Raw genomic sequence first — 57,671 nt, forward strand, 5'->3', positions numbered from 1 at the left:
ATCTGGGACGGGCTGTCCGCACACCGCTCCAAGGACATGAAGACCTGGCTCGCCGGCCAGCAGCATTGGCTCAGGGTCGAGCAGTTGCCCGGCTACGCCCACGACCTCAACCCCATGGAACTGGTCTGGGGCAACCTCAAGAACACCGAACTGGCCAACCTCTGCCCCGACATCCTCGACGACGCCGACACCGCCGCCCACAACGGACTGCACCGCATCGGCAGCAGCTACCAACTCTGCTTCAACTTCCTCGACCACACCGGCCTACGTCTCTGAACCTCACTCAAATACCGAAAGATCTTTAGAACATGCGCTGATCTACTCATCGGGCCGCTCGGGCAGGCTGGCCCGTCACGCCGCCACACCACCGGGATCGACGCGGGATCGAGGCCCGCCGGTGGCCCCGCGACCGTCCGGCTCATGCCAGCCGGCGGGCCCGGTGGTGCAGGTCGTCGGCGATGGTCCGCCACTCGTCGGCGAACCCGCCCGCCACCTCGGCCAGGATGTACGTGCAGTGGCTCGGGATGTCGGCCGACATCGCCTGCCAGTCCTCGTATCGCACGGCCCGGGTTATGAGCCACCGCACCAGCGCCCGGCCGGACTCGTTGAAGCGCAGGGCCGGGTCCCGCTGCAGGCCCTGCAGCGCCGCCTCCAGCCCCGGGCGGCCCGCCGGGCGGCGGGCGGTGCGCTTGCGCGGGCCCGGCGCGGCACCGTCGACCGGCAGGCGGACCGGCACTGGGTCCTCGCCGCGGCGCATCCGCTTGCGGACGTCCTGAGCCGTGGTCGGTGAGACGCCCGACCGGCGGGCGATCTCCCGCAGCGACGCGTCGGGCGACTCGCGGATGACCTCGGCCGCCCGGCGCCGCCCCTCGGCGCTGTCCAGCGGGCGCCGGCGCCCGTCACGGCCGATGCGGACGACGGTCTGCCGGGCGGTGTCGTTGGTGGCCTCGACCCGCCGGCGAATGCCGCCCACCGTGCCGGCGCCGAGCCCCACGGCCTCGGCGATGGCCCGGTCGGACCACGTCGGGTTCTCGTTGACGATGCGCTCGGCGGCCAGGGTCCGGTCCCGCAGCGACAGCGGCCGCCCGTGGGCGATGTTGGAACGCACCGCGAGGATGAACGCCTCCTGCACGGTGCCGTCGAAGAAGCGGACCGCGAGCTCGGCGTCGCCGCGCAGCCGCGCCGCGCCCAGCCGGTGCATGCCGTCGATGACGCGCATGGTGCCGCGGTGCACGATGACCGGCGGCAGCTCGGCGTCCGCGTCGGCCAGGACCCGAATATGCTCGTCGTCCTCGCCCGCGAGCCGCGGCGAGTCGGCGGGCCGCAGCGCCGCGATCGGGACGCGTTCGGCCCGCGAATCCGGGTCGAAAATGGTCCGGCGCCCGTGCACCACGCCGTCGGGTAAGCCGATGTCAGGTGTGTGCCCCATATTGCCCCCGTGTTGTCCGACGCGGACGGACGGGGGCCGATCCGTTCTCGCACGACACCCGCGCACGCACACGTCGCTGTTGCCTGGAACCGAGCGGGCATCCCTTCTCACCCGGTGTCCGCGCGCGCTGCCGCCGACGGCCGGGAGATGAGCGTGTCCGAGTGCACCGGGACGTCGAAATGCCGCGCCAGCGCCGCGATTGGCCGGAGCCATGCTCTCAACGGCGAACGTCCAATGTCAATACAATCCCAGTTCGGCGCAATCTTGGAATTTGCTGTGGATGGTGTGGCCACTTGATCCTACGAGGCGTAGGAACGCCAATTTCCGTGCCATCGAAAATGACGTTTGTATATCTATCTGAGTAAACCACCGACACCCACGCAGGTAGCGCGCCCGTGGCGGTTGAGTGTCGGCCGGCTGGCCGCGCCTTGCCTGGCCGGATCCGCCGGTGCCAGGCTCGGCGGCGCCGCGGCCGAGACCCAGCGACCCGGAGGCAGACATTGCACAGTCCCGCTTCGGCGGCCGAGCTCACCATCGCGTCCGCGGTGGCCGGCGTCGCGTTCGTGCTCATCGCCGCGCGGCTGCTCGGCACCCTGGCCCGGCGCCTGGGCCAGCCGGCCGTGCTCGGCGAGATCATCGGCGGCATCCTGCTGGGCCCCAGCGCGCTGGGGCTGCTCCCGGGCCACCTCACCGACCGGCTGTTCCCGCTCGCCGCCCGGCCGATGCTCGCCGCGATCGCGCAGATCGGCCTGCTGCTGTTCATGTTCATGATCGGATGGGAGTTCGACCGGGGCCTGCTGCGCCGCCGGCGCACCGCCGCGGCCGCGGTCTCGCTCTCCTCCGTCGTCCTCGCCTTCGGGCTCGGCGCCGGGCTCGCCACACTGCTCTACGCGCACCACGCCACCGCGCACGGCCGGCCGGTCTCCCCGGTCGCCTTCGCGCTCTTCCTCGGCGCGGCCATGGCCATCACCGCGTTCCCGGTGCTGGCCCGGATGCTCACCGACAGCGGCCTGATGCACACCCGGGTCGGCGCCCTCGCTCTGGCCAGCGCGGCCATCGACGACTTGCTGGCGTGGTGCATGCTCGCGCTCGTCTCGGCCATCGCCACCGCGTCGGGCCAGGGGACGTTCCTGCAGACGGTCCTGCTCAGCCTGGCCTACGTCGCGGTGATGCTCGCGGCGGTGCGGCCGTTGCTGCGATGGCTGTTCCGCCGCCTGACCGGGCGCGGCGGCACGCTGCCGCACCTGCTGGTCGTCGTGGCCGCGGGCGTCTTCCTCAGCGCCTACGCCACCACCTGGATCGGCATCCACCCGATCTTCGGCGCCTTCCTGTTCGGCCTGGTGACCCCCCGCGAACCGGCCGATGCGCTGCAGCTGCACCTGCGGCGCCCGCTGAGCACCGTCGGCACCCTGCTGATGCCGGTCTTCTTCATCATCACCGGCCTGGGCGTCGACGTCGGCGGGCTCACCTGGGTCAACGCCCTGGAGCTGGCGGCGATCCTGGCGGTGGCCTGCACCGGCAAGCTCCTCGGCGCCGGCGTCCCGGCGCTGCTGATGCGGATGCCGCGGCGCGAGGCCGGCGCCCTGGGCCTGCTCATGAACGCGCGCGGCCTCACCGAGCTCATCATCCTCAACGCCGGGGTCAGCCTCGGCGTCCTCGACACGTCGATGTTCACCATGATGGTGATCATGGCGGTGGCGACGACCGCGATGGTCGGGCCGCTCCTGCCCCGCGTCACCGACACCGCCGCACCGGTCGATCCCGAGGAGCCGGCGTCGGTGCCGGTCGACGGGGCCACGGCACCGTTGACGAAGTAATGATCACGGGGAGTTGTACGGCATGGATGTGGTAACGGCGATTCTGACCCGGCGCAGCGAGCGCCGGCTGACCGAGCCCGCCCCGGACACCGCGGAGTTCGCGGAGCTGCTGGCGATCGCCGCCACCGGGCCGGACCACGGGCAGCTGCGGCCGTGGCGCTGGATCCTGCTGCGCGGCGACGACCGCGGCGAGCTCGGCGCCTGTTTCGCCGCCGCCGTGAGCCCCGACCGGGCCGCCGCCGAGGCCGCCAAGCCTCTGCGCGCCCCGTTGCTGGCGACGCTGATCTTCCAGCCTCGGTACGGCCACAAGGTGCCCGAGTGGGAGCAGCTCGCCGCCGCGAGCCTCATGAGCCACGGGTTGATGCTGCTGCTGCACGCGCGCGGCTACGGCAGCATCTGGCGTACCGGGGCCCACACCGACGCGCCGGCGGTCCGGGCACTGCTGGGACTGTCTCCGCCCGAGCGGGCCCTCGGCTGGCTGTACATCGGCCGCCCGGCCCCGGCCCGGGTGGACCCGATCCGCGCGCTGCCGGACGTCGCCGGCAAGGTCGCCGCCCTGCACCCGGACCGCACGCTGTCGATGGCGGGCCCGCCGGACCGCCATCCCCCGAAATGAGGCGGCCGAGGCTTTACATTTGGGGGATGCGCGGCGGCGCCGGCTCGGGCATCGTGGCACCATGGCCGTCCTCGAGCTGCGCGAAGTGCGCAAGACCTACCCCGGCGAACCGCCCGTCGAGTCCGTGCGGGGCGTCGACCTGCGCGTCGGAGCCGGTGACATGCTGGCGATCTCCGGCGCGTCCGGCTCGGGCAAGTCGACGCTGCTGAACCTCATGGCGACGCTGGACCGGCCCACGAAGGGCTCGGTCGTCATCGACGGCATGGCGGTCGAGGGCCTCACCGACCGGCAGCTGGCCGGGGTGCGCGCGCACCGCGTGGGCGTGGTGTTCCAGCAGTTCTTCCTGCTCGAGTCGCTCAACGCGATGGACAACGTGGCCAACGGGCTGCTGTACCGCGGGGTGCCGGCCAAGCAGCGCCGGGCGGCGGCCGTGGAGGCGCTGCAGCGGGTCGGGCTCGGCCACCGCACCCACCACCGGGTCACCAAGCTCTCCGGCGGCGAGCGCCAGCGCGTGGCCATCGCCCGCGCCGTCGTCGGCAAACCCGCCATCATGTTCGCCGACGAGCCCACCGGCAACCTCGACTCGAACAACAGCCGCGAGATCATGGCCCTGCTGGCCGAGCTCAACGACAACGGCACGACGATGGTCATCATCACGCACGAGCCGGCCGTCGCCGACGCCTGCAAGCGCCAGGTCGTCATGCGCGACGGGCAGCTCGTCGCGTGACCCGTCCGGGGCCGCGGCATCGCCGTGCCACTCGATCGTGTGCCCGGCCCGTGGCCGGGCACACTGCGCTGAGCCGGATCTGCCCGCGGTGCCCCTCAAATTGAGCGCATGCCGGGTTACCTTTGGGGGAAGCGTCACCCCGCCCCGCCGGGTGATCGTATTAGCATGACCGAACTGGACTTTCCCGCCGGCCGGGAGCCGCACCGCGGCCGCGCCGCCCGGTGCCCGTTTGCCCGCGACTCGGGGCGATGGCCATGAGCCGCACGACGAAGGTCGTCACCGGCGTGGCCCTCGTCGGGGTCGCGGGCGTCGCCGCGCTGGTGGCCAAGCAGCAGCTCTCGCACTCCGACGCGCCGGCCGAGCCCACCGCGGTCAGCACGTCGACCGCCGGCGTGGTCCGCAAGACCATCTCCGAGCGGCAGTTCGTCATCGGCACGCTGGGCTACGCCGAATCGTACGTCGTCACCGGGTCGGGGCAGGGCACGCTCACCTGGGTGCCGCCGCTGGGCACGGTGGTCAACGCCGGCGACGCCGCGTTCGAGGTCGACGGCAAGCGCGTCATCCTGCTGTACGGCACCCGCCCGGCCTGGCGCGACTTCACCTCGGGCATGACCGACGGCGTCGACGTCGAGCAGCTGGAGACCAACCTGCGCAACCTCGGCTACGGCGACGGGGTGACCGTGGACCAGAAGTTCACCAACGCCACGTACAACGCCATCCGCCGCTGGCAGCAGGACCGGCACGTGACGGTCACCGGCTCGCTGCCCCTCGGCTCGGTCACGTTCATGCCCGGCACGATCCGGATCAGCGGGCACGAGTTGAAGCTGGGCACGCAGGTCGGACCGGGGGCCACCGTGGAGTACGCCACCAGTAACCAGCCCGCGGTGAACATCAACGCCTCGACCCAGCAGCTCGGCTGGATCAAGGTCGGCGACACGGTCCTGGTGACGCTGCCCGACAACAAGCCGCGCGACGGCAAGGTGAGCGCGATCGGGGCCACCACCACGACCACCGGGTCGGGCAGCGGCGGCAACGCCGGCGCGAGCCAGACCACGGTCCCGGTGACCGTGCGCGTCGACGGCGAGGTCACCGGCTTCGTCGACCAGGCCACCGTGCGGGTCTGGGTCATCCGCGCGACGCACGACAACGTGCTGACGGTGCCGATCGCGGCGCTGAACTCCGTCTCCGACGGCAAGTACGAGGTGATCGTGGTCGATGGCACGGCGACCCGGCGGGTGCCGGTCACGACCGGGCTGTTCGACGACCTCGCCGGAACCGCCGAGATCAGCGGCGACGGTCTCTCCGAAGGGCAGAAGGTGCAGGTCCCCCGTGACGACACGTGACCAGAGCCCGGGCGCTCCCACGCACCGGATCCCGCGCAGCACGCTGCGCAGCCGGGACCTGCTCCCGACCGGCTCGCTCGGGCTGCGCTCGCGCAAGCTGCGGGCGCTGCTGTCCGGGCTCGGCATCGCCATCGGCATCGCCTCGATCGTGTCGGTGCTCGGGGTGACCCGCTCCAGCCAGTCGGCGCTGCTGGCCCAGATCGACCAGCTCGGCACCAACCTGCTGACCGTCGCCAACGGCATGGGCTCCTCCGGCGAGGAGAAGCTGCTGCCGACGACCGCCACGGCGATGATCGGGCAGGTGGCCCACGTGCAGGGCGTCGCCCCGACGGCGAAGCTCGCCGACGCCAACGTGTATCGCAACGACCACATCGCAACCGGACGCACCGGCGGACGATCGGTGCGGGCCGCGGACGCGACGCTGCTGACCACGCTGGACGGCTCGCTGCTGTCCGGGCGATTCCTCAGCGACGACGAGTCGCCGGTGACGGTCCTGGGCTACAACGCGGCCACCACGCTCGGCATCACCGACGTGAGCGGGAACGACCGCGTGTGGCTCGGCGGGCACTGGTACACCGTGGTCGGCATCCTCAAGCCGTTCACCCTGGCCCCGGAGATCGACCAGTCCGCGCTCGTGTCCTTCGCGTCGGCGGAGCACCTGCTGGGGTACAACGGCCACCCCAGCCGCATCTACGTGCGGGCGCAGACCGAGTACACCGCCGATGTCGCGAAGGTCCTCGCCCCCGCGGCGAACCCGGAGAACCCGTCCGAGGTGGCGGTGAGCCGCCCGTCGGACGCGCTGACCGCGCAGCTGCAGGTCAAGCAGTCCGGGGCCGGCCTGATCCTGGGCCTCGGGGCGATCGCCCTGCTCGTCGGCGCGATCGGCATCGCCAACGTCATGGTGATCGCGGTGCTCGAGCGGCGTACCGAGATCGGCCTGCGCCGGGCGCTCGGGGCGGCCCGTGGTCACGTCGCGGCGCAGTTCCTGACCGAGTCGCTGATCCTGGCCACGCTCGGCGGCCTCGGCGGCATCGCGATCGGCGCGGCCGTCACCGTCGGCATGGCCCTCAACCGCGGCTGGACGACGCTGATCCCGCCCGAGGCCTTGTACGGCGGGCTCCTGGTCTCCATCGCGGCCGGCGTTATCGCGGGGATGTACCCGGCGCTGCGGGCCGCGCAGATGCCCCCGACCGACGCGTTGCGCACCGCCTGACCCGCCTCGCCACACGCCTTCCTCGCAAGCCCGGGCGGGCCACCGGAATCCCCCGATCCGGTGGTCCGCCCGCTTTGCTGTGTGGACCTGCTGTGTGGACCTGGTCCACAGACGGAGGAGCCCTCCCGGCACGACCGGGAGGGCTCTGCACGTCGCCGTGGAGGCGTCACGGCGTGCCGGTGGGGATGGCGACCTGTTGTCCCGCGGCCAGACCCTCGCCGGACACCTCGACCACGCCGGCGACCTGGTCGAAGATGCCGACCTTGACGCTCACGTGCCGGGTCTGGGCGCCGTCGGCCACCAGGACCTCGTATGTCTTCTCGGTCAGGGCCCGCAGCGCCGGGATCGGCACGGCCAGCACCCCGCGGTGCGACTCGACCGTGATCCCGACCGTCACCTGAGCGTCCTCGACGACACCGCTGATCTCGCCGGTCAGCGTGATGACCACCGGGGCGCTCGCCGGCTGGTTGGCCGCCTGGCCGCTCTGCCCGCCGGCCGGCGGCTGGGCCACCGCGCCGATGCTGGTCACCGTGCCGGGCTTGCGGCTGCCGTCCGGCAGGCTCACCACGACCGAGTCACCCACATGCACCTGCGGCAGCACGTTCGTCGCCACCTGCGCGGTGATCGCCCGCTGCTCGCCCGTCCCCCGCTCCACCGTCGCCCCCGGTCCGACGGACGCGCCGACACGCAGGTCCGACCCGGCGACCCGCACGGTGCCGGTCACGAACACGACCTGGCCGAGCGGCACGGTGCCGGTGACCGGCAGGCCGGAGTCCTTCTGCCAGCGGCGCACCGCCCAGTAGGTGGCCGACGAGTAGTGCTGGTCGACGGTGACCCCGGCGCCGTAGCCGAGCGCCTTGAGGTTCTCCTCCAACTGCTGCACGTCCGCCCCGTCGGTCATCCCCGACTGCAGTGCGCGCCACGGCGGCCGCTCGCCGAACAGCAGGATGACCGGCTTGCCCTCGATCTCGTAGGCGGGCTTGCCCCGGCCGATCACCGTGCCGACCGCGGGCAGCCACGTCACCGTGCCCTGCCCCGGAGAGATGACGGTGAACGAGCCCGACCGTCCGAGCGCGCCGGTGACCTCCTGGCGGCGGGCCACGTCGACGCTCACGACCGGCGCCGTCGTCGAGGGGGCGCCCGGGGCGGCCGACTGCGCCGTCGCCTTCGGGCGGTCCTTCCACAACGCCACGGCTCCCCCGGCGCCGGCCACACCGACCAGCGCGATCCCGGCCACCACCGCGCCGCGTTTGCGATTCACGTCGTCCGCTCCTGCACGTCGATCGGGCGAAATCCCGAGACCGGCTCCATGCATACAGCTTCGCCCGGCCCGCGCGGTGGCCGCTTCCCCAAATAGTGGCAGGCCAGGCGCCCCATTTGGGGGTCCTGAACCGGTCCGCATCCCGCTGCCGTGGCCACCGCGGCATCGCGGCGTTCATGGCGCGGCGGCCGCGGCGCTGGCGCCCTCAACGCGGCGGCGCCAGCACTACCTCGGGGCCGTCCTCCGGTTGGTACTGCTTGCAGGCGCCCGTCGCGGCCGGCTTCCACTGCTGCTCCGCCGACGGGTCGGCGAGCCGGGCCGGGATCGTGAACGTGCCGTCCGGGTTGGGGTCCGGCCAGTCCGGGATGCCGTGCCCGCGCATGCAGGCGGTGAAGGCGCGGGCCTGCTTGAGGTCCACCGCGGGCGGGCTCTTCAGCGCGTACGGCGAGACCTCGTTCACCCGCCGCACGACGTCCTGGCACGCCTCCGGCACCGGCATCCGGCCGGCGGTCACCGGGAACCCCCAGCCGCCGTCGGCCCCTTGCACCGGATCGGGGAAGTCGGGCTGCCCGTGCGCGCGGAAGCACTCCGCCACCTGCAGGAAGAGCGCGGCGCTGTCCACTCCGGCCGCCGCCGGGCTCTTCACCGCGAACGTCTTCGGCGCGGTCGGGGCCGGCCCGGCCCGGTCGCCGTCACCGCAGGCGCTCAACAGGACGGCGGTGCCAAGCCCGGCCACGAATGTGCGGATGCGCATGGCGACATCCGATCGCGCCGGTACCGCCGCCGCCACCCCCGCGGGTAGTGCCCGCCCCACCCAGTTTGGGGGAGCCGCCGGGCCGATGCGCCCCAGGACACTCGCCATCGGCATTTTGGCCAGCGGGCGGCTCCGGATCAAGTGTGTGCGGCGGCGGGCTCGCACGGCGCCGGGGTGTTCGACTGACGCGCCTGACGCAGTCGAACAGATCTCGGCCATCCCGGCGCCAGCGACGCTGGACGGTCATAACACCCGTCGATAGCATTCCCCGCGACAGGCCGAGATCGCCGCATCTCGACGGGACGGGCCCACCGGCCGCCCGGCACACCCTCACGCGCACACGAGCGCCCCGGCACCCGCGCCGGCGGCGTCAGCGGCGTGCCACGACCCGGTACCGCGGCCATCCGACGACGGGGGAAACGTCATGCAGTTCAACATCCTGGGCAGCCTGCAGATCGGCTCGCCGGAGCAGCCGGTCCAGATCACGGCGCCCAAGCAGCGCGCCGTCCTCGCCGCGCTCCTGCTCGCCAACAACACCGACGTCTCGACCGATCAGCTCATCCAGCACACCTGGGACCACCATCCGCCGACCACCGCGCAGACGACTCTGCAGTCGTACATCTACCGCCTCCGCCAGCTCCTGCGCCCCCTGCCGAACACCACCCTGCACACCAACACCGACAGCTACGCGCTGCACACCGACGCCGAGGACATCGACCTGCACCACTTCCGCAAGCTCGCCGAACAGGCGCGCAGCGACAACCACCACGGCCGGCACCAGCACGCCACCGAACACCTCCGACTGGCCCTCAAGCTCTGGCGGGGCAACGCGCTCACCGGCATCCCGGGCACGACGACCGCCCAGGAGGCCACGATCATCAACAACGAGCGCACCGCCGCCTACGAGGAGCTGTTCGACACCGAGATCACGCTGGGCAACACGCGCCACATCATCCCGGAGCTCACGAAGCTGACCACGACGCATCCGTACCACGAGACGTTCCGGGCCCAGCTCATCCTGGCCCTCTACGCGTCCGGCCGCCAGGCCGAGGCGCTGCAGCACTACGCCCTCATCCGCCGGCGCCTGCGGGACAACCTCGGCATCGAGCCGGGGCCGGAGCTGCAGCAGCTCCACCGGCACATCCTCGAGCACCGGCCGCCCACGAACATCGCCGTCGCGAACGCGCGCTACGACGCCGCGGTGGCCTGACCGCCGACCGTCCTTCGTAGACGGTCACAGGTGGAGCGGCGTTGGCGCCGCGGTAGTGGGGCGGTCGACGGGGCCACCGAACCGTCTCGCACACGGCCGCGGCACCGGCATCATGGCTCTCGCGGCGGCCCGAGCGCCGCCCTCTGCCTCGTCCCGCTGTGTCCCGGGCCACGCCCGCACACGCAGGGGCCGACCAATTCCGAGACTGGAGGGAGCTCACCGATGGGCTTGCCCGACGAGCCGGTGTTCCTGCGTTCCAACGCCGTGATCGAGCCACTGGTCGACCGATTCTTCGCCTGGATGCACATCGTCGCACCCGTCCAGGCCTCGATGAACCTGGCCAACCTGCAGGTGCCGCTGCTCGAGTCGTACCTGCAGAACCCGCAAGTGCACCTGGCCGCGAGCAACAACCCGGCGCTGCGCGGCGGGTACTTCGTCAACATCGAGGAGTCGCGCAGCAACGAGGTCGCCGAGCTGCTCGACGGCATCAAGCGCGACCGCGCCGACATGCTGGCGTTCGCCGCCGCGGTCGCCGAGGCCGAGGAGATGCTGGAGCAGCAGGCGACCGGCTTCGACCTGACCCCGCTGTACCCGAAGCTGCCGGCCGCGCTCAACGGGCTCGTGGAGCTGGCCTACGACACGAACAACCAGCCGTCGATGCGGTACATCGAGCCGCTGGTGTACACCAGCCCGGTGTACGACGCCGGCCGCCAGTCCGTGCAGCTCTCCCTGGACACCGGGGTCGAGCGGCCGTTCATCCTGAGCACACCGCGGCTGCCCGGCCCCGGCGTGCTCGACCTGCCGCTGCGCTTCGCCCACCCGGGCCTGGACGCGCTGTTCGCGGCGCGCACCGCCCCGTCGAGCCTGGCCCGGCTGCGCGAGGCGCTCGAACTGGACGACGCGCAGGCCGCCCAGCTGGCGACGCTGCTGTCCGACGGGCCGAGCCTGGCCCCGGACCGGCACATCGAGTCCGGCGGGCGGATCCGCTACTTCGGCCACGCGTGCCTGGTCCTGCAGACGCCCGACGTCGCGATCGTGACCGACCCGTTCATCAGCACCGACAACCGGCACGGCGACCGGTACACCCTGGATGATCTTCCCGACCGCATCGACTACGTGCTCATCACGCACGGCCACCAGGACCACATCGTGCTGGAGACGCTGATCCCGCTGCGCAGCCGGGTCGGGGCCGTGGTCGTGCCGCGCTCGTCGCGGGGCAACATGTGTGACCCGTCGATCGGCCTGTACCTCAAGGCGATCGGCTTCAACGTCATCGAGGTCGACGACTTCGATGAGATCCCCTTCGTCGGCGGCCGGATCGTGGCCACGCCGTTCCTCGGCGAGCACTCCGACCTCGACATCCGCGCCAAGTCCACGTTCATCGTCCAACTGGCCGGCGCGTCGGCGTTCGTCGGCGCCGACTCGTCCGGCATCGACCCGGCGCTGTACCGCTACATCAAGGCGCACGTGGGCAAGGTCGACGTGGCCTTCCTCGGCATGGAGTGCGACGGTGCGCCGTTGACGTGGTTGTACCAAGGACTGCTGACCCGCCCCGTGACGAAGAAGATGAGCGAATCACGCAAGCTCTCGGGCTCCAACGCCAAGCAGGCGGCCGACATCATGCTGGAGCTGGACGCCGACGAGGCGTACATCTACGCCATGGGCGAGGAGAGCTGGCAGGGCCACGTCATGGCCACCACCTACACTGAGGACACCTATCAGCTCAAGCAGATCGACGAGTTCCTGGGCTGGTGCACCGACCACGGCATCACCGCCGAGCACCTGCTCAACAAGCGTGAGTGGCGCTGGTAACGACGGGCGAACGACAAATGCCGGCGGTCACCCGCCGGCATTTGCGTGTCCCGACCGCGACCGGCTCAGTTCGGCGGGGTGTCACCGTCGCCGAGCCGGTCGGCCAGGCGCAGCCACTCGTCGGCGCAGGCGCGGGCGACGTTGGCGATGATGTAGGTGCAGTGGGGCGGCACCTTTTCGATGACGTCGAGGCGCTCGTCGGCCCGGATGGCGCGGGAGAAGATCCACCGCAGGAGCTGCCGGCCCGAGTCACTGAACCGCAGGGCGGGGTCGTTCTGCAGGCCCTGCAGCATGGCGGCGAGGTCCTGGCCCTCCAGCGGCGGCGCGGGCGGCCGGGCCGCTTCCGCGTTGCGGCGGTGCCGAGGGCTCGGCACCGGGTCCTCCCCGCGCTGAACCCGGCGGCGTACGTCCCGCACGGTCGACGGGGAGACGCCGGACTCGCGGGCGACCTCGCGCAGCGACGCGTCCGGCCGTTCGCGGATGATGTGCGCGGCTCGCAGGCGCCCTTCAGTGCTGTCTAGCGGGCGTACGCGGCCATCCCGCCCGGTGCGGGCCCGCACCTCGCTGTCGGACTGGATACGCAACCGCCGGCGGATGTTCCCGACGGTACGCGCACCAAGCCCCACAGCCGCCGCGATCGCCCGGTCGGACCAGCCCGGCTCGCTGGCGATGATGCGCTCGGCGGCCCGGGACCGGTCGGCGAGCGACAGCGGCAGCCCGTGCGCCACGTTCGTCTGGACGCCCAGGACGAACGCCTCGTGCTCGGTCCCGTCGAAGAAGCACACCTCGATGAGCTCGTCGCCGCGCAGCACCGCCGCGCCGAGCCGGTGCATGCCGTCGATGACCCGCATCGTCGCGCGGTGCACAAGAATGGGCGGGAGCCGGGCGTCGATCCGGGACAGCATCTGGGTGTGCTCGATGTTCTCCCCGAACTGCCGGGGCGTATCGGCCGGCAGCAACGAGCGCACCGGCACCCACTGCGGCTCGGACAACCGGGCGGCCATCGCCTCGGACAACCGCCCGACGGTCGACTCGGACAGCCGCACGACCGGCGACTCAGACCTGACCCGCGGCTCGGACCCGCGGGTGACCGCCGGCTCGGGCCGGCGCCCGGTTGGCGAGTCGGGTAGAAGGCCAGCGGCCGGCTCCGGCCGAAGGCCGGTTGCAAGCTCGGACGGCCCTCCGGCCGGTGCGTCGGACAACCGTGTCGACGGTGCCTCCGGCGGCGCGGCCAGCCAGTGCGGGCCGGGGAGGCTGATGAATCGTCGTAAGGCGGGCGGGTCCTCGGTCGGGCCGGGCTCTGGCCGCCCCTCCGGCGGGCGCCGATCGGGCGGCTCTTCCTGGGAATCGCTTTCCTCGACGGTCGGACGCCGCTCGGGCAGCATCCGGATGACATTCGGCTGTTCCAAGGCAGCTCCCCCGAAGCTCGTCTTCCTTGGTGTTCCCAGCCCGCACCGCCGGCGCGGGCGACAAGCCGTACACAGCCCGCGCTCTCGGTCCAGGCGGGCAAAACCGTTCACAACGTGCGGTGATTGACGGAGTGCGGCCCCCTCGCGCGGGTGTTCAACTGCGCCGGCGGCACGGTCGGACACCCGCAATCGCTGCAACCCATGGTAGGCGCGTGGCACGTGCGTCGATAGAAACGCGAGCCCGCAAACTCTGGTCAGCCGGTAGGAAAAAGCCGTTCAGCCCGCGGACGGGTCGCTGAGGGCGTCGCCGAGCGGGACCAGGCCCTGCTGCAGGCCGAAGATGGCGGCCTGGGTGCGGTCCTGCAGGCCGAGCTTCATCAGGATGCTCGACACGTGCGACTTGACCGTCTGCTCGCCCAGCGACAGGGCGCGGGCGATCTCGCGGTTGGATCGGCCGCGGGACAGTTCGGCCAGCACGTCGCGTTCGCGGGCCGAGAGCCGTTCGAGGGCGCCGTCGCGCTCGTGCTCGCGCCACCGCTGTACCAGTGCGGCGGTGACGTCGGGGGTCAGGACGCTGCCGCCGGTGGCCGCGGCCCGGACCGCCTCGGTGACCCGATCGGCGGCGGTGGTCTTCGGCAGGTAGGACAGGGCGCCGGCGCGCATCGCCTCGATCGCCTTGTGCTCATCGGAGTATGACGTCAGGACGACCACCGCGGGGCGCTGTACGTCGTCGCGCAGGGCGTGCAGCACGCCGAGGCCGTCCAGCCCGGGCATGACGAGATCGAGCAGGACGACGTCCGGGTGCAGGCGGCGGATCTCGGCGAGCGCCTGGGTGCCGTCGGCCGCCTCGCCGACGACCTCGACGTCGGGCTCCTGGGCGAGCATGAAGCGCAACCCATGCCGTACCACCTCATGATCATCCACGATGAGCACCTTGACCATGCCGCCCGCACCGCCTCTCGCGTCCCCGCGCCGCCCGCTCCAGGCTACCGGCGGCACACGGACGGGTGACGCCTCAGGGGGCCTCCGACTCGATGAACCGGGCCAGCCGCTCGGTGCCCTCCTCGATCTCCGCGGGCGTCAGGTAGCTGGTCGACAGGCGGATCGCCCGTTCGCCGCCGCCGCCCGGGTGGAAGTACGACATGGGTGTCCAGAGCACCCCAAAACGTTCGGCACACCGGGCGAGGGCGGCGTTGTCGGCGACGAAGGGCACCGTGGCGGTGAGGAAGAAGCCGCCGGTGGGCCGGTTCCAGGTGACCCCCAGGGCCGTTCGCCGCTCGGCCGGCAGCACGCGGTCGAGGTGCGCGAGCATCAGCCGCATCGACTCGCCGTAGTGCTCGGCCGGGCCGGCATTGAGCTCGGTGACCCGCCCGCCGGCCGACAGCAGGGCGCCGGCGACGGCCGCCTGGCTCAGCGGCGACGTGTTGACCGTGACCATGCTCTTGATCTTCGCCAGCTCGTCGGCGAGCAGGCCGCCGGCGTCTTCGACCGGCTGGTCGGCCACGGCGAAGCCAACGCGGGCGCCGGGGAAGACGGTCTTGGAGAAGGAGCCCAGGTGCACGACTCGCCGCGCGGTGTCCAGGGCCTTCAGGAGGGGCAGCTGGGCGCCGGGGCTCACCCGTCGGTACGGGCTGTCCTCGATGATCAGCAGGTCGTACCGCACGGCCAGGTCCAGCAGCGCCCGCCGGGCCGCCAGCGGCACCGTGGTGCCCGCCGGGTTGGAGTGATCCGGGATGACGTAGAACGCGCGCGGCCGCCGGCCGAGGGCCAGCTGAGCGTCGAGCGCGGCGGCGACCGCGGCCGGGTCGAGCCCGCCCGGCGCCTCCTCGACCGGTACGACGTCGACGTCGAGAATCCGGGCGGCGCCGCTGATGCCGACGTAGCACGGGCTGGACACGAGCAGCACGTCGCGCGGGTCGCGGATCAACGCCCGCACGACGAGCAGCATCGCCTCCTGCGCGCCGACGGTGACCACGATGGAGGCCGCCGGCACGTCGATGCCCTCGTCGGCGCGCAGCGAGTCGGCGATGATCTCGCGGATCTGCCCGGCGGTCGGGCCGTACTGGTACATCGCCGAGCGGATCTGGTCGGGCGTGCGGCCCTGCTCCTCGAGGTGTGTGAAATACCGGCGGATGTGCCCGACGATGTCCTCGGTCGCGAAGAACTTGTCGTGCGGCCGCCCGGGCGCGAACGAGATCGCATCGGGGTGGCGCATCGCGATCTCGTTGAGGAAGTTCATCGTGTCCATGAGCGGATCGGACAGGCTGGCGTGCAGGCCGGCCCGGGTGAGGACCGCCGGGCCCGAGCGCGGCGCGGCCGCGGTCGCGCCCAGGTCCGGGCCGGGCCGTTGCGCGGCCGTCGTCGTGACGAGGTCCGCGCCGGCCTGGTCCAGGGCGCCCAGGCCCGCGAGCGTCATGGCGTCCGCCGTCTCCTCGCGCAGGATCCGCAGCATCCGCGACACCCCGTCGGCGCCGTCCGCGGCGAGGCCGTGCAGCACCGGCCGCCCAACGAGCACCGCGTCCGCGCCGAGCGCGCAGGCCGTCAGGACGTCGGTGCCGTGGCGTACGCCGCCGTCGAGCAGCACCGCGCACCGGCCGCCGACCGCCGCGGCCACCTCGGGCAGCGCGTCGAGCGTGGGCAGGGCACCGTCGAGCTGGCGGCCGCCGTGGTTCGACACGATGACGCCCGCGGCGCCGGTCGCGACCGCGCGTTCGGCGTCGGCGCCGGTGAGCACACCCTTGACCAGGATCGGCAGGCCGCTGAGCGCGTGCAACCGGTCGATGACGGCCCAGTCGAGCCCGGGGTCGAGCGCGGCGCGGGCGTGGGCGGCCGGCGAGGCGTAGTCGCCGTCGGGCAGGTTCGCGGGCTGGATGTTCGGCGGGAGCCGGAAGCCGTTGCGCTCGTCGCGCAGCCGGCGACCCAGGTGCGGGACGTCGGCCGTGACCACTAGGGCCTCGAAGCCGGCCCGCTCGGCCCGCCGGACGAGCCCTTCGGTGATGTCGGGGGCCTGGAAGCAGTACACCTGGAACCACAACGGCGAAGTGGCGGCCGCGCCGAGCTCCTCGAGCGTCCGGCCGGCGAACGTGCTGATCACCACCGGCACGCCCGCCGGGCCGGCCGCCCGCACGGTGGCGAGCTCGCCATCGGGGTGGGCGAGGGTCTGGTAGGCCAGCGGCGCGACGCCGAACGGCGCCGGCCAGCGCCGGCCCAGGACCGTGGTCTCCAGCCGGGGCGGGCCGGGCGCGGCGAGCACGCGCGGGCGCAGCCAGGCCCGCTCGAAGGCAGCCCGATTGCCGGCGACCGTGCGCTCGGCCCCGGCGCCGCCCTCGATGAAGTCCCACACCGCCGGGTCGAGCCGCCGCCGCGCCTCGGCGGCCAGGTCGGCCAGGGTCAGCGCGGTCACTCGGCGGCGATCCGGTCGTCGCGCTCGATGGCCTCGTAGAGTGCCCGGATGTTGTTGGCGCCGAAGCCGCGTCCGCCGCGGCGCTGGATGAGCTCGTAGAAGAGGGTGTTCCGGGGGTACGGCGACCGCGTGAACAGCTGCAGCAGGTAACCCCACTCGTCGCGGTCGGCCAGCACATCGGTCTCGCACAGGTCGGCGATCTCGACGGCCAGCTCCCGTAGCCGCTCGGCGAGGGCGTCGTAGTACGCGCCCGGGGTGCTCAGGAACTCCACGCCCCGGTCCCGGAAGTCGCGCACGGCGGGCACGATCTCGTCGACCAGGAACGCCAGGTGCTGCACCCCGGCACCCTCGTTGCGCTCCAGGAACGCGTCGAGCTGCCCGGCGTCGCGGCCGGTCAACGGCTCCAAGATGGTGAAGGTGGCGGTCCCGGCGGCGTTGCGGACCACGATGGAGTCCATCGCCTGGGTCCCCACTTCGATGAACTCGCTGGAGTACCGCTCGAAGCCGAAAGCCCCGATGTAGTGCTCGACGCAGTCGTGCAAGGCGCCGGCGGCGACCACGACGGCGACGTGGTCCAGGGCGGCGATGTGCTTCACGCGCCCCGCGGCAGCGCCCCGCGGCGCGACCGGCATCCACGGCAGACCGGCCGGCGCGTACCGCGTCGAGGCCGGCAACAGGCTGTGGCGCACCGCGCCGAACGCGGCGACGGCGTTCGCGCCGACCGGCCGGGCGCCCGCACGCAGCGCCCGCTCCCGGGTGGCCTCGACGTCGTCGCAGATGAACGCGATGTCGGCGACGCCGTCGCCGTGGCGGTCCAGGAACTCGGCGGCGGTCGCGCCCTCGGTGACGACGATCCGCACGTCCCCCCGCTCGAGCAGCGAGGACTCGGCGCCGGCCGTGCGCGCCCGGGCGACGTCGGTGAAGTCAAGAGCGCCGACGAAGTACTCGACGGCCGCCTCCCGACTGGTCGTGTAAATCTCGGTGTAGCCGATACGCAGGACAGTCATGCACTGCTCCCCTCGGGGCCGCGGGCGCGGGTCGGCCGGCGGGTCGGCGCTCAGGCGGCGCGGCCAGCGTCGCACCGGCGCGAACGGGTGGGCAACGCGCCACCAGCGGGCCACCACCCCTGCCCCATGCGGCCGGACGCGCAGGCTTGGACGGGCGCCGCACGCTCGGCCTTGGTGCGCGCCATACGCCCAGGACCGGCGCACGGTCAGGCCTGTTTGGCGCCGCGCTCCTCGAGGTCCTCGGCCAGCTGGCGCCACTCCTCGGCACACGTGCGGGCAAGGTCCGCGATGATGTACGTGCAGTGCGGCGGCACCTTGTCGGCCACGTCGACCCACTCGTCGGCCCGCAGCGCCCGGGAGAAGATCCAGCGCAGCAGCCCGCGGCCGGACTCGCTGAAGCGCAGCGCCGGGTCGTTCTGCAGGCCCTGCAGCACGACCGCGAGGTCCGGGCCGGTCATGCGGTCGTCGGCCGGCTCGCTGTCGCGCCGCGGCCGCGGGGCCGGCAGGGGGTTCTCGCCGCGCTCGATGCGCAGCCGCACGTCGCGCACCGTCGACGGCGACACTCCGGCCTCGCGGGCGATCTCGCGCAGGGACGCGTCCGGGCGCTCCCGGATGAGCTCGGAGACGCGTATCCGCCCCTCCACGTTGTTCAGCGGGCGGACCCGGCCGTCGCGGCCGGTGCGGGCGGCGTTATCGCCGCCGTCGCGGTGCTGCTGCAGCCGGCGCCGGATGTTGCCGATTGTGCGGGCGCCCAGGCCGGCCGCGGCGGCGATCGCACGGTCCGACCAGTTCGGGTGCGAGCCGATGATCCGCTCGGCGGCGCGCGTGCGGTCCTCGTGCGACAGCGGCAGGCCGTGCGCGATGTTCGTGCGCACGGCGAGGACGAATGCCTCCTGCTCGGTACCGTCGAAGAATCGAACCGGAATGAGCTCGTCCCCGCGCATCCGGGCGGCCCCGAGCCGGTGCATGCCGTCGATCACCCGCATCGTCGTGCGGTGCACGATGATCGGCGGCAGCTCGGCGTCGAGGCCGGCCAGCATGCGCGTGTGGGCGAGGTCCTCGCCGGACTCCCGCGGCGAGTCGGCCGGCAACAGCGAGCGCACCGGCAGCCACTGGGGCTCCGAGCAGCCGCTGAGCGGGTCGTCGGTGTAGGGCTGGATGGCGGCCGGAGCGACCGGCCCGGACAACGAGACACCGACCTGTTGTTCCACCGCACCGCCCCACGGGTAGCCAGGTGGCCGGTCACCACCTGCCTTCGAGCTTGGTCCCGCGGTCGGCCCGGCACTTCCCCAGAAAGAGGGAGTCCCGGTTGTCTTTCGAGGGAGCGCCGGGCCCAGGGGTGGTGCCCCGGGTCAGATGTCCGAGGGGTACGGGAAGGAGTCGAACGCCGTGTCGAGCTGCGCCGTAGTGCGCGGCAGCCACCGCCGCTCCAGATCGGCGATGCGGCGTGCGCTCAGCCGCGGGTTGTCCGTGGCGTCGATGGCCGGCTGCGCGATCGACTGCACGGCCCAGCCGAGCCCGATCACCGGGTCGATCAGCCGCCACCGGAGCCGGTCGATGTCGAGCAGCGACATCGCCTGAATGATCGAGTGCCAGACGTGGTACCCCACGGCCGGCCGGACGCCGGGCTCGTAGTCCATGATGTGCAGCTTGTAGCCGACCTCGCGCCGCGGGTCGTAGAGCACGCCCTGGCCGAAGTCGACGAAGGCGTTGACCAGGCCGATCGGGTCGTACCGGAAGAACTCGTCGAAGAGGTTGAGCTGCAGCCGGGAGATGGTCGCCAGCGGCTCCCGGGCCGGCGCGACGATGTCGAGGTAGGCCTGCGGGTAGGTCCCGGCGGCGCGGGTGTCCTTCCAGGCGCCGTAGAAGCTGCCGTCGGCCTTGCCGCCGAGCGCCTCACTGATCTGCTTGAACGCCGCCACCGCCTCGGGCGACGGGTGGTACCAGAAGCGCTCGTCGTACTGGTACCAGAACTCGTTGTACTTGCGGTTGCCGAGCATGCCGGGAACGCCGGGCAGCACCGGCCCGCTCTCCGCCGGCGCCGCGTGGGCGGTGCCCGGCAACGCGCCGGCCAAGACGGTCGCGGCGGCGCCGGCGAGCCCGGCCCGCAGGACGTGCCGCCGGTTGTACGTGCTTTTCACGCGCGGTCTCCTTCGCTCTGCCCAGTTGAGCAAACGGATGTGCATCTTGGTGACACAAGCGGGATCGCGACCCACGTTCGCCGCAGAGGATGGCACGGGCGCGGGCACGCGAAAAGGGCGCCGCCAGCGGGGTACCGCGGCGGCGCCAGCGCAGCTCTATCCGATGCGGCGTCCAACCGCGCACATGACATGGTTGGACAGCCCGTACCGGGAGGTACGGTGAAGGCGATCCTCGATCACCGTACGAACGCCCGGCGACGTTCGTCGATGTGTCTCCATCGGCCCGCCAGCCGCCGTACAGCGGCGACGGCCCCTCCCCCAAATTCGGGCGCCCGCGCCTACCTTTGGGGGTGTCAGCCCCGGGCCCGGCGAGGCCAGCATTGCAGCATGAAGCATTCCGTACTCGTTATGGCCGCTCTGCTGGTCACCCTGGCCGGTTGCGGCGGTGGCAAACCGGACGCCCAGGCGACCGAGGGGGTCGACCACGACAAGCTGGTGCAGGCGGCCCAGTGCATGCGGTCCCACGGCTACCCCGACTTCCCGGACCCGGTGCAGGACCAGAACGTATGGATCATCCCGCCGCCGGCCTCCGAACTGACCCCGCCGCCGGAGTGCCTGGAGCTCTTCCGCGGCGCCAAGGGCCGCCCGCCGCAGCGCCAGCTGACCGCCGATGAGATCAACCAGCGCCGCAAGTGGGCCGACTGCATCCGCAAGAACGGCATCCCGACCCTGCCCGACCCCGACAGCGACGGCAACGTCAACCTCCCGCCGGAGCTCGACCCGATCACCGCCCAGCCGAACTGGGCCACCGCCCGCGAGGCGTGCAAGTCCCTCGAGTGGCCGAACGCCAACTTCGACAGCTGACCGCGATCCGGAGTGATCGCCGCGCGGCCGACCTGACCGATGCTTCTGTAGGTCCCACGGGCCCAGCAACCGGAACACCCGGTGCTGGGCCCGCCGTGCGTCCGGGGCCGGACCCGCCCCGCCCGTCAGAGCTCGAACTCCTCGAAGTCGCCGTCGGCTCCGTCCACTCCGACCGCGGCCCGCATGACCACGACCGCGAGAGCGGCAACGGACGGCGCGTCGAACAGTGCCGCCACCGACAGTTCGACCCCGAACGCATCCCGGATCCGCGAGACCACCTGCGTGGCGAGTAGCGAGTATCCGCCGAGCTCGAAGAAGTTGTCGTGGATGCCGACCCGGTCGACGCCGAGGACGTCGCCCCAGATCCCGGCGAGGACCTCCTGCGTGGGCGTCTGCGGCGCGACGAACGCGTCCTCAAGCTCCGGCCGCGACTGATCCGGCGCCGGCAACGCCGAACGATCGACCTTACCGTTGCCGGTCAACGGGATCGCGGCCAGTTCGACGAACAAGGCCGGAATCATGAACTCCGGCAGCCGCTCCCCCAAGAAGCTCCGCAACTGTGTGACCGACGGCATCCCATCCTCGGCCACCAGGTAGGCAATCAGCCGCCCACCGTCGGCGACGATCACCGCGCCGCTGACGGCCGGATGGGTCAGCAGAGCGGCCTGAATCTCCGCCGGCTCAATCCGATACCCACGAACCTTGACCTGATCATCCGCCCGGCCGAGGAACGAGATCAACCCGTCCGGACGGCGCTTCACCACGTCACCGGTCCGATACAACCGTCCACCCGGCGTGAACGGATCAGCCACAAACCGTTCGCCGGTCAACTCCGGCCGACCTCGATAGCCCCGGGCCAGCGCCGCCCCACCGACATACAGCTCGCCGTGCACCCCGACGGGCACCTCACGCAGCGACCGATCCAACACATACAGCCGAACGTTCGGCAGTGGTGCACCGATCGGGACCACCACATCGTCGAGCACAGCGTCGCTGAGCCGAACCGTCGCCACGCCGATCGTCGTTTCGGTCGGGCCGTAGTGGTTGGCGATGACCCGGTCCCCGGCGGCGGCCACGAGGGATCTGGCCAGACCAATCGGCGTCGCCTCACCACCCAGCACCAGCGTCCGCGACGGCAGCAACTCCTCCAACGGCGCGGCCTCTAGCAAGCTGGCCAGATGGGACGGGACGATCTTCATGTAGTCGGCGTCGTGGCCGGCCACATCGTCAGGGTCGAGGTAGAGCAGGCGGCCGCCAGTCGTGAGCGCGGTGAACAGCACCGTGTTGCCGAAGTCGGTCGTCGGTGGCTGCAGCAGCGCGTAGGTGGCGCCGGCTGCGCCGATGCCCAACCGCTCCGGCACGGTGGTGATGTAGTTGAGCAGCCCGCGGTGCGTGACCTGGACCGCCTTCGGGCGGCCCGTCGAACCCGACGTGAACATCACATACGCGACCCGGTCCAACGCCAGACCGGGCACCTGGGGGGCCGTGTCCGGCATCGCGTCGATCATTGGATCATCCAGCAGGACCGTGCGCAGCCGACCGACCGGCAGATCACCGATCAGCTCGGCGGAACCAACCAGGACCGAGACGCCCGCCTCGGCCAACTGGAACTTCGACCGCTGCACCGGCAACGACGGGTCCAAGGTCACGTACGCGCCGCCCGCCCGCCACACCGCCAGCACCGCACGCACAAAATCGTCGCCACGCTCGACCGCCAGGCCGACCACCGACTCCGGGCCCACACCGACCGACCGCAGACAGTTGGCCAGTTGGTTGACCCGCGGGTCCGGGAAGTCGATCAGCGCATCCACGCCCGACACCGCCGGCAGTTCCAGCGCCGGCGCCTCATGCCAGGAGCCCGCCGAGAGCGCCATCCGCGACAGCGGCACGGTCGGGTCTTCGGCGACCGCGGACACCAGCTCCAGGAAGTGGGCGATCAAACGGCGGATCGTCGCCTCGTCGAACAACCGCGTCGCGTAGTGGACCGCGCCGACCAGCCCGGGGCCGCTCTCCGCCACGATCAGTCGCAGGTCGAACTTGGCCAGCGCGGCCTGCACCTCGCCGGCCGGTTCCGGGTCCGCCTGGGCCGTGAAGTAGTTGAACAGCACCTGGAACAGCGGGGTACGGGACCGGTCGCGGTCCTGGACCAGTTCGTCGACCAGACGCTCGAAGGGCACGTCCTGATGCGCGAACGCCTGGAGGGTCTCGGTCCGCACGCGGGCCAGCAGTTCGCCGAACGTCGGGTCACCGGACAGGTCGGTGCGCAGGACCAGGGTGTTGACGAAGTAGCCGATCAGGCCCTCGATCTCCGAACGGTTCCGGTTGGCGATCGGGGTGCCGACGACGACGTCTTCCTGGCCCGAATACCGGGAAAGGAGGAGGACGTAGAGGGCAAACATTGTCATGAACATCGACGCCCCCGACTCGCGCGAGAGCGAGCGCAGCCGTTGGGCGATGCCGGCCGGGATAGCGAAGTCGATCATCGCGCCGTCCGCGGAGCGGACCGGTGGGCGTGGGTGGTCGGTGGGCAGTTCCAGCACCGGGGCATCGGCGAGGCGGTCCAGCCAGTAGGTCAGCTGGGTCTCGAGGACCTCGCCCTGGAGCCATCGGCGCTGCCAGGCAGCAAAGTCCGCGTACTGGACGGGGAGCGGCGCCAGGTCCGGCTCGACGCCCTCGCGGGCCGCCGCGTACAGGGCCTCGAGCTCGCGCTGCACGATCTCGCCCGACCACTCGTCGCTCACGATGTGGTGCATCGACAGCACCAGCAGGTGGTCGTCGTCGGCGAGGCGCAGCAGGGCCGCCCGGAACAACGGCCCGGCGGTGAGGTCGAACGGCACCACCGCGTCACCGGCCAGCCAGGCCTCCGCAGCGTCCGCGGCCGATGGTGCATCCACACCATCAACCGCCGACCCCGTAGCCGGCGACACGTCCAGCGGCAGGTCGACCGGCTGCTCCGCTTCCGTGCCCGAGGCCGCCGGTAGCAGGACCAGCGGCAGGTCGACCGGAGCCGGCTGGTCGATGACCTGGTGGGGAGCGCCGTCGGCGTCGGCCACGAGCCGGGTCCGCAGCACCTCGTGGCGCGTGACGAGGCCGTCGAGCGCGGCGGCCAGCGCCGTGCGGTCGACGTCGCCCCGCAGCCGGATCATCGTCCGCAGGTTGTACTCCGCCGACTCCGGCTCCAGCTGGGCCAGGAACCACAGGCGCTGCTGCCCGAACGACAACGGTAGCCGCTGGCTCCGGTCCACCGGCACGATCGCCGGCGCGGCGACACCCGGCGAGGTGCCCTCGACCGCGGCCGCCAGCCCGGCCACCGTCGGCGCGTCGAACACCGCCGAGACCGGCACCTCAACCCCGAACACCGCCCGCAGCCGCGACACCACCCGCGTGGCCAGCAGCGAGTGTCCGCCGAGCGCGAAGAACTCGTCATGCACCCCGACCCGTTCGACGCCGAGCACGTCGGCCCAGACGTCGGCGATCAGCTCCTCCACGGGCGTCCGCGGGGCCACGAACTCCGCCCCGGCCACCACGTCGACCGCCGGCAGCGCCCGCCGATCGACCTTGCCATTGACGTTCAACGGCAGCGCGGTCAACTCCACGAACACACCCGGCACCATGTACTGCGGCAACCGCTCCCGCACCAGCCCCACATTCACCACGCCGACCACATAGGCGATCAGCCGCGACTGACCATCCACGGTCACCACCGCCGCCGACGCCCCCGCCTCCCGCAACACGGCCTCGACCTCACCGAGCTCGATCCGGAACCCGCGCACCTTCACCTGGAAGTCAGCCCGGCCCAGATACTCAGGCCGCCCATCTGCGGCCCAGCGCACCAGGTCCCCGGTCCGATACAACCGCGACCCAGCCGGCCCAAACGGATCGGCGACGAACCGCTCCGCCGTCAGCTCCGGACGCCCCAAGTACCCCCGTGCAACACCGGCACCCCCGATGAACAACTCACCGACGGCGCCGGTGGGCACCTGATTCAGGCAACGATCGAGCACATACCAGCGCGTCCCAGCGATCGGCGATCCCAACGTGATCCGGCCGCTGGCCGTTACCTCATCGACGGCTGACCAGATCGTCGTTTCCGTCGGCCCATACATGTTCCAGACGGCACCGGCCCGCTCGAGCAACGCCCCGGCCAACGTAACGGGCAGCGCCTCACCACCACACAACACCCGCAGCCGGTCAGAACCCGTCCAGCCGTCCTCGACCAGCATCTGCCACGTCGCCGGCGTCGCCTGCATCACCGACACCGACTCCATCAACCCCGCCAACAACCGCGGCGAACGCGTCGCCGCCTCATCCGCGATCACCACCCGCCCACCAACCACCAGCGGCAGCCACAACTCCAGCCCCGCAATGTCAAACCCGAACGTCGTCACCGCCAGGACCACATCCTCGGCCGACAACCCCGGACGCTGGGCCATCGCCGCCAGGAACGACACCAGGTTGCCGTGGGAGACCACGACACCCTTCGGGCGACCCGTCGAACCCGACGTGTACATCACGTACGCCGCCTGGCCCGGGCGGGTTGCCGCCGGCACACACGGCGCCTCCTGCAAGGGCAGGGCACCGCTGTCCGCCAAGATGTAGGCGAGCCGCTCGTCCGGCAACTCCGGATCCAACGGCAGATACGCCCCACCAGCCCGCCACACCGCCAACGCGGCAATGACGAACTCCACACCACGACCCAGGCGCAAAGCCACCACCGACTCCGGATCGAGCCGACCGGCCAGCGCGCCCGAGCGGCGCCACAGGCCCGCATACGACAGCGATTCGTCACCAGCAACCACCGCGACCGCGTCCGGCGTTTCAGCCACCCGCGCGGCGATCAGGTCCACCACCGAGCCGCGCCACGGAGCCGCCGGCCCACCGTCACCCCACGCGGACGTCTCCAAGGGCACTTGCGACAAGCGCCGGCCCGAGTCCGAAGCCACAACCGCCAGCACGCGCTGGAGGTGTGAGATGAGACGAACGATCGTCGCGTCCTCGAACAGCACCGTGCTGAATTGCACCGAACCCGTGACGGCCCCGCCCACCTCGGCCATGACCACGGACAGGTCGTACTTGACCGACATGGCCAGGCGCTCCCCGGCCTCGTCACCCGCCTCCCCATCCTCCACCACGTGGTTGAACAGCACCTGGAACAGCGGCGTCCGCGACCGGTCCCGCTCCACCCCGAGCGCGTCGACCAGATGCTCGAACGGCACATCCTGATGGGCATAGGCCGCCAGGGTCTCCGACCGCACCCGCCCCAGCAGTTCGCCGAACGTCGGATCATCGGACAGGTCAGTGCGCAGGACCAAGGTATTGACGAAGTACCCGATCAGGCCCTCGATCTCGGACCGGTTCCGGTTGGCGATGGGTGTGCCGACGACGATGTCGGTCTGGCCGGTGTACCGCCCGACCAGCGCCCCGAACGCGGCAAAGAGCGTCATGAACATCGAGGCGCCGGCGTCGCGGGACAGCGCGCGCAGGCCCTCGACAACCTCGGCCGGGACGACAAAGCCGATCGACGCTCCGTCCGAGGAGCGCACCGGCGGGCGTGGCCGGTCCGTCGGCAGCTCCAGCACCGGCGCACCGGCCAGGTGGTCGGACCAGTAGGTCACCTGCTCGTCGAGGACCGGTCCGGTCAGCCACTCCCGCTGCCAGAGCGCGAAGTCGACGTACTGCACGGGAAGCGGCGGAAGCTCCTCCCCCGCGTACAGCGCGGCCAGCTCGCGGCGCAGGATGCCGGTCGACCACTCGTCACAGACGACGTGGTGCATGGCGATGGCGAGGATGTGCTCGTCGTCGCGGAGGCGCAGCAGCGTGGCCCGGAACAGCGGGCCGGTGGCGAGGTCGAACGGCCGCGCCGCGTCGCGGGCCAGCCACGCGCCGGCCGCGTTGGGGTCATCATCGCCGGACAGGTCCACGATGGACAGCTCGAACGGCGCCGGCGGGTCGATCACCTGCACCGGGTCGCCGGCCGGGCCGGCCACGAGCCGGGTCCGCAGCACCTCGTGCCGGGCCACCAGGCCCTCGAGGGCGGCCGCCAGCGCCGTCGGGTCGAGGGCGCCGCGCAGCCCGATCCGCATCGGCACGTTGTACTCCGCCGAGGCCGGGTCCAGCTCGGCCAGGAACCACAGCCGCTGCTGGGCGAACGACAGCGGCAGCGGCCGGTCCCGGTCCACCGGCGCGATCGGCGGCGCGGCGACGACGGCTGTGGCGACAGCTACCGCCGCGGCGACCCCGGCGATCGTCGGGGCGTCGAACAGCGCCGAGACCGGCAGCTCGACGCCGAACGCGGCCCGGATCCGCGACATGACGCGCGTGGCGAGCAGGGAGTGCCCGCCAAGTTCGAAGAAGTTGTCGTGTACCCCGACCCGCTCCGCCCCCAGCACCTCGGCCCAGACCGTCGCGAGGGTCTCCTGGACGGGGCCGGCCGGCGGCACGTACCCGTCGCCGGGCCGCAGCCGGGCGCCGCCGGCGGCGGGCAGCGCCGCCCGGTCGACCTTACCGCTGCGGTTCACCGGCAGCGTCGCCAGCTCGACGAAGAGCGCCGGCACCAGGTACTCCGGCAGCCGCGCGCCCAGCCAGCGCCGCAGCTCGTCCACGCCCGGCACCCCGTGCCCGGCGTCGGCGGGGACCAGGTAGGCGGCGAGGCGGCGGTCCGGCTCCTCGCCGGCGGCGACCACGACGGCGTCGCCGATCGCCGGGTGCCCGCGCAGGGCCGCCTCCACCTCGCCCGGCTCGATGCGGAAGCCACGCACCTTGAGCTGGGTGTCGGCCCGGCCCAGGTACTCGATCCGGCCGTCGCCGCGCCACCGGGCGCGGTCGCCGGTGCGGTACAGCCGGGCGCCGTCGCCGGCCAGCGGGTCGGCGACGAAGCGCTCGGCAGTCAGCTCGGGCCGGCCGGCGTAGCCGCGGGCGACGCCGGTGCCGCCGATGTACAGCTCGCCGGCCACCCCGACCGGCACCGGCCGCAGGAAGCGGTCGAGCAGGTGCACGCGGGCGCCGGTGATGGGCGCGCCGATCGACGGCACGGCCGCTCCGACCGGCACCGCGCCGCCGGTGGCGCACACCGTCGCCTCGGTCGGCCCGTAGGCGTTGACCAGCCGGACCGGCGCCGCCCAGGCCGCGGCCAGTTCGCCGTCGAGCCGCTCCCCGGCGCTGACCACGGTGGCGATCCCGGCCAGGTCGGCGGGGCGCAGCACGGCCAGCAGCGACGGCGGCAGGGTGGCCACGGCGACGCCGGACGCCCGGATCAGCGCGGCCAGGGCGGCCGGGTCGGCGCGGTGCTCCTCGCCGGCCACGACGAGCCGGCCGCCGCCGGCCAGGGTCACGCACAGCTCGGACACCGACGCGTCGAAGCCGAACGACGCGAACTGCAGCACCCCGGTGCCGGCGCCGATGCCGAACAGGTCCAGCTGCCCGGCGACCAGCCCGGCGAGGCCACGGTGCGGCACCACCACGCCCTTGGGGCGGCCGGTCGAGCCGGACGTGAAGATGACGTAGGCGGCCTGGTCGGGGTGCGGCGCGGCCGGCGGCGGGTCGGCCGGCTGGGCGGCAACCAGCGCCGCCACGCCGCGGTCGTCCAGCGCCACCGTGCGGACCCGGCCGACCGGCAGGTTGTCGATGGTCTCCTCGACGCCGACGAGCACCTCGACCCCGCCGTCGGCGAGCATCGTGGCCAGCCGCTCCACCGGGTAGCCGGGGTCGAGCGGGAGGTAGGCGCCGCCGGCCAGCCACACCGCGAGCACCGTCCAGGCGAACTCGGGCCCACGCGGCAGACACACGCCCACGACGATCTCCGGCCCGACGCCGGTCGCGCGCAGGTACCACGCGAGCCGCGACGCCCGCCGCCACAGCTCGGCGTAGGACAGCGACTCGGCCCCGAACCGGACGGCCTCCGCGTCCGGCGTCTGTGCGGCCCACGCGCCGATGAGGTCGGGCACGAGTCCTTCGGGGGCGGTGCCGCCGTCGGACCACGACGCCAGCGCGGCGTTCTCCGGTTCGCTCAGCATCGGCAGTACCGACAATGGGGCTCGAGGATCGGCGAGCACCGCCGCGGTCAGGGCGGCGAAGTGCGCGGCCAGCCGCTCGATCCGGTCCCGGTCGAACAGCGCCGGGCTGTACTGCACCTTGCCGGCCAGCGCGCCCCCGCGCTCGGCCAGGATGAAGCGCAGGTCTACCCCGCCGGGCACCTGGACGTCGGCGGACCCGCCGGCGGTGTCGCCGCCGCCGCCGGTCTCGGTGAAGTAGTTGAACAGCACCTGGAACAGCGGGCTGCGGGACCGGTCGCGCACCACGCCGAGCTCGTCGACGAGCTGTTCGAACGGCACGTCCTGGTGCTCGTAGGCGGTGAGGGTGGCGGCGCGGACCCGGTCGAGCAGCTCGGTGAAGGCCGGGTCGCCGGACAGGTCGGTGCGCAGCACCAGGGTGTTGATGAAGAAGCCGATGAGGCCCTCGGTCTCGGCCCGGTTCCGGTTGGCGATCGGGGTGCCCACCACGATGTCGTCCTGGCCGGCGTACCGGCCCAGCAGGGTGTTGAATACCGCGAACACGGTCATGAACATGGACACGCCGGCGTCGCGGGCCAGCGCCCGCAGGCCGTCGGCGACCGCGGCCGGCACCGTGAACTCGACCAGGGCGCCGTCGGCGGAGCGCACGGCCGGCCGGGGCCGGTCGGTGGGCAGCTCCAGCGTCGCCACGCCGTCGAGTCGCTCGCGCCAGTAGCCGACCTGCGCCTGCAGGACCTCGCCGGTGAGCCAGCGGCGCTGCCAGGCGGCGAAGTCGGCGTACTGCACCGGCAGGGCGGGCAGGTCCGGCTCGACGCCCTCGAGCGCGGCCGCGTACAGGGCACCCAGCTCACGGTCCAGGATGGAGGCCGACCATTCGTCGCCCACGACGTGGTGCATGCCGAGCTCCAGCACCGCCTCGCCGGGACCGATCCGCACGAGTGTGGCCCGGAACAGCGGCCCGGCGGCCATGTCGAACGGCACGAGCGCGTCCGCGGCCTGCCACTGCGCCGCGGCCGCGTGCGGGTCGGGCTCGCCCGAGACGTCCACCGTGGACAGCCGGAACCGGGCCGGCGGGTCGATCACCTGCCAGGGCACGCCGTCGGCGTCGGCGACCAGCCGGGTGCGCAGCACCTCGTGCCGCGCCACCAGCCCGCTCAGCGCGGCCACCAGGGCCGGCTCGTCGAGCTCGCCGGTGAGCCGGATCGACATGGGGGTGTTGTACTCCACCGAGTCCGGCTCCAGCTGGGCCAGGAACCACAGCCGCTGCTGCCCGAACGACAGCGGCAGCGGCTCGTCCCGGCGCACCGGGGCGATCGGCGGGGTGGCGGCCGAGGCGAGGGCGTCCAGCGCGGCGGCGAGCCCGGCGACGGTCGGCGCGGCGAACAGCGCCGCGACGGGGACCTCGAGCCCGAACGCCACCCGGATCCGCGAGACCACCTGGGTGGCCAGCAGCGAGTGCCCGCCCAGGGCGAAGAAGTCGTCGGCCGCACCGACGCCCTCCACCCCGAGCACCTCGGCCCAGATCGCGGCGAGCCGCTCCTGCACGTCACCGGAGGGCGCCACGAACTCGTCGGGCCGGGCCAGCCGCCCGGTGTCGGGGGCCGGCAGCGCGGCCCGGTCGACCTTGCCGTTGCGGTTCAGCGGCAGCGCGGTCAGTTCGACGAACACTGCCGGGACCATGTACTCGGGCAGCCGCTCGCCGGCCCAGTCGCGCAGCCGCTGCGCCGCCGGGGCGCCCGCCTCCGGGTCGGCCGGCACGACGTAGGCGACCAGGCGCCGGTCGGCGTCGTCGCCGTCGGCCACGACGCAGGCGTCGGCGAGGCCCGGGTGGGCCCGCAGCACGGTGGCCACCTCGGCCGGCTCGATGCGGAAGCCGCGCACCTTCACCTGTTCGTCGCTGCGTCCGATGTACTCCAGCAGGCCGTCGGCGCGCCACCGGACCACGTCGCCGGTGCGGTACAGCCGGGTGCCGTCGGACGCGAAGGGGTCGGCCACGAACCGCTCGGCGGTGAGGTCGGGCCGGCCGCGGTAGCCGCGGGCGAGGCCGGGGCCGCCGAGGAACAGCTCGCCGGAGACGCCGGCGGGCACCTCGTTGAGCGAGCCGTCGAGCACCAGCAGCCGGGCGCGGCCCAGCGGCCGGCCGATCGGCGGGCGCCCCGGCTCGTCGGTGACCAGGGCCGCGCAGGTGGCGACCGTGTTCTCGGTGGGTCCGTAGCCGTTCATCAGCCGGAGCCGGGGTGCCCAGACCGCGGCGACGGTCGGGTCGAGCCGCTCGCCCGCGCTGATGATTGTCGACAGGCCGCCGACGTCGGCGGGGTCGAGCACGGCCAGCAGCGACGGGGGCATGGTGGCCACGTCGACGCCGGCGTCGCGCACGAGCGCGGTCAGCCGGGCGAGGTCGGTGCGGTCGGCCTCGTCGGCGACGACCAGCCGCCCGCCGAAGGCCAGCGCCAGGCAGACGTCGAACACGAAGGCGTCGAAGCCGAAGGAGGCCAGCTGCAGTACCGCCGGATGAGCCTCTTCCCCGAAGAAGTCGACCTGGCAGAGCATCATGTTCACCAGCCCGCGGTGGGTGAGCAGGACGCCCTTCGGCCGGCCGGTCGAGCCGGAGGTGTAGGTGACGTAGGCGGCCTGGTCGGGCTGTGGGGCCGGGGGCTGGCCCGGGGCCGGCTCCAGCTCGTCGAGCTCGTCGAGCCAGGTGACGGCCACGCCGGACGCCGCCAGCTCGGCCGCGGCCTCTGGGTGGCCGAGCACCAGCGCGGCCCCGCCGTCGGTGGCCATGTACGCCAGCCGGTCGGCCGGGTACCCCGGGTCCAGCGGCAGGAAGGCGCCGCCGGCCCACCAGACGGCCAGCGCGGTGGCCACGAAGTCCAGGCCGCGGGGCAGGCACAGCCCGACGACCGTCTCCGGCCCGACGCCGAGGGCGTGCAGCCGGCCGGCGGTGCGCCCGGCCCGCTCGGCCAGCTCGGCGTAGGACCACCGAACGGCGCCGAACCGCAGCGCCTCCGCGGCCGGCGACTCGGCCGCCCGCGCGGTGATCAGCGCCGGGGCGAGGGGCAGTCCGCTGACGTCGGCGTCGCCGCCGGTGCCCCAGGCCCGCAGCGCGGTGCGCTCGGCCGCGGTGACGAGCGGCAGCTCGGACAGGCGCCGCCCGCGGTCGGCCGCCACCGCGGCCAGCAGCTGCTGCAGGTGCCCGATGAGGCGCACGATCCGGTCATCGTCGAAGAGCATCGTGCTGTACCGCACCGACGCCTCGAGTCCGCCCTCGGTCTCGACGAGCAGGAGGGCCAGATCGATCGGCAGCGCCTTGGGCTCCGGTCCGGTGTCGTCCGTCTCCTCCGGCCGGGCCAGCGGCCCGTCGGCGGCCGTCTCGTAGCTGAACAGCACCTGGAACAGCGGGTTGCGGGACAGGTCGCGCGGCACGTCCAACTCGTCGACGAGCCGCTCGAACGGCAGGTCCTGATGCTCGTAGGCGGCGAGGGTGCCGGCCCGGACCCGGTCGAGCAGCTCGGTGAAGGCCGGGTCGCCGGACGCGTCGGTGCGCAGCACGAGGGTGTTGACGAAGTACCCGATGAGCCCCTCGATCTCGGCCCGCGTGCGGTTGGCGATCGGGGTGCCCACGACGATGTCGTCCTGGCCGCTGTACCGGGCGAGGAGCGCCGTGAACGCGGTGTAGAGCGTCATGAACATCGAGGCGCCGGCGTCGCGGGCGATGGCCCGCAGCCCGTCGGTGACGCCCGGCGGCACCGTGAACCGGCGGGCCGCGCCGGCGTTGGAGCGCTGCGCCGGGCGCGGCCGGTCGGTCGGCAGCTCGAGCGCCGGCACGCCGTCGAGGCGGTCACGCCAGTACCGCAGCTGCGCGTCGAGGACGTCGCCGGTCAGCCACCGCCGCTGCCAGGCGGCGAAGTCGGCGTACTGCACCGGCAGCGACGGCAGATCCGCCGGCGTCCCCGCCTGGGCCGCGGCGTAGAGCGCGTCGAGCTCACGGCGCAGGATGCCGGCCGACCACTCGTCGCCGACGACGTGGTGCATCGCCAGCGCCAGTGCGTGCTCGCCGGCGCCGAGGCGCAGCAGCGTGGCCCGGAACAGCGGCCCGGCGGCCAGGTCGAACGGCACCACCGCGTCCGCGGCCAGCCACGCGTCGGCGGCCGCGGCCGGGTCCGCGGCCCCGGACAGGTCGACCAGCGGCAGGTCGAACGGGGCCGGCGGGTCGATCACCTGCCGTGGCACGCCGTCCGCGCCGGCGACCAGCCGGGTGCGCAGCACCTCGTGCCGGGCCACCAGCCCGCTCAGCGCCGCGGCCAGCGCCGCCCGGTCCACGTCGCCGGTCAGACGCATCGCGGCCGGTGTGTTGTACTCCACCGAGCCCGGGTCGAGCTGGGCCAGGAACCATAGCCGCTGCTGCGCGAACGACAGCGGCAGGTCGCCGCCGCGGTCCACGGGGACGATCGGCGGTGCGGCTCGGGCGGGCGCCGCGGCCTCCACGACGGTGGCGAGGCCGGCGATGGTCGGCGCGTCGAAGAGCGCCGCCACCGGTACCTCCACGCCGAACGCGATCCGGATGCGGGACACGACCTGGGTGGCCAGCAGCGAGTGCCCGCCCAGGGTGAAGAAGTCGTCGTGCACGCCGACGCGGGTCAGGCCGAGCAGCCCGGACCAGATCTCGGCGAGCCGCTCCTGGCTGGGCGTGGCCGGCGGGGCGTAGGCGCCCTGCAGCTGCGGCCGGGCGTCGTCCGGGGCCGGCAGCGCGGACCGGTCGATCTTGCCGTTGGGCGAGAGCGGGAAGGAGGCCAGCTCGACGTAGAGCGTCGGCACCATGAACTCCGGCAGCCGGCCCAGCAGCCCGGCCCGCAGCTCATCGGCGTCGGGAACGCCGACCGCCGGGTCCGCCGGGACGAGGTAGGCGACCAGCCGCTCCCGCGCGTCGGCGACCACGACCGCCGAGGCGACGGCGGGGTGCTCGGCCAGGGCGTACTCGACCTCGCCGGGCTCGATGCGGAAGCCGCGCACCTTCACCTGCACGTCGGCCCGGCCCAGGAACTCGATCTGGCCGTCGGGGGTCCAGCGGCCGAGGTCGCCGGTGCGGTACAACCGCGAACCATCGCCGGCGAATCCGTCCGCGACGAACCGTTCGGCGGTCAGCTCGGGCCGCCCGCGATAGCCCAGCGTCACGCCGGGTCCGCCGATGAACAACTCGCCGACGACGCCGGCCGGCACCGGACGCAGCCACCGGTCGAGCAGGTGCACGCGCATCCCGGGCAGCGGGACGCCGATCGGCACCGGGCCGTCCTCGGCCAGCGTCATGTCGCCGACCACGCCGAACGTCGAGTCGATGGCGGCCTCGGTCACGCCGTAGACGGTCAGCAGCCGCACCCGGTCGCCGAGTACCCGGCGGGCCCGGGCCGCGGCGGCGCTGCGCCACACCTCGACGGTCACGATCAGCACCCGCAGCGCCGGCAGCGACCGGCCGGTGCTCACGAGGTGTTCGACGAGCGCGTCGACGTACCGCGGCGTGCTCTCCAGCGCCTCGATCTCGGCCTCGGCCAGCAGCGCGGCGAACCCGGCCGGCTCCAGCTGGGCGCCCGGCTCGCCGAGCACCAGCGTGCCGCCCAGACCCAGCGAGCGCACCACGTCGCCGGTGAACACGTCGAAGCTCGCGCTGGCCAGCGACAGCCACCGCAGCCCGCGCCGGCCGGGCATGTGGGCGCGGGCCCAGCCCTCGAGGACGGCGTGCAGCGACTCGTGCGGCACCAGGCTGCCCTTGGGCCGGCCGGTCGAGCCTGACGTGTAGATGACCGCGGCGGGCGCAGCCGAGGGGACCGGCACCCGCGGGTCGACGGCCGGGCAGGCGGCGATCGCGGCGGCGACCTCCGGGTCGTCCAGCCACACCGCCGGCACCGTGCCGGACAGGCCACCGGCCAGGGCGCGGTCGGCGACCAGCACCGACACGCCGCCGTCGGCGAGCATGAAGGTGAGGCGGTCCCTCGGGTACGCCGGGTCGAGCGCCAGGTAGGCCGCGCCGGCCCGCCAGACGGCCAGCACCGCGGCGACCAGCCCGACCCCGCGGGGCAGGGACAGGCCCACGATCGCGCCGGGCCCGACGCCGAGCCCGCGCAGGTACTGCGCCAGCCGGTCGGCCCGCTCGAACAGCTCGGCGTAGGTCAGCGTCGTGTCGGCGGCGACGACGGCGGTCGCGGCCGGGTCGGCCGCCGCCGCGATCAGCTCGTGCACCCCGCCGCCGGACAGCGGCACCGGCCCGCCGTCGGACCAGTCCCGCACCGCTGCCGCCTCCGCCGCGGTGAGCACCGGCAGCGCCGACAGCGGCCGGCCGGCATCGGCCGCGACCGCCTCCAGCAGCACCTCCAGGTGGCCGAGCAGGCGCCGGATGGTCGACTCGTCGAACAGCGCGGTGGCGAACTCGAGGCCGCCGGCGAGGCCGCCGTCGCGTTCGCCGATGGACAGCGTCAGGTCGAACAGCGCCTTCGCCGACCGGGCCTCGCCGTGGGGTGACGCACCGGCTCCGTCCTCGGCGCTCAGGTACAGGAACAGCACCTGGAACAGCGGGGTGCGGGACCGGTCGCGGACCACGCCGAGCTCGTCGACCAGCTGCTCGAACGGCACGTCCTGGTGCGCGAACGCCTGCAGCGTCTCCGCCCGAACGCGGCGCAGCAGTTCGCCGAACGTTGGATCACCGGACAGGTCGGTGCGCAGCACGATGGTGTTGACGAAGTACCCGATCAGGTCTTCGATCTCCGCCCGGTTGCGGTTCGCCACGGGGGTACCGACGACGATTTCCTCCTGCCCGGTCCAGCGGCCCAGCAGGGCAGCGAAGGCGGCGTACAACGTCATGAACAGCGACACGCCGGACTCGCGCGACAGTCTCCGCAGCCCGTCGGCCACGTGGGCCGGGACGGTGAAGTCGAGGGCGGCCCCGGCGTTCGACCGCACGGCCGGCCGGGTGCGGTCGATCGGCAGCTCCAGCCTCGGCGCGCCGGTGAGCCGGTCGCGCCAGTAGCTGATCTGCCCGTCCAGGACGTCGCCGGTGAGCCAGGCGCGCTGCCAGGCGGCGAAGTCGGCGTACTGCACCGGCAGCTCCGGCAGCGCCCGATCGCCGGCGTAGAGCGCGTCGAGCTCCCGGTGCAGGATCGGCGTCGACCACTCGTCGCTGACGACATGGTGCTTGGCGATGGCGAGCACGTGCTCGTCCGGCGCGATCCGCAGCAGGGTGGCCCGGAACAGCGGCCCGGTCGCGAGGTCGAACGGCACGGCCGCGTCGGCCGCGAGCCACCCGGCCACGTCCTCGGCCGCGATGTCCACAATGGGCAGGTCGAACGGGGCGGGCGGGTCGATCACCTGCCACGGCACGCCGTCCTCGTCGGCGACGAGCCGGGTGCGCAGGACCTCGTGCCGCGCCACGAGCGCGCCCAGGGCCGCGGCCAGGGCGGCCACGTCGAGTTCGCCGGTGAACGTGATCGCGACCGGCGTGTTGTACTCCGTCGACTCCGGCTCCAGCTGCGCCAGGAACCACAGCCGCTGCTGCGCGAACGACAGCGGCAGCTTCTGGCCGCGGTCGACGGCGACGACGGGCGGCGCGCCGGTGCCGGTCGCAGCGCCCTCAATGACGCTGGCGAGCGCGCCGACGGACGGCGCATCGAACAGCGCCGCGACGGGCAGCTCGACGTCGAACGCGGCCCGAATGCGGGAGATCACCTGGGTGGCGAGCAGCGAGTGCCCGCCGAGTTCGAAGAAGTTGTCGTGTACGCCGACCCGGTCGATGCCCAGGATGTCGGCCCAGATGTCGGCAAGGATTTCCTGGGTGGGTGTCTGCGGCGCCTGGTATGTGGCGTCGAGCTCGGGCCGCGCCTGATCCGGGGCCGGCAACGCCGAACGATTGACCTTGCCGTTACCCGTCAGCGGAATCGCGGCCAGTTCGACAAACACCGCCGGGATCATGAACTCCGGCAGCCGCTCCCCCAGGAAGCTCCGCAACTGTGTGACCGACGGGATCCCGTCCTCAGCCACCAGGTAGGCAATCAGCCGCTCGTGGTCGGCGACAATCACCGCGCCGCTGACGGCCGGATGGGTCAACAGAGCAGCCTGAATCTCGGCCGGCTCAATCCGATACCCACGAACCTTGACCTGATCATCCGCCCGCCCGAGGAACGAAATCAACCCGTCCGGACGGCGCTTGACCACGTCACCGGTCCGATACAACCGTCCACCCGGGGCGAACGGATCAGCCACGAACCGTTCAGCGGTCAACTCCGGCCGGCCCCGATAGCCCCGAGCCAGGGCCGCGCCCCCGACGTAGAGCTCGCCGTGCACCCCGGCCGGGACCTCACGCAGCGACCGGTCCAACACATACAGCCGAACGTTCGGCAGCGGCGCACCGATCGGGACCACCACATCGTCGAGCACCGCGTCGCTGAGCCGAACCGTCGCCACCCCGACCGTGGTCTCGGTCGGGCCGTAGTGGTTGACGATGACCCGGTCCCCGGCGGCGGCCACGAGGGACCTGGCCAGACCGATCGGGGTGGCCTCACCACCCAGCACCAACGTCCGGGACGGGAGCAGCTCCTCCAGCGGCGACGCTTCGAGGAGGCCGGCCAGATGCGACGGGACGATCTTCATATAGTCGGCGCCGTGGCCGGCCACCACATCCGGGTCAACGTGCACGACTCGGCCGCCGGTGGTCAGCGCGGTGAACAGCACCGTGTTGCCGAAGTCAGTCGTCGGCGGCTGCAGCAACGCATACGTGGTGCCGGGCGCGCCGATGCCCAACCGCTCCGGCACGGTAGTGACGTAATTGAGCAGCCCCCGGTGGGTGACCTGAACCGCCTTCGGGCGGCCCGTCGAACCCGACGTGAACATCACATACGCGACCCGATCCAACGCCAGACCGGGCACCTGGGGAGCCGTGTCCGGCATGACGTCGATCATTGGATCATCCAGCAGCACCGTGCGCAGCCGACCCACCGGCAGATCACCAATCAGGTCGGCGGAACCGACGAGCACCGAGACACCCGCCTCGGCGAGCTGGAACTTGGACCGCTGGACCGGCAGCGACGGGTCCAGGGTCACGTAGGCGCCGCCCGCCCGCCACACGGCCAGCACGGCTTGCACGAAGTCGTCGCCGCGCTCGACCGCCAGGCCGACCACCGACTCCGGGCCGACGCCGACCGACCGCAGATAGTTCGCCAGCTGGTTGACCCGCGGGTCCGGGTAGTCGATCAGCGCCTCCACGCCCGTCACGGACGGCAGTGGGAGTGCGGGTGCCTCATGCCATGAACCGGCCGACAGGGCCAGCTGGGACAGGTGCGCATGCTCGGTGATCTCCGCGAGCAGCTCCAGGAAGTGCGCGATCAGCCGGCGAATCGTGGACTCGTCGAACAACCGCGTCGCGTAATGCACCGCGCCGATCAGGCCCAGGCCGTCCTCGGCCACGATGAGGCGCAGGTCGAACTTGGCCGGCAGGTCCTGCACCTCGCCCGACGGCGCCCGACCGTCCTGGCCCGTGAAGTAGTTGAACAGCACCTGAAACAGCGGACTGCGGGACCGGTCGCGGTCGTGGACCAACTCGTCGACCAGACGCTCGAACGGCACGTCCTGATGCGCGAACGCCTGCAACGTCTCGGTCCGCACGCGGGCCAGCAGTTCGCCGAACGTCGGATCACCGGACAGGTCCGTACGCAGGACCAACGTGTTGACGAAGTACCCGATCAGGCCCTCGACCTCGGCCCGGTTCCGGTTCGCGATGGGCGTGCCCACCACGATGTCGTCCTGGCCCGAATAGCGGGACAGCAGCATCGTGTACAGAGCGAACATCGTCATGAACATCGACGCGCCCGACCGGCGCGACAGCGCCCGCAGCCGCTGCGCGACCTCGTCGGGGATCGCAAACTCGATCATCGCACCGTCCGACGACCGCACCGGCGGGCGCGGACGATCCGTCGGCAGCTCCAGCACCGGCGCATCGGCCAGGCGCTCGGACCAGTAGGCCACCTGAGCATCCAGGACTTCGCCCGTGAGCCATTGGCGCTGCCAGACGGCGAAGTCCGCGTACTGGATCGGCAGCTCCGGCAGCGACTCCCCCCGGATCAGCAGGTCGAGCTCGCGCTGGACGACACCGGAGGACCATTCGTCGCCGACCACGTGGTGCATGGTGAGGGCGAGGACGTGCTCGTCGGCGGCCAACCGGAGCAGGGTCGCGCGGAACAGCGGCCCGGTGGCCAGGTCGAACGGCACCGCCGTGTCCGCGGCCAGCCACGCCTCCAGCTCCTCCGCCGGCAGCTCCACGACCGGCAACTCGAACGCCGCCGGCGGATCGATAACCTGCCGGGGCACCCCGTCCTCGCCGGCGACCAGCCGCGTACGCAGCACCTCGTGCCGCGCCACCAGCCGGCTGAGCGCCGCGGCGATCCGGTCCGCCTCGACGTGACCGGTGAGCTCGATCGGCGTCGACACGTTGTACTCGGTCGACTCCGGATCGAGCTGCGCCAGGAACCACAGCCGCTGCTGCGCGAACGACAGCGGGATCGCCCGCGCCCGCCCGACGGCCACGATCGGCGGCGCCGCCACCCCCGGCGCCGCGTCTTCGATCGCGGCGGCTAGCCCGGCGACGGTCGGCGCGTCGAACACGGCCGCGACCGGCACCTCCGCACCGAACACCGCGCGGATACGCGACACGACCTGTGTCGCCAGGAGCGAGTGCCCACCGAGCACGAAGAAGTTGTCATGCACCCCGACCTGCTCGACGCCGAGCAGCTCGGCCCAGATCGCAGCGAGCACCTCCTGCACCGGCGAAGCTGCCGCGGCAAACACCGTCGTCGACTCCGGCTTCGGCAACGCCGAACGATCGACCTTGCCGTTCGGATTCAACGGCAGCGCGGGCAGCTCGACGAAGGCGGACGGCACCATGTACTCCGGCAGCCTCCGGCGCACGAACGCGGCGTCGGCTGCGCCGACCACATAGGCCACGAGTCGCTGCCCATCGACCACCACGACCGCCTCGGACGCCCCGGCCTCGCGCAGCACGGCCTCGACCTCACCGAGCTCAACCCGGAACCCGCGCAGTTTCACCTGGCGGTCCGCGCGGCCGACAAACTCGAGCCGCCCGCCAGCGTTCCACCGCACCACATCACCGGAGCGATACAACCGAGAACCGTCCGCGGCGAACGGATCCGCCACAAACCGCTCGGCCGTCAACTCCGCGCGGCCGGTATAACCGCGGGCCACGCCGACACCGCCGATGTAGGCCTCGCCGGGCACGCCGACCGGCACGGGGTTGAGGAATCGGTCCAGCACGTGGACACGCACGTTCGCCAGCGGGGCACCGATCGTCACGCCCGGGCCGGCGGTGCTCATGACCGTAGCCTCGGTCGGGCCGTACGTGTTCACCACTCGGAAGTGCGGGGACCATCTGGCCGCCAACTGCTCGGTGAGCAGCTCCGCGCCGAGCACCCACGTATCCATCCCAGGCACGTCCGCCGGGTCGAGCTGGGAGAGCAGGGACGGCACGACACTGGCCGCCACCACACCCGCCTCGTTGATCAGCTGGGTCAGAGCGCGCGGATCCGAACGCTCGTCGGCCGAGGCGATGACCAGCGTGCCGCCGGCCGCGAGCACCACCGCAAGGTCGAACACGGCCGCGTCGAAGCTGAACGAGGCGAACTGCAGCACCACTCGCTCGGCGCCGAGGTGCGGGCCCATCTGCGATGCCAGGTTGACGACCCCGCGGTGCGACACCACCACACCCTTTGGCCGGCCGGTCGAACCCGACGTGTAGATGACGTACGCGGCCTGGTCGCTCCGCACGGCCGGCAGATCACCTGCCCGCTGCGCCACCTCCTCGGGCAGCGCGTCCAAAACGAGCGCCGCACCCGAGTCGGCGATCATGAACTCGAGACGGTCCGCCGGATACGTCGGGTCCAACGGGAGATAGGCCGCACCCGCCCGCCACACCGCCAACGCCGCCACCACGAAGTCGACCCCTCGACCCAGGCGCAGACCAACCACCGATTCCGCACCCACGCCGGCTCCCCGAAGCCAGGTAGCCACACGACCCGACCGATCCCACAGGTCGGCGTACGTCAACGCCGTGTCACCGCACCGAACAGCCAGCGCATCCGACGACGACGGGATCAGGTCCAGCACCGACGACGCCGAAAGCGCAGAACCCGCCGGCGCCGACCACGCCCGCACCGCCGCCGACTCATCAGGAGTCAGGACCGGGACCTGGGACACCCGGCGGTTCGCGTCCGTGGCCAGCGCGGCGAGGACCTGGCGGAAGTGGCCGACCAGTCGCACCATGCGGGCGCGGTCGAACAGCGCCGTGCTGTACTGCACCGAACCGATCAGCTCACCGCCGGACTCCGCGAGCGAGACGGAGAGGTCGACCTTGGCGGGCATCGCATACGCGCCCTCGGCCACGGTCCGGTGGCCGGAGTCGTCGGCCGCGTAGTTGAACAGCACCTGGAACAGCGGTGTCCGCGACCGGTCCCGCTCCACACCCAGCTCGTCGACCAACTGCTCGAACGGCACATCCTGATGCTCATACGCGCCCAGGGTCACCGACCGCACCCGGCCCAACAACTCGCCGAACGTCGGATCACCGGACAAATCCGTACGCAACACCAGCGTGTTGACGAAAAACCCGATCAGGCCCTCGACCTCGGCCCGGTTCCGGTTCGCGATCGGGCTACCGACCACAACGTCGTCCTGACCGCTGTACCGCCCGAGCAGCACACTGAACGCCGCGAAGACCGTCATGAACATCGAGGCCCCGGCGTCGCGCGCCACCGACCGGAGCGCCTCGGCGACGTCGGCTGGGATGGCGAAGTCGAGGTCGGCGCCGGCCGTGGAGCGCTGGGCGGGGCGGGGCCGGTCCGTCGGCAACTCCAGCGTCGGCACGCCGGCCAGGTGATCGGACCAGTAGGCGACTTGACCGTCCAACACCTCGCCCGTGAGCCATTGGCGCTGCCAGACGGCGAAGTCCGCGTACTGCACCGGAAGCGCCGGCAGCGTCGCACCACGGAGCAGCAGGTCCAGCTCCCGCTGCAGGATGCCGGCCGACCACTCGTCGCCGACCACGTGGTGCATCGCGAGGGCCAGGACGTGCTGATCCGGGGCGAGGCGCAGCAACGTCGCCCGGAACAGCGGTCCCGTCGCGAGGTCGAACGGCACCAGCGCGTCCGCCGCCAGCCAAGCCTCGACCGCGTCGGCCGCCTCGGTCGCGTCGGTCGCATCGGTTGGCAGCTCCACCACCGGCAGCTCGAACGGCGCCGGCGGGTCGATCACCTGCCACGGCACCCCGTCCGCGTCGGCGACGAGCCGGGTCCGCAGCGCCTCGTGCCGCTCGACAAGCGCGCTGAGCGCCGACGCCAGCCCGTCCACGTCGAGCGAACCGTCGATCGCGATCCGCATCGGCAGGTTGTACTCGGCCGATCCAGGGTCCAGCTGCGCCAGGAACCACAGCCGCTGCTGCGCGAACGACAACGGCAGCGCCCCGTCCCGACCGGCCGCGACGATCGGCGGGACGGCGGCCGCGCCCGCCCGGCCCGCCAGCACGACGGCCAGCCCGGCCACGGTCGGCGCGTCGAAGATCGCCGCCACCGGTACCTCGACGTCGAACGCCACCCGGATGCGCGAGACGACCTGCGTGGCGAGCAGCGAGTGCCCGCCGAGGCTGAAGAAGTCGTCGAACGCGCCGACCCGGTCCACGCCGAGCAACTGCGCCCAGACCCCGGCCAGCAACTCCTCCGTGGTCGTGCGCGGCGCCACGAAACCGAGCTCCGACCGCACACCATCCGGGACCGGCAACGCCGAACGATCAATCTTGCCGTTCGGCGACAACGGCAACGCGTCCAAACCGACGAACACCGACGGCACCATGAACTCCGGCAACCGCTCCCGCAGCAACTCCCGCAAACCGTCGATCCCGGCCGGGACCACATAAGCCACCAGCCGATCCTGACCGTCAGCCACCACCACCGCGGCACTGACCTCAGGATGCGCGGTCAGGACGTACTCGATCTCCGCCGGCTCGACCCGGAACCCACGCACCTTCACCTGCACATCAGCCCGGCCCAGAAACTCCACCTGACCGTCCGGCCGCCACCGGCCCAGATCGCCCGTCCGATACAGCCGCGAACCATCGGCGGCGAACGGGTCGGCCACGAACCGTTCCGCGGTCAGGTCCGGACGACCGCCATACCCATGGGTGAGGCCAGGCCCGCCGAGGAACAACTCCCCCACCACACCGGCGGGCACGGGGTTGAGCCACCGGTCCACCACGTGCACACGCGTGCCGGGCAGCGGCCCACCGATCGGCGCCGGCCCATCGCCCTCCACGGACGACAGTTCACAGAACGTCGAGTCGATGGTGGCCTCGGTGACGCCGTATGCGGTCAGCACCCGCACGCCGGGCAGCACGCGACGAGCCCGGGCGGCCGCATCCAACCGCCACACATCGGTCGTGACCACCAGCAGCCGCAGCGAAGGCAGCGACGCCCCAGTCCGCTCCAGATGCTCCACCAGTGCGTCCACATAGCGCGGCGCACACTCCAGCGCCTCCACACCGTCCAACGTGGACGCGAATACAGCCGGGTCGAGCTGCGCGCCCGGCTCGCCGAGCACCAGGGTGCCACCGGAGCACAACGCCCGCACCACATCACCGGTAAACACGTCGAAGCTCGCACTCGCCAGCGACAACCACCGCAATCCGCGACCATCAGGGAAGTACGCCTCCGACCAAGCGGTGAACACGGACAGCAGCGCGGCGTGCGGCACCAGGCTCGCCTTCGGACGCCCCGTCGAACCCGACGTGTAGATCACCGCCGCCAGCCCGGCCATCGTCCGGTCAGGACTGTCCACTCCGGTGATGCCGTCCGGGCCGATGGTTACCGACACACCGCTGTCGGCCGTCATGAACTCCAGGCGCTCGCCCGGGTACGCCGGGTCCAGCGCGAGATAGGCCGCGCCGGCGCGCCACACCGCCAGCACCGCGACGATGAGATCCACGGTCCGCGGCAGCGCCAGGCCCACCACCGAGCCTGCGCCGACGCCGCGGCCGCGCAGCTCGGCCGCCAAACGGTCGGCGCGGGTGAGGAGCTCGACGTAGGACAGCGACACCCCGTCGGCGACCACCGCCAGGTCCGCCGAGGGCGTGATGAGGTCGTGCACGCGACCGGACAGCGAGACCACCGGGCCGCCATCGGACCAAACGCGCAACCGACCCGACTCTGCCTCGGTCAGCACCGGCAGCGCCGACAACCGCCGACCCGAATCGGCCGCGACCGCCGACAACAGCACCGACAGGTGACCGATCAGTCGGCGAATCGTCGACTCGTCGTACAGCGCCGTCGCGAACTCCACCCCGCCCACGAGCCCGCCGGCGCGCTCGCCGATGGACAGCGACAGGTCGAACGCGGCCGTACCGCGGCGAACGCCCTCAGCGGGAGTGTCATCGGCGGTGGCGACGTAGTTGAATAGAACCTGGAACAGCGGGCTGCGGGACCGGTCCCGCACCACGCCCAGCTCGTCGACCAGCTGCTCGAACGGCACATCCTGATGCGCGAACGCCGCAAGGCTGTCGGCCCGCACCCGGCCCAGCAGCTCGCCGAACGTCGGATCACCGGACAGATCCGTGCGCAGGACCAGAGTATTGACGAAGAAACCGATCAGGCCCTCAAGCTCGGCCCGGTTACGGTTCGCAACCGGGGTACCGACAACGATGTCCTCCTGACCAGACCAGCGACCCAGCAGCGCGGCAAAGGCCGAGTACAACATCATGAACATCGACACGCCGGATTCGCGCGAGACCGTGCGGAGGCGCTCGGCCACGGCGGGCGGGATCTCGAACGGGATGACCGCACCGTCAGTGGAGCGGACGGCGGGGCGCGGCCGGTCGGTGGGCAGCTCGAGGATCGGCGCGCCGGCCAGGCGCTCGGACCAGTAGGCGACCTGGCCTTGCAGTACCGCGCCGGTCAGCCACTGCCGCTGCCAGACGGCGAAGTCGGCGTACTGCACCGGCAGCTCCGGCCGGTCCGGCTCCATCAGCTCGCGGTACAGGATGCCGGCCGACCACTCGTCGCCGACCACGTGGTGCATGGCGATGGCGAGCACGTGCCGCGCGCCGCCGTCCACCCGCAGCAGGGTGCCCCGGAACAGCGGCCCGGCCGCCATGTCGAACGGCACCGCCGCATCGGCCGCCAGCCACGCGTCGACGTCCCCGGCCGCGATGTCCACAGTGGGCAGTTCGAACGGCACCGGCGGGTCGATGGCCTGCCACGGCACGCCGTCCTCGTCGGCGACGAGCCGGGTCCGCAGCACCTCGTGCCGGGCGACCAGCCGGCCGAGCGCGTCCGCCAGCTCCGCCGCGTCGACGTCGCCAGGGAGTTCCAGGGAGACCGGCGTGTGGTACTCCGCCGAGTCGGGCTCCAGCTGCGCGAGGAACCACAGCCGCTGCTGCCCGAACGACAGCGGGAGCCGCTGCTCCCGGTCGACGGGCACGATCGCCGGCGCGACGACGCCCGGGGCCGCCGCCTCGACGACGGCCGCCAGCCCGGCCACGGTCGGCGCGTCGAACACGGCCGCCACCCGCACCTCGACCGCGAACAGGCTGCGGATCCGCGACACGACGCGGGTGGCGAGCAGCGAGTGCCCGCCGAGTGCGAAGAAATTGTCCTCCACGCCGACCCGGTCGACGCCGAGGACGTCGGCCCAGACGCCGGCGATGAGCTCCTCGGCCGGGGTACGCGGAGCGACGAACTCGCCGCCGACCGTCGCGCCATCGGCGGACGGCAGCGCGGCCCGGTCCACCTTGCCGTTGCGGTTGAGCGGCAGCGCGGTCAGCTCGACGAACACCGACGGCACCATGTACTGCGGCAACCGCTCACCCAGCGCCACCCGCAACCGCTCCACCGGCAGCATCTCCCCGTCCGACACGAGATACGCCACCAGCCGATCCCCGTCAGCCACCACCACCGCCGCCGACACCCCCGGCTGCGCGGTCAGCGCATACTCGACCTCACCCGGCTCGATACGGAACCCGCGCACCTTGACCTGGGTGTCCAGCCGTCCGAGGTACTCCAGCGGGCCCTCGGGCCCGCGCCGGACCCGGTCGCCGGAGCGGTAGAGCCGCGAGCCGTCGGCGGCGGCCACGAAGCGCTCCGCGGTCAGGTCCGGACGGCCGATGTACCCGCGGGCGACCCCGGCGCCGCCGATGAACAGCTCGCCGGGGACCCCGTCCGGGACCGGGTTCATCGCCGGGTCCAGGACGTGCAGCCGGGTGTTGGCGATCGGCCAGCCGATCGGGATCGCGCCCTGATCGTCGGGGGTCACCTCGTACACGCAGCAGCCCACGACGGTCTCGGTCGGGCCGTACTCGTTGACGATCACCGTGCCGGGCGCGTGCTCCAGCCAGGGTCCGGTCTCGGCGACGGTCAGCGCCTCGCCGCCGACGACGAGCCGGCGCGCGAGGCCCGCCATCTGCTCGCCGGTGAGCGACTCGCTCAGCAGCCGCAGGTGCGCCGGGGTCAGCTTCACCAGGTCGAACCCGCCCGGGTCGAGCGCGACCGCGGCCAGGCCCTCGACGCCGTCGGACTCGTCCACCAGCACCGCTGCGGAGCCGCACACCAGCGGTACCAGCAGGCTGGTGACGGTGAGGTCGAAGCCGAGCGAGGAGTGCACCGGCGCGCCGAGCCGCCCGCCCGAGCCGTACGCCCCCGCCGCCCAGCTCAGGTAGTTGATCAAACCGTGGTGCGTGACCTGCACACCCTTCGGGGTCCCGGTCGAGCCCGACGTGTAGAGCACGTAGGCGGACTGGGCGGGGCGCACCGCGACGGCCGGGGATCCGTCCGGCGCTCGCCCGATCGCCTCCAGGGTGGCCGGGTCGTCGAGCTCGACGGTGCGTAGGCCGGCGCGCAGGGCGCCGGGTGCGTCGCTGTCGGCGAGCAGCAGGGTCGTGTCGCTGTCGGCGAGCATGGCGGCCAGGCGCTGCGGCGGGTAGCCGCGCTCCAGCGGCAGGTACGCGCCGCCGGCCTTCCAGACCGCCAAGATGGCGACCACCAGGTCGACGCCGCGCCGCAGGCACAGTCCGACGACCTGCTCAGCCCCGACGCCCTGCTCCCGTAGGTGATGTGCGAGACGGTTCGCCCGCCGCTCCAGCTCCGCGAACGTCAGCCGGTCCGCGCCGGCGATCACCGCGGGATGGTCGGGCCCGGCCGCCGCCCGCTGCGCCACCAGCTCGTGGGCGCCCCCGATGTCCGGCAGTCGTACCGCCGTGCCGTGCCCCTCGGCCAGCGCCCGCAGCTCCGCCTGGGTGAGCAGCGGCAGGCGCGACAGGGGCCGGGTGGCGTCGGCCGCGACCGCCGCCAGCAGGGTTCGCAGGTGACCGGCCATGCGCTCGGCGGTGGCGTCGTCGAACAGCGCCGTGCTGTACCGGATGGAACCCACCAGCCGCCCGCCGGCCTCGCCGACCAGCACCGACAGGTCGTACTTCACCGGCAGGTCGCCCTGCCCAGCGCCCTCCTCCTCTTCGGCGGCCAACTGGTCGTCGCCGTCGGCGGTGGCGTAGTTGAACAGTACCTGGAACAGCGGCGTGCGCGACCGGTCCCGCTCGACGCCGAGGTCGTCGACGAGCTGCTCGAACGGGAGGTCCTGATGGGCGTACGCGGCCAGGGTCTGCGACCGTACGCGCTCGAGCAGCTCAACGAACGTGGGGTCACCGGCGAGGTCGGTGCGCAGGACGAGGGTGTTGACGAAGTACCCGATCAGACCCTCGGTCTCGGCCCGGTTCCGGTTGGCGATGGGGGTGCCGACGACGATGTCGTTCTGGCCGGTGTACCGCCCGAGCAGCGCATCGAACGCCGAGAGCACGGTCATGAACATCGAGGCACCGGCGTCGCGGGCGACCGCCCGCAACCCGTCGGCGACGTCGACCGGCACCTCGAAGTCGACCGCGCCGCCCGCGGTGGACCGCACGGCCGGCCGCGGCCGGTCGGTCGGCAGCTCCAGCGCCGGGGCGCCGGCGAGCCGGTCGCGCCAGAACCCGAGCTGCTCGGCGAGCACGTCGCCGGTGAGCCAGTCCCGCTGCCAGACCGCGAAGTCGGCGTACTGCACCGGCAGCGGCGGCAGCAGGCGCTCCCCCGCGTGCAGCGCCTCCAGCTCGCGCCGCAGAATCCCCATCGACCACTCATCACCGACGACGTGATGCATGGCGAGGGCCAGCACGTGTTCCTCGGCGCCGAGCCGCAGCAACGTCGCCCGGAACAGCGGCCCGGCCGCGAGGTCGAACGGCACGGCGGCGTCCGCGGCCAGCCAGGCCCCGGCGGCCGCCCCGCGGTCGCGCTCCCCGGACAGGTCGACCACCGGCAGCTCGAACGGCGCCGGCGGGTCGATCACCTGCCACGGCACTCCGTCCGCGTCGGCCACCAGGCGCGTGCGCAGCACCTCGTGCCGCGCCACCAGCTCCCCCAGCGCCTCGGCGAGGGCGGCCAGGTCGACCGCGCCCCCGAGCGCGATCGCCATCGGCACGTTGTACTCGACCGACTCCGGCTCCAGCTGCGCCAGGAACCACAGCCGCTGCTGCGCGAACGACAACGGCAGCGCCCGGTCCCGCCCGACCGGCACGATCGGCGGCGCCGTCAGCCCCGGCGTGGCGGCGTCGATCACCGCCGCGAGCCCGGCCACGGTCGGCGCGTCGAAGATCGCCGCCACCGGTACCTCGACGTCGAACACGACCCGGATGCGCGAGACGACCTGCGTGGCGAGCAGCGAGTGCCCGCCGAGGCTGAAGAAGTCGTCGAACACGCCGACCCGGTCCACACCGAGCAACTGCGCCCAGACCCCGGCCAGCAACTCCTCCGAGGTCGTACGCGGCGCCACAAAGCCGAGCTCCGACCGCACACCATCCGGGACCGGCAACGCCGAACGATCGACCTTGCCGTTCGGCGACAACGGCAACGCATCCAAACCGACAAACACCGACGGCACCATGAACTCCGGCAACCGCTCCCGCAGCAACTCCCGCAAACCCGTAACACCCGCCGGCACGACGTAGGCCACCAGCCGGTCCTGGCCATCGGCGACCACCACCGCCGCACTGACCTCAGGATGCGCGGTCAGGACGTACTCGATCTCCGCCGGCTCGACCCGGAACCCACGCACCTTCACCTGCACATCAGCCCGGCCCAGAAACTCCACCCGACCGTCCGGCCGCCACCGGCCCAGATCGCCCGTCCGATACAGCCGCGAACCATCACCAGCGAACGGATCGGCCACGAACCGCTCCGCGGTCAGGTCCGGGCACCCGCCATAGCCGCGGGTAAGGCCGGACCCGCCCAGGAACAGTTCACCGACCACCCCGGCCGGCACAGGGTTGAGCCAACGGTCCAGCAGATGCAGGCTCGTGCCGGGCAGGGGGCTGCCGATCGGCGCCGGGCCTTGCTCTTCGAGTGCGGTGACCACGTGGTAGGTCGAGTCGATGGTGGCCTCGGTGACGCCGTATGCGGTCAGCACCCGGACACCGCTGAGCACGCGGCGCGCCCGGGCGGCCGCATCCAAGCGCCACACATCGGTCGTGACCACCAGCAGCCGCAGCGAAGGCAGCGACACCCCCGTCCGCTCCAGGTATTCGACCAGCGCGTCCACATAGCGCGGCGCACACTCCAACGCCTCAACACCATCCAACGCGGACACGAACACAGCCGGATCGAGCTGCGCGCCCGGCTCACCCAACACCAGCGTCCCACCGGAGCACAACGCCCGCACCACATCACCGGTAAACACATCGAAGCTCGCACTCGCCAGCGACAACCACCGCAACCCGCGACCATCAGGGAAATGCGCCTCCGACCAAGCCGCGAATACCGACAGCAGCGCGGCGTGCGGCACCAAGCTCGCCTTCGGACGCCCCGTCGAACCCGACGTGTAGATCACCGCCGCCAGCCCGGCCATCGTCCGATCAGGACTGTCCACTCCGGTGATGCCGTCCGGGCCGATGGTTACCGACACACCGCTGTCGGCCGTCATGAACTCCAGGCGCTCGCCCGGGTACGCCGGGTCCAGCGCGAGATAGGCCGCGCCGGCGCGCCACACCGCCAGCACCGCGACGATGAGGTCCACGGTCCGGGGCAGGGAGAGGCCGACCACCGAACCGGCGCCCACACCCCGCCCACGCAACTCGGCCACCAAACGGTCGGCGCGGGTGAGGAGCTCGGCGTAGGACAGCGACACCCCGTCGGCGACCACCGCCGTGTGCACCGAGGGCGTGATGAGGTCGTGGACGCCACCGGACGGCGGGATCACCGGGCCGCCGTCGGACCAGTTCCAGACCTCACGGGACTCGGCGTCGGTCAGGATCGGCAGTGCCGACAACCGTTGAGCCGAATCGGCCGCGATCGCTGACAGCAGCACCGTGAGGTGGCCGATCAGTCGGCGGATCGAGGACTCGTCGAACAGCGCCGTAGCAAACTCCATGCCACCCACGAGCGCGCCGTCGCGCTCGCCGATGGACAGGGTCAGGTCGAAGGCGGTCAGGCGGGCGGTCGCCGCGCCGCCGCCCCCGTCGGCGACGTAGTTGAACAGAACCTGGAACAGCGGGCTGCGGGACCGGTCCCGCACCACGCCCAGCTCGTCGACCAGCTGCTCGAACGGCACATCCTGATGCGCGAACGCCGCAAGGCTGTCGGCCCGCACCCGGCCCAACAGTTCGCCGAACGTCGGATCACCGGACAGATCCGTGCGCAGGACCAGAGTATTGACGAAGAAACCGATCAGGCCCTCAAGCTCGGCCCGGTTACGGTTCGCGACCGGAGTGCCGACAACGATGTCCTCCTGACCAGACCAGCGACCCAGCAGCGCGGCAAAGGCCGAGTACAACATCATGAACATCGACGCCCCGGACTCCCGGGACAGGCCGCGGAGGCCCTCGGCGACGTGCGCCGGGATGGTGAAGTTCAGGACCGCGCCGTTGGTCGACCGCACGGCGGGGCGGGGCCGGTCGGTCGGCAGCTCCAGCGCCGGGGCGTCACCCAGGCGGCCGCGCCAGAACCCGAGCTGCTCTTCGAGGACGTCGCCGGTGAGCCAGGCGCGCTGCCACACGGCGAAGTCGGCGTACTGCACCGGCAGCTCCGGTAGCCCGCGACCACCGGCGTAGAGCGCGTCGAGCTCCCGCTCGAGGATCGCGTTCGACCACTCGTCGCTGACGACGTGGTGCTTGGCGATGGCGAGCACGTGCTCGTCCGGGCTGACGCGCAGCAGGGTGGCCCGGAACAGCGGCCCGGTCGCGAGGTCGAACGGCACGGCCGCGTCGGCCGCGAGCCACCCGGCCACGTCCTCGGCCGCGATGTCCACAATGGGCAGATCGAACGGGGCGGGCGGGTCGATCACCTGCCACGGCACGCCGTCCTCGTCGGCGACGAGCCGGGTCCGCAGGACCTCGTGCCGCGCCACGAGCGCGCCCAGCGCCGCCGCGAGGGCCGCCGCATCGGCGCCGCCGTGGTAGGTCACCGCGATCGGCGTGTTGTACTCGGCCGACTCCGGCTCCAGCTGCGCCAGGAACCACAACCGCTGCTGCGCGAACGACAACGGCAGCTTCCGGCCCCGGTCAACGGCCACAATGGACGGCACCACGAGTCCGGGTGCGGCCGCCTCGACCGCCTCCGCGACTCCGGCCACGGATGGCGCGTCGAACAGCGCCGCCACGGGCAACTCGACCCCAAACGCCGCCCGGATGCGGGAGATCACCTGGGTGGCGAGCAGCGAGTGCCCGCCGAGCTCGAAGAAGTTGTCGTGTACGCCGACGCGGTCGATGCCCAGGACGTCGGCCCAGACCTCGACAAGGATTTCCTGGGTGGGTGTCTGCGGCGCCTGGTATGCGGCGTCGAGCTCGGGCCGCGCCTGATCCGGCGCCGGCAACGCCGAACGATCGACCTTGCCGTTACCCGTGCGCGGGATCGCGGCCAGTTCGACAAACACCGCCGGGATCATGTACTCCGGCAGCCGCTCCCCCAGGAAGCTTCGCAACTGGGTGGTCGACGGCATGCCGTCCTCGGCGACCAGGTAGGCAATCAGCCGTCCGTTGTCGGCGACGATCACGGCCGCGGTGATGGCCGGGTGGGTGAGCAGTGCGGCCTGGATCTCGGCCGGCTCGATCCGATACCCACGAACTTTGACCTGATCATCCACCCGGCCAAGGAACGAGATCAGCCCGTCCGGACGGCGCTTGACCACGTCACCGGTCCGATACAACCGTCCACCCGGCATGAACGGATCAGCCACAAACCGTTCAGCGGTCAACTCCGGCCGACCCCGGTACCCGCGAGCCAAGGCCGCCCCACCGACATAGAGCTCGCCGTGCACCCCGACGGGCACCTCTCGCAGGGACCGGTCCAGCACGTAGAGCCGAACATTCGGTAGCGGCGCGCCGATCGGGACCACCACATCGTCGAGCACGGCGTCGCTGAGCCGGACCGTCGCCACCCCGATCGTCGTCTCCGTCGGACCGTAGTGGTTGGCGACGATCCGGTTCCCGGCTGCCGCGACGAGCAACTTGGCCAGACCGATTGGGGTGGCCTCACCGCCCAGGACCAGCGTTCGCGTGGGGAGCAGGTCGTCGAGCGGCGAGGCCTCGAGCAGGCTGGCCAGGTGCGAGGGGACGATCTTCATGTAGTCGGCGTGGTGGCCGGCCACATCGTCAGGGTCGAGGTAGAGCAGCCGGCCGCCGGTGGTCAGCGCGGTGAACAGCACCGTGTTGCCGAAGTCGGTCGTCGGTGGCTGCAGCAGCGCGTAGGTGGCGCCGGGTGCGCCGATGCCGAGGCGTTCGGGGACGGTGGTGACGTAGTTGAGCAGCCCGCGGTGGGTGACCTGAACCGCCTTCGGGCGACCGGTCGACCCGGACGTGAACATCACATACGCGACCCGGTCCAATGCCAGACCGGCGACCTGCGGTGTTGCCGCCGACATCGCCTCGATGAGCGGGTCGTCCAGTAGGACCGTCCGCAGCCGGCCGACCGGCAGTTCACCGATCAGGTCGGCGGAACCGACCAGGACCGAGACGCCGGCTTCGGCGAGCTGGAACTTGGACCGCTGGACCGGCAGCGACGGGTCCAAGGTCACGTACGCGCCGCCCGCCCGCCAGACCGCCAGCACCGCGCGCACGAAGTCGTCGCCGCGCTCGACCGCCAGGCCCACCACCGACTCCGGGCCCACGCCGACCGACCGCAGATAATTCGCCAGCTGGTTGACCCGCGGGTCCGGATAGTCGATCAGCGCATCCACGCCCGACACCGCCGGCAGTTCCAGCGTCGGCGCCTCATGCCAGGAACCGGCCGAGAGTTGCAGCCGCGACAGGGGCACGTCGTCGGCGACCGCCGAGATGAGCTCCAGGAAGTGCGCGATCAGGCGGCGGATCGTGGCCTCGTCGAACAGGCGGGTCGCGTAGTGCATCGCACCGACCAGCCCGGGGCCGCTCTCCGCCACGATCAGCCGGAGGTCGAACTTGGCCAGGAGCTCCTGGACTCCATCGGCTGGCTCCTGCTCGGCGCCACCGGCGAAGTAGTTGAACAGTACCTGGAACAACGGACTGCGGGACCGGTCCCGATCATGCACCAACTCGTCGACCAAACGCTCGAACGGCACATCCTGGTGCGCGAACGCCTGAAGGGTCTCGGTCCGCACACGAGCCAGCAGTTCGCCGAACGTCGGATCACCGGACAGGTCCGTGCGCAGGACCAAGGTGTTGACGAAGTAGCCGATCAGGCTCTCGACCTCGGCCCGGTTGCGGTTCGCGATGGGCGTGCCGACGACCACGTCGTCTTGTCCCGAGTAGCGGGACAGCAGCATCGTGTACAGGGCGAACATCGTCATGAACATCGACACGCCCGACCGGCGCGACAACGCCCGCAACCGCTGCGCGACCTCATCCGGGATCGCAAACTCGATCATCGCACCGTCCGACGACCGCACCGGCGGCCGCGGACGATCCGTCGGCAGCTCCAGCACCGGCGCATCGGCCAGGCGCTCGGACCAGTAGGCCACCTGAGCATCCAAGACCTCGCCAGTCAGCCACTGGCGCTGCCAGACGGCGAAGTCCGCGTACTGGATCGGCAGCTCCGGCAGGGCCTCCCCGCGGCGCAGGGCCTCCAGCTCGCGGCGCAGGATCGTCTCGGACCACTCGTCGCCGACCACGTGGTGCATGGTGAGGGCGAGGACGTGCTCGTCCTCGGCCACCCGGAGCAGGGTCGCCCGGAACAGCGGACCGGTGGCCAGGTCGAACGGCACCGCCGCGTCCGCGGCCAGCCACGCCTCGACCGCGTCGGCAGCCACCTCGACCACGGGCAGCTCGCATGCCGCCGGCGGATCGATAACCTGCCGCGGCACGCCGTCCTCGCCGGCGACCAGCCGCGTACGCAGCACCTCGTGCCGCGCCACCAGCCGGCTGAGCGCCGCGGCGATCTCGCCCGCGTCGAGGTCGCCGGTCAGCTCGATCGGGGAAGACACGTTGTACTCGATCGACTCCGGGTCCAGTTGTGCGAGGAACCACAGCCGCTGCTGCGCAAACGACAGCGGCGCCGGGACATCGCGCCCAACCGGCACGATCGGCGGTGCCGTGATGCCACTATTCGTGTCCTCGACCACGGCGGCCAGCCCGGCCACGGTCGGCGCGTCGAACACGGCCGCGACCGGCACCTCCACACCGAACACGGCGCGAATGCGCGACACAACCTGCGTCGCCAGCAGCGAGTGCCCGCCGCGCACGAAGAAGTTGTCATGCACCCCGACCTGCTCGACGCCCAGCAGGTCGGCCCAGACCGCGGCCAGCACCTCCTGCACAGGCGACGCTGCCGCGGCAAACACCGCCTCCGACTCCGGCTTCGGCAACGCCGAACGATCAATCTTGCCATTCGGATTCAACGGCAGCGCGGGCAGCTCGACATAGACGGACGGCACCATGTACTCCGGCAGCTTCCGGCTCACGAGCTCGGTGTCGGCTGCGCCGACCACATAGGCCACCAGTCGCTGCCCATCAACCACAACAACCGCCTCGGACGCCCCGGCCTCCCGCACGACGGCCTCGACCTCACCGAGCTCAACCCGGAACCCGCGCAGTTTCACCTGGCGGTCCGCACGACCAACGAATTCCAGCCGCCCGTCAGCATTCCACCGCACCACATCACCGGAGCGATACAACCGCGACCCGTCCGCGGCGAATGGATCCGCCACAAACCGCTCGGCCGTCAGGTCCGCCCGACCCGCATAGCCACGAGCCACACCGACCCCGCCGATGTACGCCTCGCCCGTCACCCCCACCGGCACCGGATTCAGGAAACGGTCCAGCACATGGACACGCACATTGGCCAGCGGGGCACCGATCGTCACGCCCGGACCGGCGGTGCTCATGACCGTAGCCTCAGTCGGACCGTACGTGTTGACCACCCGGAAGTCCGACGACCATCTGGCCGCCAACTGCTCGGTCAGCAATTCCGCGCCGAGCACCCAGGTATCCATCCCAGGCACATCCGCCGGGTCGAGCTGAGAAAGCAGGGACGGCACCACACTGGCCGCCACGACCCCCTTCGTGTTGATCAACTCGACGAGGGCCCGGGGATCTGAACGCTCCTCCGCCGAGGCGATGACCAGCGTGCCGCCCGCCGCGAGCACCACCGCGACGTCGAACACGGCGGCGTCGAAGCTGAACGAGGCGAACTGCAACACCACCCGCTCCGCGCCGAGGTGCGGGCCCATCTGCTCCGCGAGGTTAACGACCCCGCGGTGCGAGACCACCACACCCTTCGGACGGCCCGTCGAACCCGACGTGTAGATCACATACGCGGCCTGGTCACCGCGGATCGCGGGGAGATCACCTGACCGCTGCGCCACCTCCTCCGGCAGCGCGTCCAAGACGAGCGCCGCACCCGAGTCGGCAATCATGAACTCAAGGCGGTCCGCCGGATATGTCGGATCCAGCGGGAGATAGGCCGCACCCGCCCGCCACACCCCCAGCGCCGCCACCACGAACTCCACACCTCGGCCGAGGCGCAGACCGACCACCGATTCGGCACTGATGCCGGCGTCCAGGAGCCAGGCGGCCACACGACCCGACCGGTCCCACAGGTCCGCGTAGGTCAACGCCGTGTCACCGCACCGAACAGCCAGGGCATCGGACGAGGACGGGATCAGGTCCAGCACCGACGACGCCGACAGCGCCGAACCCGCCGGCGCCGACCATGTCAGCACCGCCGCCGACTCATCAGGAGTCAGGACCGGGACCTGCGAGACCCGGCGACGCGGGTCCGCCGCCACTGCCGTCAGCACCTGCCGGAAGTGCCCGATCAGCCGCTCGATCCGGGCTTCATCGAACAGCGCCGTGCTGTACTGCACCGAACCGATCAGCCCACCCGCGGACTCCGCCAGCGAGACGGCGAGGTCGACCTTGACCGGCATCGCGTACGAACCATCAGTCACCGTCCGTTCGCCGAGGTCGCCGGCGGTGTAGTTGAACAGCACCTGGAACAACGGCGTGCGGGAACGGTCGCGCTCCACGCCCAGCTCGTCGACCAGCTGCTCGAACGGCACGTCCTGGTGCGCGAACCCGTCGAGCAGCGTCGCGCGGACCCGGCTCAGCAGTTCGCCGAACGTGGGATCGCCGGAGAGGTCGGTGCGCAGGACGAGGGTGTTGACGAAGTACCCGATGAGGCCCTCGACCTCGGCCCGGTTGCGGTTCGCGATGGGCGTGCCGACGACTACGTCGTCCTGGCCGGAGTAGCGGGACAGGAGCAGCGCGTACGCGGCGAACATGGTCATGAACATCGACGCGCCGGACGCCCGCGAGAGGGCGCGCAGCCGCTGCACGACATCGGCCGGGATCGCAAACTCGATCACCGCGCCGGCCGACGAGCGCACCGGCGGGCGGGGGCGGTCCGTCGGCAGCTCTAGCGTCGGCGCGCCGGCCAGGCGGCCGGACCAAAAAGCGACCTGCTCGTCGAGCGCCGCGCCCGTCAGGCACTGGCGCTGCCAGACGGCGAAGTCCGCGTACTGCACGGGCAGCGCCGGCAGGGTCTCCCCGCGGCGCAGGGCCTCGAGCTCGCGCCGCAGGATCGCCTCGGACCACTCGTCGCTGACGACGTGGTGCACGGTGAGGGCCAGCACGTGTTCGTCCGCGGACACCCGCAGCAGCATGGCCCGGAGCAGCGGCCCGGCGGCCAGGTCGAACGGCGCCGCCAGGATGGCGTCGAGCCAGGCCTGGACGGCGGCGGCCGGGTCTGGCTCGCCGGACAGGTCGACTACCGGCAGGTCGAACGGGGCCGGCGGGTCGATCACCTGCCACGGCACCCCGTCCCTGTCGGTCACCAGCCGGGTCCGCAGAACCTCGTGCCGGGCCATCAGCCCGCCGAGCGCGGCGCCGAGGGCGGCGGCGTCGACGGCGCCGGTCAGCCGGATGGGCATCGGCAGGTTGTACTCGGCCGACCCGGGCTCCAACTGCTGCACGAACCACAGCCGCTGCTGCGCGAACGAGAGCGGCAGCGGCGCATCCCGCCCGACCGGGACCAGCGGCGGCGGCTCCACCTCCGGGGCGGCCGCGCGGATGGCGTCAGCCAGCGCGGCGACGACCGGTACCTCGGCCAGCCCGGCAACGGTCGGCCGCTCGAAGACCGT

The 57,671-nt window shown here is 72.3% G+C and carries 19 protein-coding genes (1 of these 19 running past the window's edge); 9 read left to right on the forward strand and 10 right to left on the reverse strand.

All coding sequences use genetic code 11. From position 1 onward, the window contains the following. Positions 1-276, forward strand: a 276-nt coding sequence (locus ACIA8L_RS53635) for a transposase (protein ID WP_395917604.1), incomplete at its 5' end; no start/stop codon positions are given. Positions 277-418: 142 nt separating this feature from the next. Here ACIA8L_RS53635 and ACIA8L_RS53640 read toward each other — a convergent pair. Beyond that, entirely contained in the window at positions 419-1,429 is a 1,011-nt protein-coding gene (locus tag ACIA8L_RS53640; protein ID WP_395917606.1) for a transcriptional regulator protein, read from the reverse strand. 500 nt (positions 1,430-1,929) lie between these two features. Between ACIA8L_RS53640 and ACIA8L_RS53645 the strand changes: the two genes are divergently transcribed. From ACIA8L_RS53645 to ACIA8L_RS53665, 5 genes are all read left to right on the forward strand, one after another. After that, positions 1,930-3,246, forward strand: a complete 1,317-nt coding sequence (locus ACIA8L_RS53645) for a cation:proton antiporter (protein ID WP_395917608.1) — start codon at positions 1,930-1,932, stop codon at positions 3,244-3,246. Between the two features lie 22 nt (positions 3,247-3,268). Next, positions 3,269-3,862 (forward strand): nitroreductase, encoded by a 594-nt coding sequence (locus tag ACIA8L_RS53650; protein ID WP_395917610.1) that lies wholly within the window; start codon positions 3,269-3,271, stop codon positions 3,860-3,862. Between the two features lie 61 nt (positions 3,863-3,923). Further along, on the forward strand, positions 3,924-4,589 hold the full coding sequence (locus ACIA8L_RS53655) for an ABC transporter ATP-binding protein (protein WP_395917612.1): 666 nt from the start codon (positions 3,924-3,926) through the stop codon (positions 4,587-4,589). Between the two features lie 254 nt (positions 4,590-4,843). Then, a complete protein-coding gene (locus ACIA8L_RS53660) occupies positions 4,844-5,932 on the forward strand; it encodes a peptidoglycan-binding protein (RefSeq protein WP_395917614.1) in 1,089 nt (362 codons plus the stop codon). Further along, a complete protein-coding gene (locus ACIA8L_RS53665; RefSeq protein WP_395917616.1) occupies positions 5,919-7,145 on the forward strand; it encodes an ABC transporter permease in 1,227 nt (408 codons plus the stop codon). Before ACIA8L_RS53660 ends, ACIA8L_RS53665 begins: the two co-directional genes overlap by 14 nt. A 166-nt stretch (positions 7,146-7,311) precedes the next feature. Here the strand turns inward: ACIA8L_RS53665 and ACIA8L_RS53670 are convergent, their stop codons facing one another. Both ACIA8L_RS53670 and ACIA8L_RS53675 read right to left on the reverse strand, forming a co-directional pair. Continuing rightward, on the reverse strand, positions 7,312-8,406 hold the full coding sequence (locus ACIA8L_RS53670) for a peptidoglycan-binding protein (RefSeq protein ID WP_395917618.1): 1,095 nt from the start codon (positions 8,404-8,406) through the stop codon (positions 7,312-7,314). A 205-nt stretch (positions 8,407-8,611) separates the two neighbouring features. Continuing rightward, complete coding sequence (locus ACIA8L_RS53675; protein WP_395917620.1) at positions 8,612-9,160, reverse strand: hypothetical protein; 549 nt, start codon at positions 9,158-9,160, stop codon at positions 8,612-8,614. A 424-nt stretch (positions 9,161-9,584) separates the two neighbouring features. Here ACIA8L_RS53675 and ACIA8L_RS53680 point away from each other — a divergent pair, with 424 nt between their 5' ends. Together ACIA8L_RS53680 and ACIA8L_RS53685 are read left to right on the forward strand one after the other, a co-directional pair. Beyond that, positions 9,585-10,370, forward strand: coding sequence for a BTAD domain-containing putative transcriptional regulator (locus ACIA8L_RS53680; protein WP_395917622.1), 786 nt, complete (start codon positions 9,585-9,587; stop codon positions 10,368-10,370). A gap of 222 nt (positions 10,371-10,592) precedes the next feature. Then, entirely contained in the window at positions 10,593-12,182 is a 1,590-nt protein-coding gene (locus ACIA8L_RS53685) for an MBL fold metallo-hydrolase (protein ID WP_395917624.1), read from the forward strand. Positions 12,183-12,247: 65 nt separating this feature from the next. On the opposite strand, the gene ACIA8L_RS53690 is transcribed toward ACIA8L_RS53685, so the two are convergent. The 6 genes from ACIA8L_RS53690 to ACIA8L_RS53715 form a co-directional block, all read right to left on the reverse strand. Then, positions 12,248-13,228: a helix-turn-helix domain-containing protein gene (locus ACIA8L_RS53690; protein WP_395917626.1), complete on the reverse strand. Its 981-nt coding sequence runs from the start codon at positions 13,226-13,228 to the stop codon at positions 12,248-12,250. A 639-nt stretch (positions 13,229-13,867) separates the two neighbouring features. Next, the gene (locus ACIA8L_RS53695; protein ID WP_395917627.1) at positions 13,868-14,515 is read right to left on the reverse strand and encodes a response regulator; all 648 of its coding nucleotides are present in this window, start codon (positions 14,513-14,515) and stop codon (positions 13,868-13,870) included. A 91-nt stretch (positions 14,516-14,606) separates the two neighbouring features. Continuing rightward, the gene (locus tag ACIA8L_RS53700) at positions 14,607-16,994 is read right to left on the reverse strand and encodes an aminotransferase class I/II-fold pyridoxal phosphate-dependent enzyme (RefSeq protein ID WP_395917628.1); all 2,388 of its coding nucleotides are present in this window, start codon (positions 16,992-16,994) and stop codon (positions 14,607-14,609) included. Further along, positions 16,991-18,001 (reverse strand): 4-hydroxyphenylpyruvate dioxygenase, encoded by a 1,011-nt coding sequence (hppD, locus tag ACIA8L_RS53705; RefSeq protein ID WP_395917630.1) that lies wholly within the window; start codon positions 17,999-18,001, stop codon positions 16,991-16,993. Before hppD ends, ACIA8L_RS53700 begins: the two co-directional genes overlap by 4 nt. Positions 18,002-18,207: 206 nt before the next feature. After that, entirely contained in the window at positions 18,208-19,212 is a 1,005-nt protein-coding gene (locus ACIA8L_RS53710; protein ID WP_395917631.1) for a ParB N-terminal domain-containing protein, read from the reverse strand. Positions 19,213-19,353: 141 nt separating this feature from the next. Continuing rightward, positions 19,354-20,142, reverse strand: coding sequence for a hypothetical protein (locus ACIA8L_RS53715; RefSeq protein ID WP_395917632.1), 789 nt, complete (start codon positions 20,140-20,142; stop codon positions 19,354-19,356). Between the two features lie 387 nt (positions 20,143-20,529). On the opposite strand from ACIA8L_RS53715, the gene ACIA8L_RS53720 reads away from it, so the two are divergent. Continuing rightward, complete coding sequence (locus tag ACIA8L_RS53720) at positions 20,530-21,006, forward strand: hypothetical protein (protein ID WP_395917634.1); 477 nt, start codon at positions 20,530-20,532, stop codon at positions 21,004-21,006. Between the two features lie 125 nt (positions 21,007-21,131). On the opposite strand, the gene ACIA8L_RS53725 is transcribed toward ACIA8L_RS53720, so the two are convergent. Beyond that, on the reverse strand, positions 21,132-57,671 hold the 3' portion of the coding sequence (locus ACIA8L_RS53725; RefSeq protein WP_395917635.1) for a non-ribosomal peptide synthase/polyketide synthase. The gene runs 23,907 nt beyond the window's last position; 36,540 of the gene's 60,447 nt are visible here — the last part of the coding sequence; the start codon falls outside the window, past its right edge — the gene reads right to left on this strand; its stop codon occupies positions 21,132-21,134.

The organism is Dactylosporangium sp. NPDC051541 (genome assembly GCF_044454505.1).
GTDB lineage: Bacteria > Actinomycetota > Actinomycetes > Mycobacteriales > Micromonosporaceae > Dactylosporangium.

Excerpts from the sequence above, each read along its gene's own strand:
- ACIA8L_RS53640 (WP_395917606.1), bottom strand. The coding sequence starts at position 1,429 with ATGGGGCACACACCTGACATCGGCTTACCCGACGGCGTGGTGCACGGG.
- ACIA8L_RS53650 (WP_395917610.1), top strand. The coding sequence starts at position 3,269 with ATGGATGTGGTAACGGCGATTCTGACCCGGCGCAGCGAGCGCCGGCTG.
- ACIA8L_RS53655 (WP_395917612.1), top strand. The coding sequence starts at position 3,924 with ATGGCCGTCCTCGAGCTGCGCGAAGTGCGCAAGACCTACCCCGGCGAA.
- ACIA8L_RS53660 (WP_395917614.1), top strand. The coding sequence starts at position 4,844 with ATGAGCCGCACGACGAAGGTCGTCACCGGCGTGGCCCTCGTCGGGGTC.
- ACIA8L_RS53675 (WP_395917620.1), bottom strand. The coding sequence starts at position 9,160 with ATGCGCATCCGCACATTCGTGGCCGGGCTTGGCACCGCCGTCCTGTTG.
- ACIA8L_RS53680 (WP_395917622.1), top strand. The coding sequence starts at position 9,585 with ATGCAGTTCAACATCCTGGGCAGCCTGCAGATCGGCTCGCCGGAGCAG.
- ACIA8L_RS53685 (WP_395917624.1), top strand. The coding sequence starts at position 10,593 with ATGGGCTTGCCCGACGAGCCGGTGTTCCTGCGTTCCAACGCCGTGATC.
- hppD (WP_395917630.1), bottom strand. The coding sequence starts at position 18,001 with ATGACTGTCCTGCGTATCGGCTACACCGAGATTTACACGACCAGTCGG.
- ACIA8L_RS53720 (WP_395917634.1), top strand. The coding sequence starts at position 20,530 with ATGAAGCATTCCGTACTCGTTATGGCCGCTCTGCTGGTCACCCTGGCC.